This is a genomic window from Pedobacter sp. GR22-10 (genome assembly GCF_026239715.1).
In the GTDB taxonomy this organism is placed as follows: Bacteria; Bacteroidota; Bacteroidia; order Sphingobacteriales; family Sphingobacteriaceae; genus Pedobacter.
This window is the reverse complement of sequence record NZ_JAPIVR010000001.1, coordinates 1,672,472-1,730,142: the sequence shown is the minus strand read 5'-3', so window position 1 is coordinate 1,730,142 and position 57,671 is coordinate 1,672,472. Positions and strand designations below refer to the sequence as shown.

The 57,671-nt window shown below is 38.5% G+C and carries 53 protein-coding genes and 1 tRNA gene (1 of these 54 cut by a window edge); 22 read left to right on the top strand and 32 right to left on the bottom strand.

All coding sequences use genetic code 11. The features are described 5' to 3' along the window. Positions 1-266, bottom strand: partial view of an HRDC domain-containing protein gene (locus tag OQX64_RS07495; protein ID WP_265818272.1) — the start only. 1,855 nt of this gene lie to the left of the window's left edge; only the first 266 of its 2,121 coding nucleotides appear in the window; it begins with the start codon at positions 264-266; its stop codon lies beyond the left edge, outside the window. A gap of 329 nt (positions 267-595) precedes the next feature. Here OQX64_RS07495 and OQX64_RS07490 point away from each other — a divergent pair, with 329 nt between their 5' ends. From OQX64_RS07490 to glgX, 6 genes are all read left to right on the top strand, one after another. Further along, positions 596-910 (top strand): hypothetical protein, encoded by a 315-nt coding sequence (locus tag OQX64_RS07490; RefSeq protein ID WP_088301543.1) that lies wholly within the window; start codon positions 596-598, stop codon positions 908-910. 9 nt (positions 911-919) lie between these two features. Further along, positions 920-1,666 carry a competence protein CoiA gene (locus OQX64_RS07485; RefSeq protein WP_265818271.1) on the top strand — a complete coding sequence of 249 codons (747 nt, stop codon included), beginning with the start codon at positions 920-922 and terminating at the stop codon, positions 1,664-1,666. A gap of 124 nt (positions 1,667-1,790) precedes the next feature. Then, positions 1,791-2,621 (top strand): aldo/keto reductase, encoded by an 831-nt coding sequence (locus OQX64_RS07480; RefSeq protein ID WP_265818270.1) that lies wholly within the window; start codon positions 1,791-1,793, stop codon positions 2,619-2,621. Positions 2,622-2,840: 219 nt separating this feature from the next. Then, entirely contained in the window at positions 2,841-3,293 is a 453-nt protein-coding gene (locus tag OQX64_RS07475; RefSeq protein ID WP_265818269.1) for a VOC family protein, read from the top strand. A gap of 47 nt (positions 3,294-3,340) precedes the next feature. Then, on the top strand, positions 3,341-4,486 hold the full coding sequence (locus OQX64_RS07470) for a serine hydrolase domain-containing protein (protein WP_265818268.1): 1,146 nt from the start codon (positions 3,341-3,343) through the stop codon (positions 4,484-4,486). 202 nt (positions 4,487-4,688) lie between these two features. After that, entirely contained in the window at positions 4,689-6,818 is a 2,130-nt protein-coding gene (gene glgX, locus OQX64_RS07465) for a glycogen debranching protein GlgX (protein ID WP_265818267.1), read from the top strand. Positions 6,819-6,853: 35 nt separating this feature from the next. Here the strand turns inward: glgX and OQX64_RS07460 are convergent, their stop codons facing one another. From OQX64_RS07460 to OQX64_RS07425, 8 genes are all read right to left on the bottom strand, one after another. Further along, complete coding sequence (locus OQX64_RS07460) at positions 6,854-7,057, bottom strand: hypothetical protein (RefSeq protein ID WP_088301539.1); 204 nt, start codon at positions 7,055-7,057, stop codon at positions 6,854-6,856. A gap of 10 nt (positions 7,058-7,067) precedes the next feature. Then, positions 7,068-7,289, bottom strand: coding sequence for a DUF3606 domain-containing protein (locus OQX64_RS07455; protein ID WP_088301538.1), 222 nt, complete (start codon positions 7,287-7,289; stop codon positions 7,068-7,070). Between the two features lie 387 nt (positions 7,290-7,676). After that, positions 7,677-9,185 (bottom strand): RagB/SusD family nutrient uptake outer membrane protein, encoded by a 1,509-nt coding sequence (locus OQX64_RS07450; protein WP_265818266.1) that lies wholly within the window; start codon positions 9,183-9,185, stop codon positions 7,677-7,679. 18 nt (positions 9,186-9,203) lie between these two features. Continuing rightward, positions 9,204-12,236 (bottom strand): SusC/RagA family TonB-linked outer membrane protein, encoded by a 3,033-nt coding sequence (locus OQX64_RS07445; protein WP_265818265.1) that lies wholly within the window; start codon positions 12,234-12,236, stop codon positions 9,204-9,206. 103 nt (positions 12,237-12,339) lie between these two features. Further along, the gene (locus OQX64_RS07440; RefSeq protein ID WP_265818264.1) at positions 12,340-13,248 is read right to left on the bottom strand and encodes a carbohydrate kinase family protein; all 909 of its coding nucleotides are present in this window, start codon (positions 13,246-13,248) and stop codon (positions 12,340-12,342) included. Between the two features lie 11 nt (positions 13,249-13,259). Beyond that, a complete protein-coding gene (locus OQX64_RS07435) occupies positions 13,260-14,444 on the bottom strand; it encodes a glycoside hydrolase 100 family protein (RefSeq protein WP_265818263.1) in 1,185 nt (394 codons plus the stop codon). A gap of 4 nt (positions 14,445-14,448) precedes the next feature. After that, the gene (locus OQX64_RS07430) at positions 14,449-15,792 is read right to left on the bottom strand and encodes an MFS transporter (protein WP_265818262.1); all 1,344 of its coding nucleotides are present in this window, start codon (positions 15,790-15,792) and stop codon (positions 14,449-14,451) included. A gap of 1 nt (position 15,793) precedes the next feature. Beyond that, entirely contained in the window at positions 15,794-17,506 is a 1,713-nt protein-coding gene (locus OQX64_RS07425) for a glycoside hydrolase family 13 protein (RefSeq protein WP_265818261.1), read from the bottom strand. A 261-nt stretch (positions 17,507-17,767) separates the two neighbouring features. Between OQX64_RS07425 and OQX64_RS07420 the strand changes: the two genes are divergently transcribed. Then, entirely contained in the window at positions 17,768-18,772 is a 1,005-nt protein-coding gene (locus OQX64_RS07420) for a LacI family DNA-binding transcriptional regulator (RefSeq protein WP_265818260.1), read from the top strand. Between the two features lie 35 nt (positions 18,773-18,807). On the opposite strand, the gene OQX64_RS07415 is transcribed toward OQX64_RS07420, so the two are convergent. Beyond that, entirely contained in the window at positions 18,808-20,076 is a 1,269-nt protein-coding gene (locus tag OQX64_RS07415; protein ID WP_265818259.1) for an Hsp70 family protein, read from the bottom strand. Between the two features lie 425 nt (positions 20,077-20,501). On the opposite strand from OQX64_RS07415, the gene OQX64_RS07410 reads away from it, so the two are divergent. The 4 genes from OQX64_RS07410 to OQX64_RS07395 all read left to right on the top strand — a co-directional run bounded on the left by OQX64_RS07410 (position 20,502) and on the right by OQX64_RS07395 (position 23,371). Beyond that, positions 20,502-20,574: transfer RNA gene (locus OQX64_RS07410), tRNA-Lys, on the top strand. Positions 20,575-20,822: 248 nt separating this feature from the next. Continuing rightward, positions 20,823-22,046 (top strand): site-specific integrase, encoded by a 1,224-nt coding sequence (locus tag OQX64_RS07405; RefSeq protein WP_265818258.1) that lies wholly within the window; start codon positions 20,823-20,825, stop codon positions 22,044-22,046. Positions 22,047-22,100: 54 nt separating this feature from the next. After that, positions 22,101-22,637, top strand: coding sequence for an ORF6N domain-containing protein (locus tag OQX64_RS07400; RefSeq protein WP_265818257.1), 537 nt, complete (start codon positions 22,101-22,103; stop codon positions 22,635-22,637). A 485-nt stretch (positions 22,638-23,122) separates the two neighbouring features. Then, a complete protein-coding gene (locus OQX64_RS07395; protein ID WP_265818256.1) occupies positions 23,123-23,371 on the top strand; it encodes a hypothetical protein in 249 nt (82 codons plus the stop codon). A gap of 28 nt (positions 23,372-23,399) precedes the next feature. On the opposite strand, the gene OQX64_RS07390 is transcribed toward OQX64_RS07395, so the two are convergent. Next, positions 23,400-25,157: an RNA-directed DNA polymerase gene (locus tag OQX64_RS07390; RefSeq protein ID WP_265818255.1), complete on the bottom strand. Its 1,758-nt coding sequence runs from the start codon at positions 25,155-25,157 to the stop codon at positions 23,400-23,402. A 179-nt stretch (positions 25,158-25,336) separates the two neighbouring features. Here OQX64_RS07390 and OQX64_RS07385 point away from each other — a divergent pair, with 179 nt between their 5' ends. Then, positions 25,337-26,053: a hypothetical protein gene (locus OQX64_RS07385; RefSeq protein WP_265818254.1), complete on the top strand. Its 717-nt coding sequence runs from the start codon at positions 25,337-25,339 to the stop codon at positions 26,051-26,053. On the opposite strand, the gene OQX64_RS07380 is transcribed toward OQX64_RS07385, so the two are convergent. Beyond that, complete coding sequence (locus OQX64_RS07380) at positions 26,050-26,967, bottom strand: hypothetical protein (RefSeq protein WP_265818253.1); 918 nt, start codon at positions 26,965-26,967, stop codon at positions 26,050-26,052. The genes OQX64_RS07385 and OQX64_RS07380 overlap by 4 nt on opposite strands. A gap of 553 nt (positions 26,968-27,520) precedes the next feature. Between OQX64_RS07380 and OQX64_RS07375 the strand changes: the two genes are divergently transcribed. Both OQX64_RS07375 and OQX64_RS07370 read left to right on the top strand, forming a co-directional pair. Continuing rightward, the gene (locus OQX64_RS07375; RefSeq protein WP_265818252.1) at positions 27,521-28,495 is read left to right on the top strand and encodes a hypothetical protein; all 975 of its coding nucleotides are present in this window, start codon (positions 27,521-27,523) and stop codon (positions 28,493-28,495) included. Between the two features lie 14 nt (positions 28,496-28,509). After that, positions 28,510-29,796, top strand: coding sequence for a hypothetical protein (locus OQX64_RS07370; RefSeq protein ID WP_265818251.1), 1,287 nt, complete (start codon positions 28,510-28,512; stop codon positions 29,794-29,796). A 351-nt stretch (positions 29,797-30,147) separates the two neighbouring features. On the opposite strand, the gene OQX64_RS07365 is transcribed toward OQX64_RS07370, so the two are convergent. From OQX64_RS07365 to OQX64_RS07355, 3 genes are read right to left on the bottom strand one after another with little or no spacing between them, the layout of a single operon-like run. Beyond that, entirely contained in the window at positions 30,148-30,435 is a 288-nt protein-coding gene (locus tag OQX64_RS07365; RefSeq protein ID WP_265818250.1) for a hypothetical protein, read from the bottom strand. A 7-nt stretch (positions 30,436-30,442) separates the two neighbouring features. After that, complete coding sequence (locus OQX64_RS07360; protein WP_265818249.1) at positions 30,443-31,681, bottom strand: hypothetical protein; 1,239 nt, start codon at positions 31,679-31,681, stop codon at positions 30,443-30,445. Between the two features lie 37 nt (positions 31,682-31,718). Continuing rightward, on the bottom strand, positions 31,719-32,618 hold the full coding sequence (locus OQX64_RS07355; RefSeq protein WP_265818248.1) for a HEPN domain-containing protein: 900 nt from the start codon (positions 32,616-32,618) through the stop codon (positions 31,719-31,721). A gap of 128 nt (positions 32,619-32,746) precedes the next feature. On the opposite strand from OQX64_RS07355, the gene OQX64_RS07350 reads away from it, so the two are divergent. Beyond that, positions 32,747-33,154 (top strand): helix-turn-helix domain-containing protein, encoded by a 408-nt coding sequence (locus OQX64_RS07350; protein ID WP_265818247.1) that lies wholly within the window; start codon positions 32,747-32,749, stop codon positions 33,152-33,154. A 440-nt stretch (positions 33,155-33,594) separates the two neighbouring features. Further along, positions 33,595-35,061 (top strand): S41 family peptidase, encoded by a 1,467-nt coding sequence (locus tag OQX64_RS07345; protein ID WP_265818246.1) that lies wholly within the window; start codon positions 33,595-33,597, stop codon positions 35,059-35,061. Positions 35,062-36,037: 976 nt separating this feature from the next. Here the strand turns inward: OQX64_RS07345 and OQX64_RS07340 are convergent. The 10 genes from OQX64_RS07340 to OQX64_RS07295 all read right to left on the bottom strand — a co-directional run bounded on the left by OQX64_RS07340 (position 36,038) and on the right by OQX64_RS07295 (position 43,489). Beyond that, positions 36,038-36,460: a hypothetical protein gene (locus OQX64_RS07340; RefSeq protein WP_265818245.1), complete on the bottom strand. Its 423-nt coding sequence runs from the start codon at positions 36,458-36,460 to the stop codon at positions 36,038-36,040. A gap of 179 nt (positions 36,461-36,639) precedes the next feature. Then, positions 36,640-37,251, bottom strand: coding sequence for a GNAT family N-acetyltransferase (locus tag OQX64_RS07335; RefSeq protein WP_265818244.1), 612 nt, complete (start codon positions 37,249-37,251; stop codon positions 36,640-36,642). A 244-nt stretch (positions 37,252-37,495) separates the two neighbouring features. Continuing rightward, positions 37,496-38,104, bottom strand: coding sequence for a hypothetical protein (locus tag OQX64_RS07330; RefSeq protein ID WP_265818243.1), 609 nt, complete (start codon positions 38,102-38,104; stop codon positions 37,496-37,498). 33 nt (positions 38,105-38,137) lie between these two features. Further along, positions 38,138-39,121: a relaxase/mobilization nuclease domain-containing protein gene (locus OQX64_RS07325; protein ID WP_265818242.1), complete on the bottom strand. Its 984-nt coding sequence runs from the start codon at positions 39,119-39,121 to the stop codon at positions 38,138-38,140. Then, complete coding sequence (locus tag OQX64_RS07320) at positions 39,111-39,488, bottom strand: MobC family plasmid mobilization relaxosome protein (RefSeq protein ID WP_265818241.1); 378 nt, start codon at positions 39,486-39,488, stop codon at positions 39,111-39,113. Before OQX64_RS07320 ends, OQX64_RS07325 begins: the two co-directional genes overlap by 11 nt. A gap of 274 nt (positions 39,489-39,762) precedes the next feature. After that, complete coding sequence (locus OQX64_RS07315) at positions 39,763-40,011, bottom strand: hypothetical protein (protein ID WP_265818240.1); 249 nt, start codon at positions 40,009-40,011, stop codon at positions 39,763-39,765. A gap of 53 nt (positions 40,012-40,064) precedes the next feature. Beyond that, on the bottom strand, positions 40,065-40,328 hold the full coding sequence (locus OQX64_RS07310; protein WP_265818239.1) for a helix-turn-helix domain-containing protein: 264 nt from the start codon (positions 40,326-40,328) through the stop codon (positions 40,065-40,067). An 18-nt stretch (positions 40,329-40,346) separates the two neighbouring features. Continuing rightward, entirely contained in the window at positions 40,347-40,619 is a 273-nt protein-coding gene (locus tag OQX64_RS07305) for a helix-turn-helix transcriptional regulator (protein WP_265818238.1), read from the bottom strand. Between the two features lie 177 nt (positions 40,620-40,796). Further along, a complete protein-coding gene (locus OQX64_RS07300) occupies positions 40,797-41,546 on the bottom strand; it encodes a hypothetical protein (RefSeq protein ID WP_265818237.1) in 750 nt (249 codons plus the stop codon). Between the two features lie 476 nt (positions 41,547-42,022). Beyond that, positions 42,023-43,489 (bottom strand): hypothetical protein, encoded by a 1,467-nt coding sequence (locus OQX64_RS07295; RefSeq protein ID WP_265818236.1) that lies wholly within the window; start codon positions 43,487-43,489, stop codon positions 42,023-42,025. Between the two features lie 265 nt (positions 43,490-43,754). Here OQX64_RS07295 and OQX64_RS07290 point away from each other — a divergent pair, with 265 nt between their 5' ends. Then, on the top strand, positions 43,755-47,510 hold the full coding sequence (locus OQX64_RS07290; protein WP_265818235.1) for an SEC-C domain-containing protein: 3,756 nt from the start codon (positions 43,755-43,757) through the stop codon (positions 47,508-47,510). Between the two features lie 237 nt (positions 47,511-47,747). On the opposite strand, the gene OQX64_RS07285 is transcribed toward OQX64_RS07290, so the two are convergent. Beyond that, positions 47,748-48,905: a hypothetical protein gene (locus tag OQX64_RS07285; RefSeq protein ID WP_265818234.1), complete on the bottom strand. Its 1,158-nt coding sequence runs from the start codon at positions 48,903-48,905 to the stop codon at positions 47,748-47,750. Between the two features lie 780 nt (positions 48,906-49,685). On the opposite strand from OQX64_RS07285, the gene OQX64_RS07280 reads away from it, so the two are divergent. The 5 genes from OQX64_RS07280 to OQX64_RS07260 all read left to right on the top strand — a co-directional run bounded on the left by OQX64_RS07280 (position 49,686) and on the right by OQX64_RS07260 (position 54,840). Then, positions 49,686-50,906 carry a site-specific integrase gene (locus OQX64_RS07280; protein WP_265818233.1) on the top strand — a complete coding sequence of 407 codons (1,221 nt, stop codon included), beginning with the start codon at positions 49,686-49,688 and terminating at the stop codon, positions 50,904-50,906. A 104-nt stretch (positions 50,907-51,010) separates the two neighbouring features. Further along, positions 51,011-51,400: an ORF6N domain-containing protein gene (locus OQX64_RS07275; RefSeq protein WP_265818232.1), complete on the top strand. Its 390-nt coding sequence runs from the start codon at positions 51,011-51,013 to the stop codon at positions 51,398-51,400. Positions 51,401-51,934: 534 nt separating this feature from the next. Continuing rightward, positions 51,935-53,407 carry a hypothetical protein gene (locus tag OQX64_RS07270; RefSeq protein WP_265818231.1) on the top strand — a complete coding sequence of 491 codons (1,473 nt, stop codon included), beginning with the start codon at positions 51,935-51,937 and terminating at the stop codon, positions 53,405-53,407. Beyond that, positions 53,407-53,970: a hypothetical protein gene (locus tag OQX64_RS07265; protein ID WP_265818230.1), complete on the top strand. Its 564-nt coding sequence runs from the start codon at positions 53,407-53,409 to the stop codon at positions 53,968-53,970. The genes OQX64_RS07270 and OQX64_RS07265 overlap by 1 nt, the downstream gene beginning before the upstream one ends. Before the next feature lie 471 nt (positions 53,971-54,441). Further along, positions 54,442-54,840, top strand: a complete 399-nt coding sequence (locus OQX64_RS07260; protein ID WP_265818229.1) for a hypothetical protein — start codon at positions 54,442-54,444, stop codon at positions 54,838-54,840. A 38-nt stretch (positions 54,841-54,878) separates the two neighbouring features. Here OQX64_RS07260 and OQX64_RS07255 read toward each other — a convergent pair whose 3' ends face one another. The 6 genes from OQX64_RS07255 to OQX64_RS07230 form a co-directional block, all read right to left on the bottom strand. Next, complete coding sequence (locus OQX64_RS07255; RefSeq protein WP_265818228.1) at positions 54,879-55,271, bottom strand: type II toxin-antitoxin system VapC family toxin; 393 nt, start codon at positions 55,269-55,271, stop codon at positions 54,879-54,881. Further along, complete coding sequence (locus OQX64_RS07250) at positions 55,258-55,488, bottom strand: hypothetical protein (protein WP_265818227.1); 231 nt, start codon at positions 55,486-55,488, stop codon at positions 55,258-55,260. Before OQX64_RS07250 ends, OQX64_RS07255 begins: the two co-directional genes overlap by 14 nt. A gap of 112 nt (positions 55,489-55,600) precedes the next feature. Then, on the bottom strand, positions 55,601-55,960 hold the full coding sequence (locus tag OQX64_RS07245; RefSeq protein ID WP_265818226.1) for a hypothetical protein: 360 nt from the start codon (positions 55,958-55,960) through the stop codon (positions 55,601-55,603). Between the two features lie 407 nt (positions 55,961-56,367). After that, positions 56,368-56,823, bottom strand: coding sequence for a MarR family winged helix-turn-helix transcriptional regulator (locus OQX64_RS07240; RefSeq protein WP_265818225.1), 456 nt, complete (start codon positions 56,821-56,823; stop codon positions 56,368-56,370). Next, a complete protein-coding gene (locus OQX64_RS07235) occupies positions 56,798-57,244 on the bottom strand; it encodes an EVE domain-containing protein (protein WP_265818224.1) in 447 nt (148 codons plus the stop codon). Before OQX64_RS07235 ends, OQX64_RS07240 begins: the two co-directional genes overlap by 26 nt. Continuing rightward, on the bottom strand, positions 57,241-57,660 hold the full coding sequence (locus OQX64_RS07230; RefSeq protein ID WP_088301526.1) for an SRPBCC family protein: 420 nt from the start codon (positions 57,658-57,660) through the stop codon (positions 57,241-57,243). The genes OQX64_RS07235 and OQX64_RS07230 overlap by 4 nt, the downstream gene beginning before the upstream one ends. Positions 57,661-57,671 lie beyond the last annotated feature (11 nt).

Genomic DNA, 57,671 nt, shown 5'->3' with positions numbered 1-57,671 from the left:
TCGCCAGGCTGATTTGGAATAATGGGACCAAAGGGCATCTGGAAAAAAGAATGGATGGTTACCCCGCCTGCATTGATGGCAGCTACGGCAGTGGGTGCCACAACGGCGAAATTTTTAGCAGTGGTGGACTTGATTTTACGCAAGAGTGTGGTTTTCCCGGTTCCTGCCTTTCCCGTTAAAAATATAGGTTGGTTGGTGAATTGAATAAAATCAAGGATAAGTTGATGATCCTGATCCGAATTTTCCAAATTGTGCTTGTTATCCATCTTTACTTACTGATCTCCTGAAAGCATTTCGCTAATTTTTGCAAAGATGCACAGAATTGGACTGATCCTGGCACTCTTTTCTATACAGGTTATGCACAAAATCATCATCATAATCATTGAATCCGGATTTGGGGCCTTATTGCCTAAAGAAATGGAAAAGGTATCCTGTTGATGCTCTGTGGTGTTTTTAAATATGACATTCAACTAAAGAAAATATCTTTAATATTTTTGTTTACTAAGTATTTTAGTATAGATTTGTTTGTCTCGAAAGAGTTATTGATGATTTAGCGAAGAAAGCAGCTGGCTGTTTTCAAAGAATAGGGGATAATATGACTGTTACCGTTTTAGCAATATTTGAAACAGATTTTCGACCAGACCATTCACTGGGTAAAATTATGAATGAGCGGCTTAAAGTGGCTGCGGATGACTTACGTGATATCCATTTACAAGCGATGGAGGCAGTAGGGCAACGCAGTGATGATTTAGTGGTGTACATCAGTTACAATCCAAAATATAAGATTCGCTGGCGCATTGTAAATGATGTACCGGAAGAGGTAGAACAGTATGTTGGCCGGGTTTGTGGCGATTTAGGCTACATTCAGTGGAAAACTGCTGTGATGAATATTTTTAAAGGGAACGAATAGCCATACCAAATGCAATATGCCCTGTTAAACGGATGTAAAGCCGAAGCGGTAAGGGGTGCGCAGGGCATTTGCATGTGCTGCGGGCAAAAGGTAATTGCCAAATGCGGATCCATTAACATTAAACACTGGGCACATGCGGTGGCAGACAGATGTGATTCCTGGTGGGAAAATGAAACCATCTGGCACCGCGAATGGAAAGCTGAATTTCCGGTCAATTTTCGTGAAGTAAATTTTTTTGATGAAAAACTGCTGGAGTTTCACCGGGCCGATATCCATACCGTTGCCGGAATCACCATTGAACTTCAAAACTCAGCCATTTCATTAACAGAACTACAGGCACGTGAAGCCTTTTATCCCAAATTAATCTGGTTAGTGAACGGATTAAAGTTCAAGGGCTTTAAAATTTTAAAGTCAATTCCTGATCCCCATCATCCTGCGCTTGATGATTTTGAATTTTGCCTCTCGGAGCATCTTTCGATGATCCGTAAAATTGATGCGCTAACACAAAATCCCAATCCCGCGATTCTTAATTTCTACCACCAGGATTTAAAATCAGTTCCTGTTAGTACAGCATTTTATGCTTTCAGCTGGCGCCATCCACATCAGGCCTGGATGCGGGTATCGTGCCCTGTTTTTATCGATTTCGGTGGGCACTTTTTATACTGGCTGAGAAAAAGATACCAGATTTCAGGCCATTACAGCTATCTGCAACTGGTGAGTAAAAAATCTTTTCTGGCCAAATATGCCATTGGTTGATGGTGCTGAAGCGATGGCATTTACATTTGTAGCGGCATGATCATAATTTTTTCCGGAACAAACATTCAGCATCATTTTCCAGTTAGTTATCATATATCTTTTTAAATATTAGCACATATAACAGATGAATTTAACATTCAAATTAGGCGATATTGAAATTAACCGTTTGGGTTATGGCGCCATGCAGTTAACCGGACAGGGTGTTTTTGGTGAGGTGGAAGACCGTGAAAATGCCAAAAAAGTTTTACAGGCCGCTGTAGCAAACGGGGTGAATTTTATTGATACTGCCGAAGCTTACGGGCCAAAATTTAATGAATTACTGATCGCAGATGCATTACATCCTTATCCATCCGGATTGCTGATTGCGACCAAAGGTGGCTTTGACAGAACCGGACCAAACAAATGGGTTCCAAACGGTCATCCGGAGAAAATTAAAGCTGACATTGAAGGAAGCCTGGAAAGGCTAAATGTTAAACAGCTTGACCTGTGGCAGCTGCACCGGATTGATCCGAATGTGGATGTAAAAAAAACACTCGCACCAGTAATTGAGGCGGTTAAAGCTGGAAAGATTAAACATGTGGGTTTATCTGAAGTTGGTGTAAATGAAATTAAACAGGTGCAGGATCTTTTACCTGTAGCTTCTGTACAAAATATGTATAACCTGGGGGATCGAAAATGGGAAGATGTATTGGATTATACTGCTGAACAAGGCCTGGCCTTTATTCCGTGGTTTCCATTGGCTTCGGGACCTGCCAAACTGGAAGATAAAATTAAAGCGATTGCAGCAGCACATCAGGCCACTACTGCCCAGATTGCTTTGGCCTGGTTACTTCAGCGTTCAGACAATATCCTGCTCATTCCGGGTACCAAATCAATTGCACACCTGGAAGAAAACCTGAAAGCAGCAGACATTAATTTATCTGTAGCAGAATTTGAAACCCTTTCCCGTCAATAAAAAATCCAATAACTGGTGGTTGATGTTCATCAGTCATCAGTTATTTTACTTCCTTCTTTCTGTTCTTCTTCTCAAGAACGGTAACAGATCAGAGCCATCAATTTTTTTCCATACGCGTCGACCATAAAAAAGCATTTCCACCAATGTAACTTTGTAAGTAGGTTTTGATAAAAAACCCATTTTTTTTATAAATTGAAGGATAAAATCAGATATTTAGGTATGAGAAAAATTATCCCTTCTTCATTGTTATTGCTATCTTTTTTCTTCTTTCAACATACTATGGCACAGCAAAAACCCGCAGTTTTAAATCATATTGCTGTTTATGTATCCGATTTGAATAAATCAACAGCCTTTTATGGTACTGTATTTAATTTAAAGGAAATTCCGGAGCCCTTTAAAGATGGTAAACACACCTGGTTTTCTTTGGGAAATGCCGGAGCTTTACATCTGATTCAGGGGGCCAAAGGCAATCAAATTTTCGATAAAAACGAACACCTTTGCTTTAGCGTGTCTTCTATTGATACGTTTATTAAAGTATTATCAGCGAAAAATATTGCCTTCGAAGACTGGGCGGGCAAAGCAGGAGCGGTTACCCTCAGGGTTGATGGCGTAAAACAAGTTTATTTTAAAGATCCGGACGGACATTGGCTGGAAACAAATGACGCAAAATAAAGCATCTGCTATGATTCACCGTGATATTCCTTTTTAATTTCAGACATATGATTTCTTCTTTTTTTTCCAAACTGATCATGATAACGGTTTTGCTGCTTCAGTTTGGCATGGCCAGGGCACAACAGGAAGGTGCTGAAGCAGATTTTGAACAGGTGATGAACAGGTTTAATGCCGTTGGTGCTGCTGTTGCAGTAGTAAAAGCAGGCAAAATTATCTATACACATTCTTTTGGTTTGAAGGATCTGGAGCATAAAACGCCATTAACTAATCAGGATATTTTCCGGATCGCCTCCATTTCAAAATCTTTTTCTGCCACCGCTATTATGCAGATGATTGAGGCCGGGAAATTGTCTCTTAATGATGATTTCGGTGATTTAGTTGGTTTTAAAATCAGAAATCCAAAATTTCCGGATCAGAAAATTACACTGAAAATGGCACTTTCGCACACGTCCGGTTTAAATGACAGCCAGGGATACCTGAACCTGGATTTGATTAACCCTGATAAAAACCCGGATTACGCAAAGTGTTATAACGACTATGCGCCCGGAAAAGGATATCAGTACTGCAACCTGAATTTTAATCTTATCGGAACCATTATTGAAAAAAAATCCGGTGAGCGTTTTGATCAGTACATTGAAAAACATATCCTGAAACCGCTGGGACTTTATGGAGGCTATTGTGTCGATTCTTTAGACAGCAATCGGTTTGTGAAGCTTTATGAATACCATACAGATACCAAAAGTTTCACGCCATCGCCGGCTGCCTATGCGCCCAGGCGGGAAGAAATCAGCCAGTATGTAATGGGTTACAGCACGCCCATTTTTTCGCCAACGGGCGGAATGAAAATTTCGGCAACTGATTTAGCGAAATATATGATTATGCATATGCACTATGGTCAGGCTGATGGTGTGAAAATCATGTCCAAAAAGCATTCAAGGCTCATGCAAACCAAAATTACGGAGGACGAAGAATATGGCCTGGCACTTCGCCAAACCAGTAATTTAATTCCGGGGGTAAAACTGATTGGGCATACCGGCTCTGCCTATGGATTGTACAGTACCATGTTTTTTAATCCGGAACAAAAATTTGGCTTTGTAATTATTACCAATGGAATAAATGCCACCTACACAGGAGATTTTCCAGATTTTAGCAGGGCTGCACTGAATAGTTTATATCATTATTTTATGCCTTAACTCACTTGTTAACAGTAAGTTGTTTAACTTAATTGGTGCGTTAGATTCATTTGATGAAAAATGTTATCGTCAGCAAATTCATTTTGTTAAAACTTTTAGTGCTGAATATTACTTTTAAATAGGCTGATCGGAAAATATGCTGTAAGCAATATGATATTATCCGTCAATGGCTAAAAATTTAACCATCTAATTAAAAAATATAATGCCCGAAATTTTACAATTCCCAGGAGATGCTTATCCCTTAGGCGCCACATGGGATGGTAAAGGAGTGAATTTTGCACTTTTTGCAGAAAATGCAACTGCTGTTGAACTCTGTTTTTACGATCATGAACACGCAGATACAGAAACAGACCGGATAACTATTCTGGAGAGATCTCACGAAATATGGCACGCTTATATTCCCGATATTAAACCCGGCCAGCTTTATGGCTATCGTGTACATGGCCCTTATGAGCCTGAAAACGGGTGCCGGTTTAACCCGAACAAAGTATTGTTAGATCCTTATGCCAAAGCGATTGCCGGAAACATCAGGTGGGATAATTCACTGTTTGGCTATAACCTGGGTGATCCGCTGATGGACCTGAGCTTTAGCGAAAGTGATAATACCGCCTTTATTCCTAAATCGGTGGTGATCAACCCGGCCTACGACTGGACCGGAGATGTGCATCCCAAAACCGATTATCACGAAACGGTGATTTATGAAATGCATGTTAAAGGCTTTACCAAAACGCATCCTGAAATTCCTGAAAATATCCGTGGAACTTATGCCGGATTGGCACATCCGGTGGCCATTGATTACCTGAAGAAGCTGGGCGTTACCGCAGTTGAGCTGATGCCTGTTCACCAGTTTATATCAGATCATCATCTGCAGGAAAAAGGATTGACCAATTACTGGGGATACAATACCATTGGGTTCTTTGCACCCGATTCTCGCTATGCCTCATCCGATGTAAGAGGCGGACAGGTAGACGAATTTAAAGATATGGTTAAAGCACTCCATGCCGAAGGAATTGAAGTGATTTTAGATGTGGTTTATAACCATACCGGCGAAGGCAATGAACTTGGGCCGACTTTATCCTTTAAAGGGATTGATAATGGTGCCTATTATCGCCTGGAAGAAAACAGGCGTTATTATACTGATTATACCGGAACCGGAAATACCTTAAACTCCATGTTACCCAATGTGCTTCGTTTTATTATGGACAGTTTGCGTTACTGGATTCAGGAGATGCACATAGATGGTTTTCGCTTTGATCTGGCTTCTACGCTGGCCAGAGAACTGCATGAAGTAAACAGGCTAAGTGCCTTTTTTGATATTATACATCAGGATCCCGTGATTTCGCAGGTGAAATTAATTGCTGAACCCTGGGATGTAGGTGATGGTGGTTATCAGGTAGGTAAATTTCCTCCGGGCTGGGCTGAATGGAATGGCATGTACCGCGATACAATGCGCGATTACTGGCGCGGAAACCCAAATATGCTGGGTGAATTTGCACAACGATTTTTAGGGAGCCCGGATTTATACCAGGAAGATTACAGAAGGCCTACGGCAAGTATAAATTTCATTACTGCCCACGATGGATTTTCGCTTCATGACCTGGTTTCCTATAACGAAAAACACAATGAGGCAAATTTAGATCATAATTCGGATGGAGAAGACCACAACAGATCCTGGAATTGTGGTGCAGAAGGTGAAACCGATGACCAGCATATCGTGCAGCTTCGTCAACAACAAAAAAGAAATTTCCTGGCTACCTTATTTTTATCTCAGGGTATCCCGATGCTGGTTTCCGGAGATGAAATGGGGAAAACACAACTTGGCAATAATAATACCTATTGCCAGGATAATGAACTGTCCTGGTTAAATTGGAATGCCGTAGATGAATCATTGTTATATTTTACACAACAAATGATTGAGTTACGCTTAAATCATCCGAGTTTAAGAAGAAGAAAATGGTTTAACGGACAGGAAGTTGGCGATGATGGGGTAAAAGACATTGCCTGGTTTACACCTGATGGCAATCCAATGAAAGGCTATAACTGGGAAAGTGATTTCGCCAGGTCTATCGGGATATATTTTCATGGCGAGGGCATTCAGAGTAAAGGACCAATGGGCGAAGACATCCTGGACAATCATTTCTTTATTATATTTAATGCCCATTACGAGGGACTTCAATATCAATTACCCAGCGAAGATTACGCTAAAAAATGGCGAAAGGTTTTAGATACCGGTACGGGAGAAATATCAAAGGATGACTTATCCTTACATGAAGCCGCTGAAGTGCTTACCGTTGGCGGAAGATCTATACTGGTTTTAAAATCAGAGGAGTAAAAAAGGAGATTTTTTAATCTCCCTTTTACTTAAGATTAAAGTAAATTGGCCAATCCGTTTTTTGGATAAGGAATGGTCAATAGCTTAATGGTCGCTTTTGGATGATTTACGGCATCACCACCCATTTTCCGGCTAAAGAATTTTTCCTGAACAGGCAAATCAATCAGGTGATTGGCATCTGTAATGGCAGGTTTAGTCATTTTGTCTTCCCTTTTCGCACTATTCTTTTCTACTAACATCACCTTTATTTTAAGAATTAACGAAACGTTGATAAGTGCTGGCAGATTTAATTTTTTCCAATCTTAAAAAATCATTTAATTTAGAAAACTCCATACTATGGATCGCTCTAATTGTTGATTTTAATTTTTCGCTGCTTACGCCGAGTCTTGCTGCCCAGTAATTGCGATCTTGTTCGTCAGAAATGTCGATTAACTCTTTACGAGCTGTAGTCGAAATATTTTGAGTTTCCATAGGTCTATAATTTGGTTAACGGATATGTAGGGAACAACAAATCTTAACGCTTGGTTTTATAGATTTAATGGGATTTTGTTTTTTTATTGTCAGGATTGTAAAACTTAAGCCTAATTTGATGGATTTGTGGATAAAAATGATGGCTTAAATCAGTTTTTAGCTTGATTTAGCGGTTAAATGTCAGAATTATGCTTTTTTTTAAATCATTATGCTGCAATTAAATGTAATGCAAAAATTACATATGAAGATTGGTTCTCCTACCTGAGCAATTGATTGGACGATAAAAATTAATCGATACCGTTTCCATTTTAACGGATGAAAACTTGCGAAGTCTTGCCGGGTTACGGCTTTTAAGACTTCGCAAGTGAAGGTTTTTTAAAAAAAAAATTAATATCCCGGATTCTGGATCAGGTTTGGATTGCCCAGTTGATTATCAGGAATAGGGAATAAAAGATATTTTGCCTCGCTGGCTGCTTTTTCCTGCCAGGCGGCAAGGAATTTACCAAAACGAATTAAGTCTTGTCTTCTGAAACTTTCCCAATACAATTCACGGCCCCGTTCATCTAACAAATTATCCAGCGTCAAGGTACCTAATGTTGATGCGCCCCTAACTGTTCTGATGGAATTGACAATTGTCAGGGCTGCGCCCGCTTGCGAAGTTCTGAGTAAAGCCTCTGCTTTCATCAACAAAACATCAGAATAGCGGTAATATACCCAATCGTTATCAGGTTTTCTGGAGCCGGCATTTTGGTAATCAATTGGATATTTAATTACCCGTATTCCGGCTACTTCCAGGTGATTTGGATCTCTTTCAATGATGCTTACCTCCGGAGTAAAGGCCAATGGATTTCCTTTTCTGTCTTTTAAAGCCGCACCGGTTTGGTCAAATTGCTGACCAACTAAAAAGCCTACTCTGATTCCTGAAATATTGGTTTGACCTGTATATGTCCCCCCTCTTCTTTGATCGGTAGCCTCGAATTTGCCGTAAAAATTGGATAAGGTTGCAAATCCATTATAGCCATTCGGATTTTGGTTATAGTGAAGCGTACACTTCCATTGTCCATCTAAATCACTTCCGTCATTTCCTGCAGTATTTTCTGCAGTAAAAATGTTTTCTTTTGAGAGAACATTATTAGAAGGCGCAAAGTTGTCGAAATAGTTCGCAGATAATACATATCCTCCTGTTGCAATTTCATCAGCTAATGAAATCACCTTGGCCATATCAGCAGCATCAAATGTAGGTGCGGTACGGTTTAAGAATGCGCCTTTATTCAGATAGACTTTCATCAGCAGGGTTTTTGCAGCATTCTTATTTGCGAAGTTTGCTGGACCATTTGGCAAGTCTGGAATAATGGCAGTTAACTCACTGATTAAATAAGCAATTTCATCAGCTGCATTTCTAACCTTTGAAGGCAGTATTACACCTTCACCAGTTTCCCGGTAAGGCACCTGGCCCCAGCCATCTAAAATTGAAAATTGCGCAAAAGCCCTCAGAAAACGAGCTTCAGCTGCCTGTGCCGGCGTTGGACTGAATCTTAAAACCGTAGTAGCCGCATAACTTATGCTATTTAGATCTCTGAATACGCCCGATATTCTGGCATCATCTGCAGCCCACTTGTGTAAATGGAGTGCTCTCCATGCACCATTATCATCCCAGTCTCCTGCTCTTGTCGGAACAATTGCCTCATCAGAGGTTACTTCCTGCAAAGCAGACCAGTTCCATGGGGCTTGATAGGGACCTCTCATGGCAATATAAGCGGCAGAAATTAATCCTGGTACGTTCCCCTGAGAAAGTGTACCTGAATTTACCTGCCCATTTAAATTTTCATCTAATTTGGTACAGCCGGATAGCGCTAAAGTAGCTGCTATACAAGCAATGATATATTTATTTTTCATTTGATTACTATTGAATGATTAAAGAGAAAAATTAACACCAAAATTGAATGTTCTTGCTGTTGGATATGCGGTATAATCTATACCGGCAGAAGGAACACCATTCACACTTTTGTTTACATTTACTTCCGGATCAAAACCGGTATAGTTCGTAATGACGAAAAGATTCTGGCCGTTGATATAAACATTTAATGATTTGATCGCTTTTCCGATATTGCCGATGTTATAGTTTAAGGTTGCATTGGCTAGTTTTACATAATCACCTTTTTCGATGTACCTGGAAGATGCTGCAATTGGGTTTGCAAGAGATTCCTGTACAGGTAAAGCAAGAATGCCTGAAGAAACATTTCTGGAACCCAGGTTGGAAATTGCTAAAACGGAGTTTGCTGTATTATTGTAAATACTTTGTCCGAATGAACCATTAAAGTTAGCACTGAAAGATAATTTTTTATACCTTAAATTTGTGCTTAAACCCATGATAAACTTTGGATTAGGATTGCCTACATAGTATTTGGTAAATCCATCATCGGTATACAAAGAAAATCCATTGGCATCTAAACCATTGTATTGTCTGGTTACCATGGCAAATAAGGGTAGGCCATTTTGAATCACTTCTGTGGTTACATCACTTAATCCCTGACCGCTTAAAGCACCTGTTTTAATCAGGTCGCTCAGGTTTTCGACTCTGTTTTTAATGTAGGTTAAATTACCGCCTAAAGACCATGATAAATTATCTTTTTCAATAATATTGGCATTTAAACTCATCTCTGTGCCTTTATTGATAATCTCACCACTTAAGTTTTTCCATGTAATTACATTACCTTGCTCGGCCGGAGCAAATGCGGTTTGCGGATATAATAAATCTTTTGTGGTTTTATTAAAATAATCGATAGATCCCGTCAGTTTATTTCCGAATAGGCCAAAATCTATACCGGCGTTGGTTTGTTTATCTTCCTGCCATTTTAAGTTATCGTTTTGGTTATTTATACCCACCTGCGGAATAGGGTCTCCAGCCTTGCTAGGTGTTCTGTATACAAAACGTTGCTGAGATGAGCCCGAAGGGAAATCCTGGTTACCGGTGATCCCATAACTTGCCCTGATTTTCAATACATCCAGCCAGGCTACATTGGCAAGAAAACTTTCCTGTTTAATATTCCAGGCTGCCGCAAATGATGGGAAATAACCATATTTATTATTTGTACCAAACTTTGTTGAACCATCTGCTCTGACTGTTGCTGTTAATATGTATTTATTGTCATAGTTAAAGATAGCCCTGGCAAAGTATGATTGTAATTCAGTTGTTGGATCATAACTGGTTACAAAAGTTCTGTTTGCCTTAAGTGTAGCCTCAAAAGCATCAGTGTAGTCAAGCGGTAGATTTCCGAAACCGGTTGCCGTATTAACAGCACTTTTATTTATGAAATTTGAATATTCATAACCGATAACAGCATTTAAATTCAGTTTAGAAACAATTTCTTTGTTAAAATTTAAGGTGTTGGTGAACTGCTGCGTAACCAATTCTGTATTGGAGTAGCTGGCATAACCACCTAAAAAGTCTCCCGAAGGCTGAATACCCTGCAGGTTTAAAGTACTTCTGGTTGATGCTCTTCTGATCCCTGTGCTGTAGTTTACACTGGCTAGCATTCTGTATTCTAACCAGGGCGTAATTTTATAATAAGGCGAAACGCTTCCTAAAATGGTAGATACTTTAGCTTTGTCGCTGTTTGCAGCCAGGGCAGCTAATGGATTGATCGTTGTAGAACCATAATCAATGAATAAGCTTCCATCCGGATTATAGAAAGATTGCGTCGGGTTCCAGGATAAAGCCTGGCTGATCAAACTTCCGGTAAATCCGGCATCAGTGGTAATGGGTGCAATATTTTCCAGATACTGATTGCTGATCATGTTTACATCAAGACCAAGCTTTTTGCTTTCCAAAAACTTAAAGTTTCCATTAAAACCAGCACTGTATTTTTTAAAATCTGAACCTTTAATAATTCCCTGTTGATTCTGGTAACCCAAGGAAGCCCTGAATGTATTACCATTTGTACCGCCACTAATGCCTACTGAATAGTTTTGGTTGTATGCTGTTCGTAAAACCTCGTCTAAAGCATTCACACTGGTGCCAAAATCACCGCTGGTTAAACCATATTTTTTGAGTGCGGCACGATATTCATCCCCTGTTAAAACGTCAACTTTGCGGGCAATGTTACCTACGCCTGCAGAAGCATTGATGTCTATTTTAGTATCACCAGATTTTCCACGTTTAGTGGTAATCAACACCACACCATAGGCCGCTCTTGAACCATAAATGGCTGTAGCCGATGCGTCTTTTAAGATTTCCATGGATTCTATATCTGCCGGATTAATAAAGTTGAGTGGGTTTCCGGCAGGAGCAGTACCAATACCTGCGCTGGCAGAAGGCCTGGCCGAACGTCCGTCTAATGCCACACCATCTACAACATATAAAGGTTGTCCGGATCCTGTAATGGCCGAATTTCCCCTGATGCGAACAGTAGAGGCACCGCCTGGCTGACCGCTGTTGTTAATCATTTGCACACCGGCAACTTTCCCCTGAATCAACTGATCGGGCGCATTAAGCGGACCTTTATTAAAATCCTTTGCTGAAACAGTGGCAGCGGCTCCGGTAAGATCGCTTTTCTTAACCGAGGCATAACCCACTACCACAACTGCATCCAGATTATTAAGCGAAGCGAGCGTAACGTTTACCAGGGTTTGATTGTTTACACTAACGGTTTGCGATTCAAAGCCTACAAAACTCACAATTAATTTTGAAGTTGCTGAAGGTACAGCAATCTGGTATTTTCCTTCTGCATCTGTTTGTGCTTTCACGTTTGTGCCGGCTACCTGAATGGTAGCACCAACTAACGGAAGTTTGTCATTGTCGTAGATAATTCCTTTTACCACAGTCTGGGCAAAGGCGGTAACACTGAGCGAAATCATTAGCAAGATAATGGTTGTCAGTTTCCCTAAAAAATGCAATTTCTGTTTATTGTGGAAAACAGACCAATTGCTAAGTAAAGTAAGGTTCATAGTTGTTTTAATTAATGGTTAGAAAAATATATTTTAAAATAGCGCACTTAGCGGTTAAGGTGGTGCAGGTTTAAATGGGTTCATATTGAATTTAAGTTAGTTGTTATTTATATAAAGGTTCGGGTGTTTCTATTTTCTTTCTGGCGATTTCCAACGCATAACTGATGCATTTTTCCAGCGGTTTATGCTGAAGGTAGGCGGCAATAAATCCCGACCAGAATGCATCTCCGGCGCCTGTAACCCCCTTTATGGCGGCTGCCGGAAGTGCTGGCTGATATTGCCATTGCCCACTTTGTTCTTTGTACCATACACCATCTTTACCGCAGGTGAGGCAGATCAGTTTTATATCTAGCTGATCTAACCATTCCCTGGATTCTTCCATGCTTAATGATTTTCCGCTGAAGCGCTCGAGGTCATCCACACTGATCTTCAGCAAGGGATTTAACTGGCAAATTTTCTCGAAAACTGCCTGGCCATCATTTTCACCCCAGACGGAAGGTGCGAAATTCCAGTCGATGGAAACTTCTTTGTGAAGTAGATTTGCTTTTGAAAAAGCAGCCAGAATGGTCTCACGTGCAGGGGAGAGGCTCAGTGAAAAAGCAGTGGTATGCAGCAGATCTGCAGATTCGATCAGTTGATCTTCAATTTTTGTAATGTAAGCATCTGCACTGCGGTAAGCTATAAAATCTGGTGTTTCCGGATTTTTTCCAACCAGCACGATCGTAGTTTGGTGTTTGGGCGAGCGCAGCACATATCGATTGGAAAGCCCTGCGGTTTCAAGCTCATCCTTTAAGAAAAGGCCCAGGTTGTCATGGCCCACAGTGGCCACCAAATCAGCAGGTATGCCCAGCCATTTCAGGTTGCAGCAAAAGTTAGCCGCACTTCCGCCCTGGCTAATTTTAAATGCCGACGGTGAGGCCAGGGATGGGATATTTTCCTCAGAAATGATATCAGCCAGTAATTCACCGATAACCAGTGCCTTTTTTTGTGAAATGTTATTGATAGATTCCATTTGCTTGCGCACTACGCTTTAAATAAGTTTTTAAATTCCGGATGAGTCAAGGCTTGTTCAGCAATGATGGCACCAGCGGCGCTCCATGTGCATTTTTCTACACCGCAAGGTGTTTTGGCCAAGCCGTGCAGACATTCATTAAAGCTGTTTTCATTTTGATTAGCCGCGTGAATATTCATGGTTAAATGAAGTGCCATATCTGTTTCCCCATTTAGATGTAATGCTGCTGCCATCCAGCCATTCCATACCGGCCACAAACCACCATTGTGGAAATAATTGGGCAGGTTTCTGAAGGAATAAGCATGGTTATTTTTCAATTCATTCATATCGGCATCGTGTACTTCTATCGTTGGTGCGAATGATGGAATCAGCGATTGATTTTCTGCATAATTATCTTTTAGATATTTCAACAAAATATTGTTCTGCTGGTCATTTCCAATACCTAGTAACAAAGAAAAGGCATTTGCCTGAAGGTCGAAATAGGCGTAAATCCTTGCCGGGTTAAAGCCCATCAGCCAGAAATCGCCGGAAGCATCTGTTAACTGATGTAGCAGATTAGGTGCATAGGCATTTTTTGGTTGTTCGGTTTTCCAGTAATTATCGATAATAGCAGCGGTAATGTTTTGTGCTTTTTTTGAATAAACTGCATTTTTTGTCAGCCTGAAAGTCAGTCTCAAAGCCCAAACACGAAGCAGCTGATCAAAAAGAATGTAGCCATGTTGAATATATTCATCAGCCCAATCGCCGCTTTGCGGCACATAAATCAGGTGTTTCCCGTTAAATTCCCAGGCTTCCATCACCGCAAGGCATTTCTCCACTTGTTGCTGATATTTTTTCCATAGACTATAATCTTCGGTTAAAATGGTGTATGTACATAAGCCAATGACAGCCCAGGAAGGATTATCGGCTCTGCCCGATGTACCGCCGTAACTGGCTGCACCATCTGCTGGCGAAACATTTGAAGGCATAAAACCACTTGCGTGCTGTTTGTTAAAGAGGGTATCGATGGTTGATTGAGCTGTTTTAATTAATTGCTCATCGCCACTTAACAGCGCGGCAATGCTGGTAATAACGCCATCCCTGGTCCAAACGCGTTTGTAATTGTCGTATTCATTTACGGCGGCTACAAATCCGAATGGTGTTGAGGCTTCGTGTAAAAGGTTCAGCGCTTGCTGATATGATTTTTCGTTTACCATAAGTTTAAACTTGAAGATCCTTGCGTCTGATTAATAAAACAAAACCACCGGCAATGGTAATGAGTACACCGGCAAAGATGATCGCATTTTCAGGGTGATGACCTAACAAATATTTGTATACATATTTAAAAGTGATGGTTTCCAGGAGCATTGGCATGACGATGAACATATTTAAGATGCCCATAAAAATGCCTGTTTTTTCTTTGGGAATACTCCCGGCAAGCATGGCATAAGGCGTACCCATCATACTGGCCCAGGCCACACCCAAACCCATAATCGGGATAAATAAAAGTTTTGCGTCGTGTATCGCCGGTAGGGAGATCAGGCAGATGCCACCAAAGATTAAACTTAACAAATGAACCCGCCTTGCCGTGATTTTCCGGGCAAAAAAGGCTAGTGGAAACGCGACTAAAAAAGTAACTACGTTATAGCCACCATTTACAGTTCCGGTGAGTAACTGTGCCGATGCAAAACCTGCTGATGCGGCATCGCTGGTGTTATAAATGGTTTTAGCGAGGCAAAGCGTAATAAATTGCCAGTATATAAACATGGCGTACCAGTTAAACAGGTAAACAATTCCCAGCTTTTTCATGGTCAGCGGCATGGTTTTAAATGCTTCGTTGATGTCTTTCAAAATGCTTCCGATGCCTCCTGAAGCTGCTTTGATGTCCTGAATTTCTTCCTGAGTTAAAGACGTTTCTTTAGTGCTAAAGCAACTGTACATAATGGATCCGATAGATACCACACCGCCGATAAAGAAAGCTGCATAGGTGGTGTATGGTATATTATTTCCACTTCTGGCATGAATGCTGATTAAACCAGCGGCGATAAGGATGCCCGGTGTAAGGTTGGCCAGGGTAATGCCTAAACCAGTGAAAAAACTCTGGGTTAGAAAACCCAGGGCATGCTGCTCAGTAGGTAATTTATCACTTACAAAAGCCCGGTATGGCTCCATGGTGATGTTGTTTCCGGCATCCAGAATCCATAAAATGCCGGCAGCCATCCAGATGGAACTGCTGTAAGGCATGGCAAATAGGCAGATGCTGCAAATGATGGCACCAATTAAAAAATACGGACGTCTTCTGCCGAACCTGCTCGTGGTTTTATCGCTCATGGCACCAATAACCGGCTGAATAATCAGGCCCGTCATTGGTCCGGCTAAATTAAGCAGAGGCAATTGATCTGCATGGGCGCCCAGATAAGAATAAATGGGGGTCATATTGGTTTGCTGCAAGCCAAAGCTGTATTGGATGCCAAAAAAGCCCATGTTCATGGCGATGATGGAACCGAAATTAAGTTTAACCGCGTTAGAGATTTTCTCTCCTTTTTCTGGTTGTGCAACGATCATGTTAATGCTTGTTCAGTTTATAAACCACTGCCTGCCATGGCATCAGTTTGATGTTATTATTTTTTTTGGAAGGAGATTTTGTATAATTATTAATGGCCGGTGCTGCTGCGGTGGTATTAATTTTCTGATCAACATGATAGTTAATTTCCTTTGAAGAAAAATTTAACAACACCAGCAGGCTTTCTTTTTCATCTGTTCTGGTGTAGCAGTATACATCCGGATTTTCGAGGTCATATGCCTGATAATTGCCATACATTAAGGTTGGTGTTGCTTTTCTGAATGCAACAATCTTTTTAAAATAGGAGAGTACACTGTTTGGATCTTTCTCCTCCCCAAATGCGTTAACGGATTTATAATTTGGATTCACTTTGATCCACGGCGTTCCGCTACTGAAGCCTGCATTTGCGGTGTTATCCCATTGAAAAGGCGTTCTGGTATTGTCGCGAGATATGAATTGCTGCTTAGCCATGAAGGTTTTGAGGTTTTCCTTTTTTAAAACCGCATTTTTATAGGCATTAATGGTGGCGATATCGCGGTAGTCTTCAATCTGATCAAACTTAATGTTCGACATGCCCAATTCATCTCCATTAAAATAAAATGGCGTTCCCCGCATGGTCATGATCAGTGTGGTTAATAATTTTGAAGAAGCTTGTCTAAATTCAGGGCTATCATTGCCATATTTACTTACCATTCTGGGTACATCATGATTCGCCAGAAAAACAGCCAGCCAGCCTTTATCGGCAAATGATGTTTCCCATTTGGTAAAGGCTTTCTTTAAATCGGTGAGCAGGTAACCTTTGGGATCGTTCCCGATGTCCATGATTTCAAAATGATAGGCCATATTTAATTCATGTCTATCTTCATCAACCAAAGCATGTGCATCTTCCAATGTGCTTCCGGCACCTTCAGCAACCGTCATGACGTTGTATTTGCTCATCACTTCTTTGTTCATTTCTTTGAGGTAGTGGTGCAGATTCGGACCCATTCCGTAATATTTAATGATATTTTTCTCGTAACCTTCCGGGTATTTTTTCCAGGTGGTATCTTTTGAAACATATTGAAAAGCATCCATCCGCAAACCATCTATGCCTTTATCCAACCAGAATTTCATCATATCATATATTTCATTACGAAGCTTTTCATTCTCCCAGTTTAAATCGGGTTGCTTTTGCGAAAAATAGTGGAGGTAATAGGATTTTGTAATTGCATCGTATTTCCAGGCATCATTATTAACGTCAAAGAAGCTGTAACGTGGGGTAGGCTTTCCTTTTTCTTCAGGCCACCAATGGTAATAATTATGGTAGGGGTTGGTACGAGATTGTTTGGCTTGTTTAAACCACTCATGCTCATCACTGCTGTGGTTTAATACCATATCCAGTACCAATTTAATATTTCGCTGGTGAAGGCCTTTCAGTAAAGCATCGAAATCTTTCATCGTGCCAAACTCTTTCATGATACTGCGGTAATCACTAATGTCGTATCCGTTATCATCATTAGGCGAAGAAAAGATCGGATTTAGCCATACGGCATCGATGCCCAGGCTTTTCAGGTAATCTAACTTGGAGATAATCCCCTTTAAATCTCCAATTCCATCGCCATCACTATCCTTAAAACTTCTTGGGTAAATCTGATAAACAACAGCTTCTTTCCACCATTTGGGTTGCCTTATATTTTTTTTCTGTGCATGGGTTTTTCCAACACAGATTATAAGCAAGCAGATTATCATTCGCAGATAGAGAAATCTCATAATATCTTTTTACACTATACTCGTATCACTACAGTATCAGTCATTATTATTTGGTTAGTTGTGCGTAGCAAAAGGCGGGTTACCTCTACATTGCCACTTGTTTATAATATGAAGATAGGTTTAATTCAATTTAAAACCATCAAATTGAATCTAATAATTACCGCAAACGTTTGCGATAACATTTCCGCAAATGTTTGTTGTGGAAAACTTATATTTGGTTAACCAAGTATGAAGATGAGACCGAACCCAACTTTAAAGAAAATTGCCGAGCAATTAAACGTGAGTATATCAACTGTTTCCCGGGCATTGAAAGATCATCCAGACATTTCTGCTGAAACCAAGCGAAAGATAAATGAGCTGGCAGCCCTGATAGAATATGATCCCAATCCATATGCGGTGAATCTTCGCACGCATAACAATAAAGAATTTGCGATTGTAGTGCCTAGTTTATCCAATTTCTTTTATCACTCTTTCATTAGTTCCATTGAGGAGGATGCCCGGCGGTATGGATATTCCGTATTTATCTACCGTTCTTCTAATGATCCGCAAATTGAACTGGAGATTTTAAAAAGTTGCAGGCTTAAGCGGGTATCTGGTGTATTTATATCCATCACGACAGAAACTAAAGATATTGCCCCGTTTTTAAAAATGGATGAATACGGTATTCCGGTTATTTTTTTTGATAAGGTACCCGCTTATGAACTGTGTAATAAAATTTGCGTAGCCGATGAGCATGCGGCATCACTGGCCGCTTCAGCAATTTTGAAAAAAGGTATTAAGGATGTATTGGGTATTTTTGGCGATCAAAATATGTCGATCACCCAGGTTCGCTATCATACTTTTAATCAGGTACTGGCTGAAGGTAATCAAGGGATTCAACTGCAAACCGTGAATGCCTGCAGTGCTGATGAGGCAGAACAGATCGTTTTAACAGCACTTGCTGATTTTAAAGGGAGATACCTTGCCATATTCTGTATGAGTGATGAAATCCTTGCTGGCGTAATGAAGGCTGTACAGCGGAAGGGCTTAAAGTTTCCGCAGGATATAGGGATTATTTGTATCAGTGATGGCATGATTCCGAAATTGTTTTACCCGGAGATTACTTACGCAGAAACCAGCGGCTTTAAGTTGGGGAAACTTGCCTTGAGTAGAATGATGCGTTGTATTGCCGGAAGCTCATTTGCGCAAACGATTATTGATGAATCGCGATTAATTGAAGGGGGGTCAATGTAGGGGTTAGGGGAAAGTTGGTTGGGGGGATTAATCGTTTAATTTTCAAAAAGGTAGCCGCTATACGCTAAACCTTTGGCAACACTTTTAAAATTATCACCGGAGTTAAGTGGAATATGCGGGAACTTGGTTTTGAACAGTTGCTGAATGGCAGCCACCATTGATGTTCCACCGGTTAAGAATAAACAATCGATATCTTCTGGTTTGATTTTGTGGACTTCCATAAATTGATTGAGATAGGCTTCAATTTTATTGACATCCTTTTCTATAATACCATTATATTGAGCTATAGAAATGCTTTCATCTATTTCAATCCCCATGTTGGAATACCGGAAATCAGATTGTGCCTGATTGGAAAGTTCAATCTTTGTTTTTTCAATGGCCCTGAAAACAGAATAGCCTAAATTTTGATCGACCAGGGTAATCAGGTTTTTAAACTTCGGATCATTGCCGGAATAATAGTAGTAATCCTCCATTTCTTTCTGGATTTTCAGGCCATTAAAGAAATTCATTTTATCCCAGGTACAGATATTGGCGAAAAGCGATTTCGGTACGTTTAACTTTTTCCCCGGCGTAGCTTCATACATGGTATTTTTGCCGAAGTAAGGTGTTCCACGATCCCACATAAAGGCAGAATCCAGGCTATCACCACCAATATAAATTCCACCCGAAGCAATCATATCATTTTTACGGTCGTTGCTCCCAACTTTTTCAGGGTCAAGGATTAAATAGGTGAAATCAGTAGTACCGCCACCTAAATCGGCTACCAGCACCCTTTCTTTTTCCTTGATGGTTTTTTCATAAGCGAAAGCTGCACCAATAGGCTCAAACTGAAAACGCACCTCCGTAAAGCCAGCCATTTCAGCTGCCTTTTTTAATCGGGTTTGTGCCAAGGTATCTTTAGAAGTGTTGTCATCATCGAAAAATACAGGCCTTCCAATTACAGCCTTATTGCATTCTTCACCTATGATTTGATCTGCTTTTGCCTTTAAATCTTTAAGAATCAGGGTGACTAAATCTGATGCGGTATAGCGTTTATTGTGGATCCGGGTTTCGGTAAAGGTACTTCTCGACAGAATTTGTTTAATGGATTTAATGAATCGCCCTTTCATGCCGTCATTTAAGTATGCGTCAATGGCTTTTTCACCGACAATATGACTTTCACCATTAACAAAACTTTTTGTCTCGGTAAAATAAATGAGAGAGGGAATAGAAATCGTATCAATAATTTCCTTTTTCTGTTCGTCGTAAATGGATAGGGCTGAATTGGTTGTGCCAAAATCAATTCCGTATAAAAAGTTACTCATGTAAAACTGAATTTAAAATTGCCGGAGCATGTTTCGAATAAAATAATTGAACAATATTGATAACAAATAGGGGCTAAGTTCATGTCACATGAAGTTCCTGTTCATTGCTAAATCTGTTCATGATTATCTGTTGATCTCGAATATGCTGCTGTTTTCTGAATCTTGCTTTATCGATTTAAACCAGGCTCAGAGAATATTTCGGCAAATATCTATAATTTAATGAGGTTATCTATCAAAAGTTTTCAACGGTTGAATAAGCATTTACATGACAGATTTGGCTGACGATTTTTCCTCAAAGACAAATTTAAGATTTATAGATTAAAAATATTTTACTGTGAATCAGTGGTTTCAGATATGATAAGGTGAGTTTGTTTAAATGCTTATTGTTTATTATAAAAAATTTCTATCTTTGCGACCTCAATAATGATTCCGTAGCTCAGCTGGTAGAGCATTACACTTTTAATGTAGTGGTCCTGGGTTCGAATCCCAGCGGGATCACAAGAAACAATATCAAAGAGAACTAAAACCCTGCAAATCAAACGATTGCAGGGTTTTTGCTTTTACGGGTTATACCAAAATATGCACGAAATCGCATATAAAATGTGCGTCATTCGGTGCGTCGTTCTTTATAATATCAAACTCCCCTAATTCGTATTAATGCATTGATATTCAACTAGTTTAATAGATGAACATCTTGTGTGAATGAAACTGCAAAGCTATTTTTGTTTAACCTTAATGTTATCGTTATGAAAACTAATTTTAGCGTGCTTTTCTTCTTGAAAAAGCCAAAAAACTACACAAAAGGGGCTGTTTACTTTATCTTTTTAAGAATTACGGTGGACGGGGTGCGTGCGGAAATGTCAACAAGCAGGAACTGCGAGCCGGAGCGGTGGAATGCAAAAGCCGGAAAAGTCATCGGAACAAAGGAAGATGTTAAAACCCTGAATGCCTATCTTGAAAATATGAAAGCGGAAGTTTATGCATCGCATAGCCAGTTAAACGCGGACGGAGCTGCAATAACCGCTGATAGCGTTAAATGCAAATTCTTAGGCAAGGCCGAAAAAACACACACCATTATGGAGGCTATTAAAATTCACAACACAAACATGGCCGCACTTGTAGAGAAGGAAGATTATGCGGAAGGAACTTTGAGGCGGTTTATAGTACTTGAAAAGCATGTTAAAGGATATCTTTCGTTCAAATATCAAACAAGTGACCTCAACATCCGCCATATAGACCATGAGTTTATTGATGGTTTTGATTTCTATCTACATACCTCAAAGGATAACGATACCAATACCGCCAGTAAGCACCTTAAAAACCTGGGAAAGATTGTCCGTATATGCCTTAGAAACAAATGGATCATCACTGATCCCTTCTTTGGCTATAAGTTGAAATCAAAGCTTGTACAAAGGGAATACCTTACTGCGGATGAACTGAAAAACATTGCGGGCAAAAAATACAGCACCACAAGACTATCACAGGTTCGGGACTTCTTCCTATTCAGCTGTTATACAGGACTGTCCTATGCCGATGTGCAAAAACTCAAACAAACCGACATACGTATAGGTATTGATGGGGAAAAGTGGCTATTCAGCTATCGCAAAAAAACAGGTACGCCTGTAGCTGTGCCGCTTATCCCTATAGCCGCTGAGATTCTGGAAAGGTATAAAGATCACCCTTTCTGTGCCAGTCAGAACAGGGCGCTGCCGATTTCCAGCAATCAAAAAATGAACGAGTATCTGGTGGAGATTGCCGCCCTGTCGGGCATCGTAAAAACATTGGGCAACAGGATTGCTAAGCGCACTTTTGCCACTACAGTTACCCTACTGAATGGTGTGCCTATAGAAAGCGTATCTAAAATGATGGGACATACCAATATACGCACCACCCAACTCTATGCAAAAATGCTGGATGAAAAGGTAAGCAGTGACATGGCGCCGTTAAGACAAATATTCGCTTCAATTTAATCCGACCCGGTCGGCAGCTCATCTGCCGACCGTTTTAAATACTTGATAAATAAGATGGAAACAAAGATCAAAATTTCTGATGAACTGGTTATGAACCAGATTTACATGATAAGAGGACATAAAGTAATGCTGGATTCCGATCTGGCGGAGTTATACGGAGTGGAAACCAAACAGCTAAAGCGGCAGGTAAAAAGGAATGTGGAACGTTTTCCTGAAGATTTCATGTTTCAACTAAACATGGAGGAACAGAAAATCTTAAGGAGCCAATTTGGCACCTTAAGACACGGGGCGCACTCGAAATATAACATCATGGCCTTTACCGAACAGGGCGTGGCAATGCTTTCCAGTGTACTAAACAGTATAATGGCTATTGAGGTAAACATCCAAATCATCCGCATTTTTACCAAAATGCGCCATGTGCTTTCCGACAATACCGAGATCAGACTCGAGATTGAAAAGATTAAAGGGAAACTGGATAACCAAGACAAAAACATGGAGATAGTTTTCCGCTACCTTGACGAACTGCTGGAGAAACAAGAACGGCCAGCGCCAAAAAGGACACGAATTGGGTTCAAGCCCGACGAACTGTAGTTTTCTGTTACTGGCTTCTCTGTATATGCCCAAAGCGGGAACAGTAACAGCCGAGAGCGTAGGCCGTTCCGCAGGCCGCAAATGCGGGACGGCCTAGTTTGCAGGCATAATTCAAGTAAATCCTATTCATGGTTCTTGATTGGTAATATCGCTATTCAATTCAATTTTTTTGGTAAAACATAACATAGGTTCAGCAGTTCGACCAATTGATTATAATAAAATAACATATCTGTCAGTTTCTCTTGCTAATCCCCTTTTCATGGTCGATTTTTTCTACCTCCTATGCTGGACCGCGTAAATGTCATGATTTCCGACAGCTTCATCTACCTTATGAAAGTAGAAAAAAGGCAGAATTTACATGCAACCTGATTTAAAACGCACTAATTCCAGCAGTACCATCGAAAATCGGCTATTGGAGGTGGTAGCGGCCAATACCTGGTTTAGGCATTGTGTTGTTTGTGATCAGATTTATAGGGCGCATAGTCTTGTATTGTCGACACAATAAAATATTTATAGGTGGCAGTGACAGATTCGATGGTGAAGCCATAAATGCGGTTGCTGATAAAGAATGGCTGATTCTGACAACGGATCCGGTTACTGGATTGTCTACAACATCAATTCCACGTGGCGACTTCTGGTCGGCATCACATTACTCTTGCAAAGGCGAGGTACGCCCATCTGGTATGTATGAAATTTTAGATTTAGGATTTGATCAAAATGGAGAATTGATTTAATGTATAGATGGGCTTATTTGATTAGTTATTAATCAGAATGTTCAGAATGACCCTTTGTTGTTTTTTTTGCAAGCTCAGGTTTTTTAGATGGTTCTAAATTCTCAGATTTAAAAAAATCAGGGAGGCCAACGTCTATCTTTGATAATTCCGCAAGATCAAATATCGAAGGATTTTTTTGTGGACTATGCTGTTCTTTGCTAATTTTTTCCATCATCTCGTCAAAGGCATCTTCATCTGACTTATATTCAGCAACCGATGGCGCATTCGAGGCAACCTTAACTTTTGTAGTATTTATTGTTTTATTTTCTTTGTAGAATTTGACCTTCTTTTTCTTTAGGATGCTAAAAAATGGATCATCGTCTAGATAATTATCAGCTGTTTTTAGCCACCCATTTCTTTTTGCCTCATATGCAAGCAACCAGTGTTCGGAATATAGATTTTCCTTGTTTAGTACGGATTTCCAAAGAGCGGTGTTAAGCCCCTTGGGAATAAGTTTCGCTCTTTTCATATCTAGGCAGACCAAGGAGATTATTGAGTTATTTATTTTTGACAGTTTTCCCGCAATTTTTGAATTTAGTTTTAATTTGAGTGATTTCATTGTCCATAATGCCCAGGATATTTCAAACTCATTATTCATTTCGCAATGAAAATCTATGAATTGTTCTAGTCCAAATTTTATTCCTTTAAGATCAAATTTGTGTTTCTTTTCGTGATAGCTGATTAAAATTTCTGATAGCAGATGAATCGTTCTGGATTCATGTACGATTGAATTAAGCAGCAAAGATTGTAAGATCACTAGATTTTTCTCATTGAATATTGTCGCCCTGATTTTTGAGATTGCATAGGAAAGGACCGCATCGTCTGGCTGCTGTTTGGCATGATAGAATGCTTTGTCAAAGAAACCGATCAGTTCCTTTCTTTGTTTCGTTGCGTCAGGGGAAAACCTTACAGCCTTAAGATCTTTATACCAAAGAGATTCCAATACTTCCGGTATGCTAATTATTGTGTCCTTGTTTGGGTTTAGTTCTAATTCATATTCCCTAAGAGTCTGGTGCACTATTGCGCGAGCCAATTCAGCATCTCCAAGATTTTTAAAATATAAATAATAATCATCTATTATCCTTACTCCCTTAAAGCTTGGAAGCTTTTTGATTAGGATTTGGTCTATTGATGAGAGGATGATTTCAGAGATAACCCTGCTGGTGTCCGGCCCTACCGGTATTCCTATTGTCTGTCCATCCTGAAGTTTACGGCAATCTTCATCTAAGGCATTTCCAAAATGTGGTGTGCGTTTTCGATGGATTTTTGCAATAGGTTTAGTGTGTAAGGCCCATGGTATGCTATGGGTGTAAATGGAGTTATAAAACCTCGATATGTCGACTTTAAGTAAATGTCTACTTCCCGCCGAACGGATGATGCGCTCTTGGATGAGTTCGTCAAATATTGGCTTTGCAATTGCCCTGCTTGATCCTAATTTAAGTCTTGACATTGATAATGTTGACTTCTCAGTATGCTTGTATATTTCCGCCCAATTGTCAGAAATAGTCTTGCTGAGCCTGATATAGAACAAGGGATTGGGGACACTTAAATTTCTTCGATATCCGCCTACCTTTGGGATGGAGAAATGGAGCGCCTTACTGGGTAGTCTTTTTTTTCCTATTAGTGGGTCTAGAATGTCAATTTGCGGAATAATTTCCCGTAAAACTTTTGATAGATCTTCTGATGTGAATACTGGTGGAAGTTCTTCTGGAAGAAAGCCTTTCGTGATGAGATCGTCAATTGTCATTGAGGTTATTTTATATATGAATCTAAAGACTAATATACTGTATATATTATTTAATCAGTGTATGTCAACCTAAATAGTTGTCTTCCGATATTGCTTTGGTTTTATTGTGAACGGTCTCAATCAGCGAACACAGCGCAATCATAAATTAATTGGTTAACTTTGGTCAAACTGGCTGGTATATGGACGACAACAGAACATTTCTTTTACAACAGGTTATTGACGATCTTCTGGATCCAAACCTTTCTCTTGAATCTCCATTGCTTAAATTGAATTATTTAGCCAGGTTGATAAAAAATGAGAGCCTTCAAACATTTACAGATCTGGAAATCAATGGTTACAAGGAAGCCAAAATGCCAAAGTACAGACTTGGTCGTGCTCAATTGATGGTTAAATTTCAAGCTGGTTCCTATGAACATACCAAAGAACTCCCTTTAGCTATGATCGAAAAATCTTACCGTGAAGCAATGGAACATGTGCCAGTTGCGGAAGGGATCAAGGTTCTAGAAGCCATGTCAGCAAAGACTGAAAATGGGTCGGACATGCTCTCTGTAAGTGTTCCGCTAGAATACCTCCACCTGCTTCAGGAGCCTACCGCAAAACTTTATAGATCCAACACCAGGATTATCGTTGTTGGTGCCACGATAATAACAAATTCAAATATTGTAACGCAAATCCTTAGTACTGTAAGATCAAGACTCTTAGCTTTCGTAATGGAAATCGGGGAAGAATTTGGCTATCAGATCGAAGTTGGTACCTTCCGGACTAGACAGTCAGAAAATAACCAAACAGTCAACAATTACATCCGCAACGAAATTACTAATCACGGCAGCAATAATATTACCAATACCGGCGGAGACTCTAAGATAGAGGTCAAACCGGGGAATACAGGAAATTAACCATAATAGGCCTTCAAAGCTTCAGCCAATAGTGTTCCAGCAGCTCCAATACCTACCTGCCAGGTACCGTCCAATGACTTGGAAATCATTTTCTGAAACCAACCATTAACCTTTGTGCCAAAACCATTTCCTTCCGGAGTTTCCATATCGATTACGGTTAATAACTCGGCAATGTCGTTATTGTCCACACCATTGTTTCTTAAGGTATCAACCAACGCATCTTTATTTCCTTTGGAAATATTTATAGTGGCATTTATAGTTGAATTCGCACCTGTATTTACGACGTTTCCATCCCCATTGTTGTTGATCGTGTTATTCATGATATAATTGATTTTTGTAGTATTCGCCTTGAAGTCTGAGATATCTGATTCCATTCCAAATTCTTTCTCCAGTGCCAGCATGAAATCCAAAAGCTTATTCTTGACCGAAGCGATAATGGCATTTGCAAACTGCAGAGGCACACTAATCCCTACGTTCAATAACCGAAAATAAGGCCCGTTGGTATTCTGCATCATCCCCTCCAAGGAATCTTTCAAATTATCAGGATAACGAAGTACAAGAGATCCGTTGTTCTTATTCTTGGGCGCAACAAGAAAACCCTCGATTGTTGATATGCTATCTACAGTCTTAAATTCTGTCATTAGCTTATTCAGGTCTTCACCGAAATCGAATTGCAATGGATAATTGTTCGCTTGAAACCCTACATTCATTACATCACCCTTTACGGTTCCAATGGTTTTCCTGTACTCTGGGACACTATCAAAATTTGGATATCCTGAAAGTTCCCTATTTAGCCAATTCAACAATCCTGTGTTTCCTATCCTGGAAGCAAGAACCTTTGTTTTATTTAGGGCTACAGTGAGCGAGATATTATCATTCACCAGATCATTTATGATATCGCTGATTAATTTCATGTTGTAAGACGCTAAGCTCCAAATATACTATCTATTAATCTTAGAAACTTAATTGGGTTTTAAACATTAAAGCGAGAAAATTTCTATGCGGGCAGAGCAGCCAGCTTAGACGCAATCCAAACACTAAAGAGTCAGATCTGGGGTTTGAAATGCTGTAATAAATACATATTGAAAGAAAAAAGTATTAACTGTGCAATAGGTCATATACTTATGACTTTGCTTTATAGCTATACAGCTGCCTTGCTTGGAAATCCTTGAGATAAATGCATCGTTCCTCTTCTCTCCAACCACGATCAAAGCAGGTATAACATGTACCTTCTTTAGCTTCAATAGTACATGTGAAAAAGTTTTTATTGAATTCAGGAGGTAAATTCTCTTTTTTTATATCCAATCTATGTCTAGGATGTATACCCTTTGCAGGAAGCCTCATTAGAATTTCATAGTTGCGCTATTCATTTGAGATGAAGGGCTGTTATAGCCCTTTTGTATGTGATAGGATGAAAAGAGTGCAAGCATTTTGTATGGGAGTGGTTTTTATTTCTTAACATTGAGAATGGGAGACAATAAGCCTAGGGAGATGCAGGCAGAACTGCTAATAACGTCTTTTTTGATCAAGAATAATTTTAAGGTTACAAAGCCCACTTTCGATGAAGATGGGGCCGATTTGTTGATTTTGGATGGCATTGCTGAAAAGTCTACAAAATTCCTGAAAATACAATCAAAACTGAGGACAATAGACGATAAAAAAGGGAGCTCGGTAGATGTTCCAATCGATTATGTCAAAGATAATTTTATACTGTTTCTTTATGTAAATAGACCTTGCAAAGATGAGGTTTTATATACATTCTTTGCGGAAGACATCAAATTGTGGAATGAGAATCATAAAGGATATATATTGAACATCACGGAGAATTCGATCCTCTTGCATGCAGATAAAATATTTAGTGGTAAAGTTGTAGGTAAGATACAGGAGCGACTTGTTGCGCAGCCCTTGAAAAATTATACCACCATTATTGTCGATGGGATTTTTTTGGAAAAAGCTATAGATGCTACCAGAAATTTATATACTGAAATTTGGCCTGAGAAGTCTTTTCAAAAGCCTTCTTTGCAAAAAGTCATTCATGAAATTTTACTTTATAACCCGTTTAAGCATGCTAAAAACGATATAAATTGTGTTGTGTTTATGAGTTCGCATCATGGGTTAGAAAACGTACTTGATCTACCCGACCCGAGGTCACAGGTTGATGATATGAAAGACATACAATTAAAACTTTGGAAAACGGACGAATTGATAGCCTTCCAGGTTCTTGAACAACTTGAAAGAATTTTTATGTCCGAAAACATAGTTTTGGTTGCGGATGATATTATCTATGAAAAACCCCTAAACGATCTAGAAGCTAAGGGCGTCGAATTGGTTTTGATGAAAATGCATGGCGATTCAGGTAGTAGGCTTTATACCAATTTTAGATGGTGCGATATTTCGTATCCGATTGGTAAGGCGCTAGGTTTGAGAGGAGGAGAAATTTAACTCAAAGAATTTGCATGAAAAAATTTTACAATTCAGGACATGGCTTTTACCTGCCTTCCTTTTTCTTTTTAAAAATTAATACATCGGAAGGCCTTATGAATCTCGATGACCTATCTGAAAGGAGTAAATCGACGTTGTTTCACGAATATATTCACTATATCCAGGATATTACAACGCTGTACGGGCTAGGCATGATTTCCCAAGTGGTGGATACGCAAAAACTTGTAAATAATGATATTCTTAAGCGTGCCGACAAAAACATAGTAGTACCTGTGCCTATTGATGCAGATAGTCCTTCTGGATTTAATATGGAGCTTTTCAACTGGTATGAAGGAGATGCAGAGCATGATATGATGGGTATTCTAAGCATTGATAAAATTCAACAGATTTCAGAAGAAGTTGGTCCTGAAAAAATGAAGGTGACATCAGTAGTAGTTAGCTTTACTGGTATTCTAGGGAATAAGGATCATTTCAATTTCGGAGCAGTATGTATTTCGGAAGGGATGGCAAATTTGATAGAGGAGAGCATGTTTGATGATGTTGAAGGGCCTTATTTTCCTTATCAAATAGCAAAAAAAGTTTGTGATTTTATTTATCCTGAGCTTGCTGTAGATCCAATTCATGTTGCGCTTATATGCGATATATCATTGAACAGTTCTCATCCGGGAAAGTTTTTTGTGGATTTTATCAGTGAAATGCACAAAAAACAATATATGCCAGAAAAATATCTTGACCTTTACGACCGTTTTGAAAGCTACAAATTTACAGATATTAACGGGCAATCGGGATCAATTTATTATCACTATCCACAATTGGCTGAACTGGCAAAGTCCCAATTGAAAGATTACTTTACGGTTTCTGGACTTGATAATATAAGGAACTGGTTTGATCACATTATCGATATGGGAATAAAATTCAGAGTTCGGAATATTTCCTTTTGGGTGGACATTTTGAACGCACCAACTAAACTTATTCGCAGAGATAATTTTGTGCTATTGACAAAGCAATTCGGCTTTCCTTTAATGTCCAACTCAAAAGATGCATTCTATTTCAGTCATCCAAAAATTGCAACTGACCAAATAGTTTTGCTACGGGCGATTCAGGAAGTCAATAAATTATTGCTTTATGGTCAGAAGGGTTGTCAAATGAAAAAGTTTTGTAGCTATCCAAAATCAAAAGACATTACTTCGGAACTCTGTGATGAGCCATGGAAGAGGACTGTCCTGGAAAATCCTTGCCCTTTTTCAGTTATTTGGCATATGTGGGGATTAGCGGGAATTTCGCCGATTTTTAACGATTAAAGCTCTGATAAGAGAAATGATATTTTTTGATAATTGAGTAGAAAAGCGCATATTTAATATATAGCAAATGCAGCTATTTGTATTGAAAAATTCGGTGAGTTTAGAATAAAATCGCCTCAAACATAATTTAAACGTCTAAAATGTATTAAATTAAGAACCCGTCCGGACTACTGCAATTTAAAAAATTTAAGAACAATAAAATTGTCTTGTATCAGGAATTTTAAATCCATGTTTTTTCTATACATATGTTAGGTCAATCCTCCCCACATTTGCGGCTTGCAAAATCGAAGGGGTTTTTCTTGGGCTTTTACGGAAAAGGACAACGGGTATTGTTAACGCATTTCTGAAGCATTAAACCTGTAATTCTTTATCTCCCTTGTTTTTTTGCGCAAAAACATAGCACAGATTCAGTAATTCCACCAATTGATTGTAAAAAAATAACATGTCTGTCAACTCCTCCCCATCTGGCGATTCAGCAGCGAAATGAATCCATCCCTCGTATAGCTCCCAAAGCTTAGTACGGGACTCGTGAATCGGATGGTTCACGAAAAAATAAGTAATTGACGGCACAGGATTATCAAGATCTTCATCGGAAATATCAACAGGTTGATAATTTAAAGCCTTTAAAATTTCTTCCATAACCTCTTTATTTATTGATGAAACGATATACCATTCTTAATTGATCTACAAAATTTTTAAAATCACCTTCATAGTGTTTCTTTAGTACTAAGAGCTTAAATTGGCTTTGCTGAAAATAACTAACCAGTTGGCTGTCATCAACAGAGTTCAACAGCACATAATTTCTCGGGCTGTAGCTCAGCATAGCAAAGAAAGCGGTATTGAAATAATATTGTAGCGAATGTATTCTTCCTTGAAGCATTAATCGAAGTTCCAGTTTATAATAATCGCCCTTATCTTTCCATAGAAAACAGATTTCTGGTGTTTCATTATTAAAGGCGCATGGCGTCATATACGATCTTCTTGGCTTGCCTTTTACATTACGCATTCCATATGTATAAATGTAGTGTGTGTACAACCTTTCTGAAAGTAAAGGAAGCGCCTTTTGCCAGAGCTCAAAAAGCTGATTGAAATTATTTTGGTTCTGTTTCCGTTTTTCAGAAAGCTTATGGGCGTCTTCTTTATATTCCGGGTTAGCAACCAAGGCTATTTTCTTCATGTCGAAGCAAATCTCAACGAGGTTTTGTTGTTCGTCCGAAAGATCGATTTCAGAAAGTTGCATTTCATTAAGCACGTATGTTGTAAAGCTTCTTACCTCGGTTTTAGCCTTGTTCAAAATCCCTGTATAAGGAACCAAAAAAGGATAATGGTTAGTTCGATACCATTCATTATTCGAATCGGCAAGGCAGAAACCTAATATCACATGCGTTTCTTTAGGTGGTTGTTCCTGGGTGTAAGGAAGTGCTTTTCTTAACGGAACACGGTTTTGTGATATTACAGGAAGTTGCTTTCCCGTTTTATAAAAGCCTTTATAGCTCACTTTTAAAGATACCTTTAAATTATCTTTAGACTTGTGAATCATCAGGTACTTAGATTCCCCTGTTTCCTGATCAAAGAAATCCGGCCAATAATATTCTTCGAAATCATATTCCGTGTGATAGTACATCAGTTGGGTAAGCGAAAAATAAGCGTAACGGCTCAAATAATTTTCGTGGGTATCAACGCTGCAACTTATTAATAGTTCGGAGGCGGTAACCTTAATGTAAACCATTTCTTCGGGCTCTTTGTCCAGAATTACACCGATTAAAAGCAGTTCATTGCTGAAAGATATCTTCCTAATTTTAATGGGGAAATAACCCCTTTTAGGTTTTCTGATCTCGGAATATTGGTTCAGTGTATTTTCTGTAAGTATCCTTGTATTTGGCATAAAAGGCAAATGAAAGAAGTTTATCGATGGAATCGTTTTATCCGGCATAATCCACCTCACTTTCTTTTTTTAATTGTGTGTAAGATTCCGCCACTTGTGCAAGGGATTCTATCTTTTCCACGCACATCATTTGGGTAAGCTTTAAAAAAGTTGAAACACGGGTGAATATTTGTTCCGCATCGGCTTCTTCGACCTTAAAGTTATCCTTGTAACGTGCAGCGGAATAACTTTTTACCATGATATCAAAGAGCCGTTTATCCTCTTCACTGCCCGATAAGAATAGCTTTGATGGTGCCGGAGAAAAGCTATCGCACAACCGAAGTTGTCTATACAGGTTGTGTATATCAGAACGGTAAGCCAGATGAACCCTTATCAAAACAATACAGCATTGTTCTACTACCTGATGCGCCATAAATGCACTTAGATTGTAATGTTGGTTTGTCATGCATTCTTTTGCACTTGCTAAAAATCCTGTTGCCAATGGAAAGCGGTGGTTGTAATGTTTTTGGGCTTTTACTGCTCCCTGTGTAGGGATCAAGCTTGTGGCCTGTAAAGGTTGTACCATACCATCCCGACTATATAGAATTGTACCCTCGTTGTAAATGGTGATGAAGAACCTGTTATTGGCCTTTATCGCCGCTGCAATGGTTTCTTGCCCATGAGCCAATATGGTTATCTTACCCAAAGGGTATTTATTATTAGCAAAGTCCTGCACTTCGTGTTCAATTCTGGTAACGCTTTCGGTTACCATCAACAAAAAATAATGATAGTTTTCTGTACTGTGGTTCTCTATAAAACACCCGTTATTGACTTTAAAATCGATGTTTTTGCCAAAGTTATATATTTGCTCGGGCTTAAATTTCTGAACCAGCTCTTTGATAAAGGCCGAAAAGTTTTCTTTCTGGAACTGACCAGATTGCGAGAATTGTGTTTCCATAATCGTGACGTTTTTGATTTCTGAGATCAAAAATGAGGTATGGCAATGCCGTAACCTACCAATAAAGCTGGTATCTTACTACAATACATTGGTTCATTACTATCTTAGGAATTTATTATATTTGCTTTATGGAAACGCCTACAAAATCTAACAAAGTGCACATCGGCAGAAAGATCAGCCGCATCAGGGAAATACGTGGTATAAAACAAGATTTTCTTGCTATTGAACTTGGCGTAAGCCAACAGACGATTTCTAAAATAGAGCAGAGTGAGGAAGTTGACGATGCAATGTTGGAAAAAATTGCAAAGGTTTTAGGTGTTACTAAGGAAGCAATACACCAGTTTTCGGACGATGCAGTGATAAATTACTTCAACACTTTTAACGATAATAGTTTCAACAATGGAGCTTACAATGCATTCAATTGTAATTTTAATCCTATTGAAAAATTAATGGAAGCCTTAGACGCTAACAAAGAGCTGTATGAGCGCCTGCTTGCTAGTGAGCGTGAAAAAAATGAGCTTTTAAAAAATAAGTAATTCATCTACTACGCTGAGTTGTTAATACCTAAATTGTAATCTAATTTTTTGGCTACCTTTTAGCCAGCTGTTTTTCATCCTTTCAGTTATTAAAAACTCATAATCAAAAATTGAAAAATAAATTTGATTACTGAAATGAGTTTATGGAGAATATAAAAGATGTTGAAAAGTCCGATTGATTATAGCACTCTATTTCAGAATTTCTGATTTAAATCTCAATAATTAAGAGTGACTGTTGCACAAAAACATTAAGGTCGATTAGCTCACAGGCAAGTCTCAGCCGGTTGTGGCGACTTATTTGTAGATATTATTATTATTGGCGAAGGGTTGTGCAACAGCCACGGGGGATAATGATAAAAACGTTAACAGATGTTAAAGTCTTCAGTTATAACCTCATCTTAATTAGATTTGGCGATAGTCAATTCTAAGAAATATATCTAATGCTTCATTCCAAACTAATCTTCGCCTTTTTATTAATCTTTCTGGCATCATGTCAGCAAAAACATTCAAAAGCTCCACAACCTGCTATACAAGGCATTTGGAAAAAGCATGGGTATGGGCAGATTATTAACATTAATAAATCTGAAATTAGCTTTTATGATATAACGCAAAAAAGCTGTCTTCCAGTTGAGTCTATTAGTTTAAAAAACATTAAAGAACTTGGTGAAATCATTAAGCTCACTTCAGATTCATTGGTACTGCTAAGCGGAATCAACCTATATCAATATACTCGTATTAAAACACTTCCTGAATTCTGTAAATTACAGAACGAAACGGTACTTAAAGATCCGGTATATAATTTTGAGGTCTTCTGGAATACATTCAATGAAAATTACGCATTCTTTGAAAAGCGGAATATTCATTGGGATCAAGTTTATAAGGACTATAGACCAAGAATAAACCAAAAAACAACTGATAAGGACCTTTACAAGTTATTAAATGAAATCATCACTAAATTTAATGATGGTCATATCACCCTCGATGTGCCCGAACTTGTTGTAAAAGAAGCTGAAATACCAAAGAAGATAAAGGATAGTGCTGGGGGGAATCGTTTTTCAAAAATTCCAAATGTAAGCCAAATGGAACTTCGCAACGCTTTATTGAAAAGATACATCATAAAGCCTAACTTTTGGGGCAGGGATCTTTATGGCAACGGACTTGTTAACTGGGGAATAACCAAAGAAAATGTAGGATATATTCAAATTAATTGGATGCTTTTTTACCGAGACTATAAAATAGCAGATTCAATTAAGGGTAGTGATTATGCTGAACAATATTTTAAAAAAGCCGGAAATAATCCGATACACATGACTGAAGAAGTTAAACAGGCTCGAAAAATCATGGACAGTGTGCTCATGAAACTAAAAAATGTGGATGGAATTATATTAGATATTAGGCTCAATGGAGGTGGATATGATGCAGTATCCGTTGAAATCCTAAATCATTTTATCACAAAGAAAACGATAGCTTTCAGTAAGAAAACTTGGCTTGGCAAAACATTTTCTGAACCAACACCTATATATTTAAGCCCATCAACGAACAAGTTTTCTGGCCCCGTTATGTTATTGACAAGTCATAGTACAGCCAGTGCCGCAGAAATTATGGCAATGGCCTCTATGGGGTTAAAAAATTTCAAAAGGATAGGCTCGTCAACTGAAGGGATATTTTCAGATATGCTTGAAAAAAAGCTACCCAATGGTTGGGGCTACAGTCTATCAAACCAAGTTTATCTGAACAGTTCACATGAAAACTTCGAGAATTCGGGAATTCCCCCAAACATCAATCTAGCATATTTACCTGACGAAAATAAATTTCGCTACTCAATTTTAAAAACTATCAGTTTTGGTGATCCGGCTATCGACACTGCTCTCTCTTTAATAAGTAAAGCTAAAAAAGGACAGCATTAGGAAAAGTGGGGCGTTGTTAAATTACCAAAAAACGGTGGAATAGTGATAGACCACCAGTCATCTATCAAAAAACCAGAGGATATAGAAAATGAATTTATCTTAATACAATTACAATCAACTAAGAGATTTATATGATGCAAAGGAAACGCACCAGGATTGACAGTGTAATGGCGGATTTTTTGAAGTTTACAGTCCAATAACATTAACTTATGTTAAAGTTATTGAAGATTAGTACTGTAGGAAGAACATTTAAGGTAAAATGGGCTCCATTGGAGAGAAAAAGAAAGCTATGGTGAACTGATCCCGACCGATGAAGGGATATTAAAATCCCTAGGAAAAGATGACCTGCTTAAATTATTTGGATAGTGCTACAGTCTTACCATCACAAGACAAAGGGTTTGAAATGATCACCCCCTCTGATTTGCCATTCATTATTAATTGAATGGCAAATTATTTCAAATCGTCAACTAAGTTGGACAAACCAATACATTTGACCCCTTCTCGCCAATTCGCTAATACTCTGGAAAGCAACAATTTACAGCAAATTTATTTCCAGTGAGACAGGCTCAATCTACTCTGGTTTATCCAGCTACCTTTTACCCAGCTGTTTTTCATCTTTTAAATGATCAAAAACTCTTACTCAAAAAATTTAAAAATGAATTTGATTAATGAAATGAGTTTATGGAGAGTTTAAAAGATTCTGAGAATTCATATTGATTGGTTACCACTTTATTTTAGAACTTCTGCGTTGAGTTCTCAATAATTGAGGGAATTGTTAGATTTCTAATTGGTGTGTAATTAACCATTGTCAGGGGTAAGAATTGCGTTTTTTTTTGCAATAACTTGTCAGCCCGCACTAACTTATTAAAAAGTGATGAACATATATTGTGCCCGATTAAAAGCACTTCATTGTCGCCCGAGCACTAAAGCAATTAAAAGGCAGAAACTTTCAAGAACCACGTCACCCGGGCATAATTTAAACCTGATGTTGTGTGCTGTGGCTTTTTCTGCCCATGGTATGCAGTCGTAAAATTATCGGAGTCGTTGATAATATATAAAGTCCAAAGATTATTTGTAAAACTATTTTATAATCATCAGAATTGCCAAATCTTTCAAATGTCAACCCGTTTGTATTTATTAGTACGTCTGAAACAATGATTAAATTAGAAATTACTAAAGCTGGAACAATACTTTTTAAAATTAAGATAATAGCTAAAAAATCTAAGAAAGTTAACGATACCCAATAGATGTTTTTCCACGTAGGCACGTTTTTATTAAGTATTAAGCCATGATTTAGCAAGTCCAATACATGGGTAGTTGTCCCAATGGCAAAACCTAAAACATAGATTGCTAGCAATATTTTTATTGTCTTAGGATATTCTAAAAAGGCTATTTTCATTTTTTTAGTCAAAAGTCTTAATGTCTAGTCGGTGTCGATAGTGCCATTGCACACAACGTTTAGCGGCTTTGCGGTGGTGGGGCAATAGAAGCACAAATCTTTAATTTTGCACAAAAGCTCATTCGAAGAAATACTGTTGAACTTTGCAGTTTCGCCCCACTTTTGCAAAGGACCTCATGTTACCTGATGACATATTTTTCAATTTGTTCTTTTAAGTTATTTTTTATATTTTCTTCCCATTCGTCTTTCAAGATACTCAATTTTATAGCGTCTATAATTTTTCCGTCAGCATCTTTACTAAATTGTCTTAATATCCCTTCAACTTTACATCCAATACTTATCATAGCGTTTATACTTCTTTCGTTTTTGCTATTTGCTCCGAAACCCACTCTTATCATTTGTAGTTTGTCAAAGGCAAACTCTAGAAGAAGATATTTACAGTTTTTGTTTAGTCCACTTCCTTGAAATTTTTCCCCATACCAAGTAAACCCTATGTCAAGACGTTTAAATTCGTTAGAGATTTCGTAAAGTCGTGTCATTCCCGCATATTTATTATTTCTTTTGTCGAAAACAATAAAAGGGTAATGATTTTTCTCTTTAAATAATTTTAGTGCTGTGTCAAAATAGGTGTCAAAATTTTCCTTACCATTTCCTCCATTAATATTGAACTTCCAAAGTTCAGGTTCATTAATTGCAAAGTTTATTAGTTTTTCTTTGTCTGAAACTTCCAAAGGTCTTAATAAAACATAGTCGTTTTCTAAAATATATTTTTCTGTAAAGTCAAAATTCATAATTTTCAATATTAAGCTGTATCTGGGAGTGCTTGCAGGTAACATATATATAAGTCTAACTAGGTCAGACCTATCCACCCAAAACTGGGTCTACAGGCCTAATAGAGCAGATCCTTTCAATAAATTAAATCTAAGAATAATCCTGTAGAATTAGCTGAATATATTGAATGGCAAATTATTTCATATCGTCACCTAGTTTGCATTTGGTCACACCTCTTAAATTTATCATTTCACATCAACAAACTCAATCTTTCTTTTTCAGCGAATGCAGCCGCTTCCTGGCTTGCTTTGCCTCTTCTGCCGTTTCTCTGGCAACTTCTTCCGCATAGGCTTTTTCCAACACTTCGGCTTCCAGCTTGATGGTGTTCTCTTCCATCGCCTTGGGATTACGACTGTAAGTCGTATCCGCCCAATTTCCCCATTTAGGGGCTATCTGCCTGATCGTACGAAACTTGATGTCATTGGCACTCATGCGATTGTTTTCGTGTCTCAGGTACAAAGCTGTTCCGAAAGATGAGGCTGTGATTAGGAAACAAGCCGCTACACCAATGATGAGGTTTTTTGACCATGCCCCGAAATGGTGATGATTTTCGTTTTTTACACTGATGACCTTGGGCATGGTACCCACGAGGTCTTTAACCTGATCGATCTGTTGGCTGATCTTCTGATCGTCATAACGTTTGTTGGATTTTTCTATCTGGCCAGAGATGTTAGTTAAAGTCTCTTTATACTGTTCTAAAAACGACTTTAAAAATTCTGGTAGTTCGCTTTCGATGACTTCCATACGCTTAACTAAGCCCAGAATAAGTTCCTCGGCCATCGTTACTTTTTCTTCTAATTCGTCCTGTTCCATAACATTGAATTTTGTTGGTGAATTTTTGTTTATTTATCTGGTTACTCCTTGGGATTGCTCTGCTTGATGTTTCTTTCGTTTCCTGCGGACTATTTCTGCGTCTCCGACCGGGTCTGGTGCCGATGGCACAAACTCCGGGCTAAGCAGGATATTCAGCAGGTTTTCAACTACACCAGACGCATTCAGACTAGGCTGGTGCTCGGCATGAATGCCCTGCCTGATGGCCTCCCGCAACTGCTGCGCCAGTGAGGGCTGATGTGCCTCCCTTGCGGCATGATAAGCCTGTACCTGCTGGTTGCGGTTCAACTGTGCATTTATACGGGAAAAGCTCAAACTCCGGTCAATGGCAGAACCCTTCATTTTCAGCCCGCCCTTTTCAAAAGAGATGCCCTGCACTTCTTTGGTACCGCTTTTGAACTTATATGCGATATCGACACCCCGTACGGTCAGCTTCGCTTCCAACTCTTTCCAGTTTTTGGAAGTTTTCATAGCCGCTTTGATGGCATCATACAGTTCATACCTGACCTTTTCCTTGCCATTTAAAGCCTGCCTGTTGACCTGCTCTTTGCCCTTGCCCAAATGGTAACCGTGTTTTAAGGTAAGCTCCCAGCAGGCTTTGATATTGCGTGCGTAATTATTCTTATCGGTGATCGTAGCCCCTTTGTTATTAACCCGGTTATAGACCACGTGTAGATGGGGGTGCAATCTATCATGGTGACGTACCACTACATACTGCGTATCCCGGATACCCATCTTCTGCATATACTCTTTGGCATGTTCCAGCATGATCTTGTCGGTCAGTTTGGCCAGGTCTTCCTTGCTCCAACTTAAGACCAGATGCCCGACCGCCTTGCCCAGTTCCGGCCTCATTTTGCGTTGCAGGTTAAAATCATTGGTTAACGTGGAGGCGTTCTGCATCCTTACACCCTCGGCAAAAAGAATCTTCGCTTCGGGCTTGTCCACGATGTAGCGAACACAGCCCCCGAAGCTTCTTCCTGTAATCGGTTTACCGATCATGGCTATTGATTTTGGTTAACAGTTCTTCGATCTGCCTGATCAGAGCCTGGCATTTTAAAGCCAGCGTAGGCAAGCCTTCAACATGGGCAAGGTGGGTCAACTGGTTGAGGTTATTGGCCATCCCTGATAGCATCCTGAACCATCCGCTTTCCTCCGGGGTAAAGCGGGGGAAAACCCTTGCACTCTTTGCCGCCTTACGGAACCATTCACTAGGTTTCAGCCCAGCATTTTTCGCACGCTGGGTGATCAGTTGTTTTTCTGTAGGGGTTAACCGGATCATGAGCAGGTCACTACGGCTGATCGTTTTTTTTGGTCTGCCGGGAACTCTTTTTTTCTTTATTTCACTACCAGTTGTCGCTGTTTTCATGTGCTGTGTTCCTTTCCAAATCCTCAGTAGATCCTTTCTTAATTCCTTTTTTTAACCGACCAACGGGAGCGAGTCTGGGGCATCCCTTCAAGGTGAATCCGGGTTTTTGTATAGCAAAAACATTAACTCGCTTCCTACAAAGCGCATAAGTTTGACGTGCTAAAAGCTTCGGCAAACCTTAGCGGTTTCCATGCCCGGATAGCTCCTGTAAGGAACGTCAGGGCTAAAAACTTCACCGGGATTTCCGGGCACCTTATCTGGTTGGCTGCCCGGATTAACCGGACGGCCAGTAGACCAGGCTTCCCCGGATCGGGTGGTAAGATGGCTGGTAACGGATGTACCCGAATGCATCTAATTCTTTGATGCATTTGTGGTATGTGGCAATCGATGCGATACGGCTATAGGCCATCAGCTTTTTGCGGGTAACGGCAAAGGGGCTGATAAAATCGCAGTGCTGCCAGCATACAAAAAGTGCGGTAAATATGCTGACATGGGTAGCCAACATCCGGCTGTCTGCCGCCATGCGCCCGACCAGTTTGCTGTAGTCCGCCGCCTTGTTATGGATGCCTGTTTCTGTCATTGGTTACCTCCCTCTAGTAACCTATTGATGTCTTCGAGTTTGTAGTACATCATTCCGCCAATTTTTGTAAATCGCAGCGTACCGTTGATGCGCAAGTTTTGCAGGGTTCCCGGTGAGATGTTCAGCAGCTTGCGCACTTCGGCACTTTTCAGCCATTGCATACTCTGCCTGTCTTCCGGTTTAATAAGTTGCCTGATCTCGGCAAGCATTTCGTTCTTTAATTGTTTTAAATCTTCCTTAGTGATGATCTCCACGTGCATAATAATTCCCTCCTTAAATTAATCTGTAATGTCTTGTTGCATGAGTTTAAGCACTTCGCTTTTTTTGAAGTATACACGCCTGTGCAGGCGTAAAAAGGGCAGCCCCTTTTTCATCCAGTCTGTCAGGGTGACCAGTGATACGCCAAGCTCGGTCGCCAGTTCCTGTTTGGACAAAAGGCGTTCTTCCTGTTCCTGTCTGGAACTGCCGTCCGTTTTAAAATGCTCTTGTAATTCTGCCCTCAATGCATCCCGGATGCACTGGCTAAGGGCTTGTTCATTGATAATCTCCATAGCCTTTGTTTTGGGACAAAAGAATGCTATGGAAATGGCTTGCCTGTACCATAAAGATTTTTATGGTAACTTGGGGATGTTTAAATTAAGTTGGTATTCAATCGCAAAATACTTGATATCAGATTGGTACGATTTTAAAGTATAAAAGATTTACGATCAGCTATGAAAGCGTTTTTCCTATCTTTTTTTAGGTTTGACCTCAAAAATCTTCTGATCCATTGGAACAAGGCGGGATCGCCCACCAGGATTTTCCCTGTCTTTTGGAAAATAACTGCGCACCCGTTCCATGTCCAGCTCCTCTTTATCCACCCGAAAATACTTACATATCATCTTGACCCATACAATAGGAAATTTTGTAACCATCAGCTTTTCACCCTTTATTTCAAGATCAATCAATTGATTAACAACGTCATAAACGGTCAACAGATGACCTTTAGGAATATCAATATATTGTTTGGTTTCCAGCTTTTTTGCTATTCTTAAATCTTCTTTCAGTTTAGCAATGTCTGATTGCTGCTTCCTGATTACTTCGTGCTGATCGGCGATAATTTCAGGTAAGGTCTTTTGGGTATGCCACTGGTCAATTGAGCGAAGATATTTTTGGAACGTTGTGAGTTTCTCGAGTATTTCCATATCCAGCGCATGGCTTGAATTAAATGGGTTCTTATGCTCAATAAAATTAATACGTCGTAGAACAATTTGCCAGACAAAGGTGAAAAATTCCTCTTCGCCCTCCGATTCCTTTCCTAGAAAATAATCAAGGTGATATTGATAAAAGGCAGGATATTCATGTTCAGGAAGGGTAAAAAGCTTTTTGATAAAAAGATTATCCTCGAATCCATTTTTAAGCCCGATGATGGTACCTACATCGTAGCGGTGTGGATTAAGGCTATAAGCTTCATGTGCTTTAAAATATTTGTTGGGCATGGCTTAGGTATAAGTTATCTTACATGAACGATAAAATGCTTTACCCAAATTTAATGATATTTAGCAAGGCAACTGCTATATTGCCAGACCGATGTTATGTGCTCGGCATTTTTGTTGTTAGTCAGTTCCAAGTTCTTTGTGCATTGCGTGCCATTCTTTTCCAAATTCAATCAGTTCTAATGCAGCTTTTCGTTTATATTCGGGCGTAAAAGTCTTTTAAAGATGCAGTAAACATTGCTGACAATGGAAATTAGCATCCGCTGTAGCCCTGTAAATACCCCTTGATGGAGACAATAACATACTGCTACCGTTCAAAATTACAGTGGCAATTAATGCCGGCATTCCAAAGCATCTCCCTTAACTGAAAATTACAATTTCAGGAGCACGTCGGTATTTACCGGCCAAATGCAAAAGTTGTTATTGATCATTCAGTCGCCAATATTTAAAAAAGCAACTGATTTGAAAAACATTACTATTTATATGAATGTAGAATGCTGTTTAAGCAACTCAACAAGTACACTGGCGCTAAATTTGTTGGCTACGTCAACTAAAAATTTACCACCAGCTTTCAAGGCATTGATTAAGCCTTTACTATCTTTCTTTTTTGCAGCTTCTTCAGCCTCAGCAATTGCGACAACTGCTTTAAAATCATCAGCCGACTTTGCTTCTGGAACAGCTCTAGCTTTGAGGTCTGCTAACTCAGCAACCAATACCTCGTAATCTGTATCTGCGGGCAATTCATAGTTCTGTTGATTAATGGTATTTCCACTAACTGTATTGTTATCTCCCTGCGATAAAATGACGCTTCTGTCATTTTCAAATTTGTTATTCATAAATTCTATATGATTTTGTTGGATAAAATTAAGCGTTTTATTTTCAACATTGGGCCTAAATTCATATTCCTTTATTTTTTCCACTAATTCATCAAGCTCCCCAGGTTGGGCTTTAGAAAAAACCTTTGAGAAATAATCTAAAAAATTCGCGTCCCCCCCCAGACCAACAATACTGGACTCACTTCGTAGAAATGTTTTAATAGCCCTGTTGAGGTAGCGTTGTAATTCGTTTGCCTGTGTTGTTTGTTGACTAACCTCTATTTTTTTTTCATTAATGGAGCGAAAAATATTTTTTAAGCATTCGTATTCAGAATGTAACCGCATAATCGTCATTCGCAGGCTTCGATTGAATCCACCTTCAACCTCCGCATAGTCATCCTGCACCCAAACCCGATATGGATTGTTTATATGATCATGCCAAGCACCGTAAAGATCAAAATCCTCCTGGTTCTCACTCATGTTATTAAAATTTTTGCCTAAGCCAACGACAACCGTATCATCTTCTGTTGCGATATAGAGTTGGGGTGTGCATTTATCAATGTAAGCAGACATACCTGCTTTGCGGCCATGCTTATTTGTCGAGGTTTCAAAATGTAACTGCGGAAGTATTTTCTGCAATTCTCTTACTTTACAGGTTATATATTTCCCATTAATCCTAATATGAACCATAGAATTAAGCAGGCTTCCGATGATATCCCTTATATCGTTATAAGTTAGTTTCTTTGCCCACTTTTCATAGTTTAGGCGAAAAACGAATTCATATTTCGTTAATACTTGGTTTTCTCCAGCGTAGAGATGCTGGAAAATTGGTTTTATATATTTATCCTCATAAAGGGGAATGGCTTTTTCAAATCGAACACTCTTGCCTATTTTACAAATATAATTTTCTCCCACCCAACCATGCAATCCGCGCTTACGTCGCTGAATAACTTGGCCTGTCCCGCGTACAAATTGCTGATAGGGTGTTGGTGATGGCCAATTGGGTTTGACCAAAACAAATGGATTCTGGTCCGTAAAAGCTCTTAGATCTGTTAAAGTATATTGTAAAAAGATTATCATCGGTCTATAAAAAAAACCCAAAGTGACGAACACTTTGGGCGTGAATTGCATACTAGTAATAAGAGTATTACCTCATTTACTATAATTCAATAAAGGTCTGCCTTTTTAAAACAGTGACTAAATCGATCAATTGCTTTGAATTTAATCAAGCATGTGAAATTCTCGTAATCCGGATGGTCCTTTGCCAACCTTGAATCAAAGGTACTAATCTGATATGTAATAACAAATTCAGTGGTCACCTAATAATTGTCTAACGAAAAATTTATGGTGAATCCTTTATGTATCTTTGATTATTAACGATTTGAAACCAACTTTTATGAGCAATGGAAGAAATGACGTTTGCCTCTGTGGCAGCGGGAAGAAATATAAAAAGTGCTGTCTTTTTAAGCCGCAACAAGATAAAAGTCAGTTCAAGGCGACAAATCAAAAAATTAAACATCCACTCCTCTCCATAGTTAACACAGCGGATTTATTACAGACGATTGCTGCCCTAACTGTCCTTCCACAAAATCATGGGAAGAACTATCGACTAGAGCAGCTAACACAGTTAGCTATTGATAACAAAAATTCATCAAGTAAGAAAATTACAGTAGAACAGCTTAGAGATTTATTAGATGGTGAATTCTCAGAATCGTCTTACGAAGAGATTCCTGTAAATTTTTTTACAGAGCTAATTACAAATCAGCGGGGTGACCAATTGATTTTCCCCGGTGTCACTGAAAATTCTACGTTTATTTTGTCGAATTTGTTATCAGCGATTTTTCATTGGCCAAACTCTGGGATACCCCCAGGTTTTAAACACAATATAGAGTCAGTGAGCTTACTGTTAATGACGACCTCAAATCAAATCGGCAAAAAATTAGGGTATATTAGATATATGCAGGGAGAAGCAGAAGATGATGCGATAATCATTCCTGCATTACCAGAGCTAACCCTTGCAAAATCAGCCGTCACTGTTTCCGTGGATGAAATGGATAGACTACTTAAACAACTGCGAGTACCAGCCCAGGCTCTTAATCCTTTTCTGACACAACCTACTGATCGACCAAATTCATACAATGGAGAGCCAGCTTTTGTCGGCAAACCGATACTGCTCATAGAGCAACAATATATCATTATCTCGCCCGCCACATTAAGCAAAGCTTTTAATGATTTCATTTGGCATGAGGCGGAAAAGCAAGGTATTTCAAATCTTGTGAGTAGAGCCTTTCATGGTGTTCTTTGGAACAACCTGAACATGGAGTTGAGCCTTATGAAGTTTAAACACTTTCAATTGTCAATCCCTTATGTCAAGGAGATTAAAGATTTGAGAGTTTCATTTATGCAATTCGACGATGATAAAATTGCGTTGTTGCAAATGTTAAATGACGACGGGCGTAATTTCAAAGATCCAACAGGCGCAAACCTCGGGGTTCAAAACGCTCATGATTATCGACAATTTGCTGTAAAGCATATCCGAACACTTCCTGAATATAAGGATTTTCAAATTCTTGAAATTGTAATTATTTCGCCAATAGGAAGGGATATTTTCTTTCCTTATTTTAATACCGATCACGTTCACAGTTTGAATTTTGACGTTGCAGATATTCATGCACTCTTTAATTCGGGAGACACCAATGCAATCGACCTTTGGAATTTTGCATCCGCTGCCGATAAATTGATAAGCAAAGTCAAAAAACTAGATATAAAGTATTTTGATTTATTGCAGGTTTATAGAAATCATCATGATTCGCTAAACTTAAATGATAGCGAACTTCAGCTGCTGTCCTTGCAGTTGGGCTTATCCGCAGATTTTCGAAGACAAGCAATTTTACGAGTCGATGCGCATTCAGCCACAACATTAATAGATGGTCACATAGCACATGTCCCTGTTCGGCGAAATGGGAAATCTGGACCTGTGTACATGGCACCTGGTGAACTTACCCACAATCTTATTTTTTTCGTTGAAGCTTTTTCTTTTCCGATTACCGTAAGTCCAGCAAGAGAACGTGAGAATATACCAGATGGTTTAGCTGATATTTATTGGCAAACCACAGACGCAATAGCCTATTGGCTTTGGCAGGTGAGTCCGAGTGTAAAGGATTTCCTATCATCAATTCCGATGCAGCCTTTACAAATACTATTTGATATAGATGACGACGATGCCTTTCTTACAATGAAACGTGATTATGTCCGTCAGCCTGCGTTACAAGAAAAATTCCATACCGATGTTAAAGGATCAGTAATTCAAATTATGATACCATCTGAAATCATTCCGTACTTGTATGGAGCGGACAACGAAGGGGAGCGGGTGTTATTACGTGTTTTACTGGCAGCTTTTAATGACCTTCTCGTGTTGCATAATATCCCGCAATTGAGCCAACGTGTTTTAACAGATGCCGTCGAATTTTCTGCACCGCTCGGTCAAAAAAAGAAATTTTTCATATTAGACAGCGCCGATAATATGCTCCTTGACCCCAAAGACCTTGTACCTTATCGTTTGATTCAAGATTATCAGGTCGAAATAATCAAGGATTCACTTTTAATTTCACTGGGAAAACAACGTCCATCTATTGGCACAATTAATAAAAGGAGTAAGAAATTACAACTCATTAAGAATATCAAAGAGCTAGGATTAACACCTCAACTGGAGTCTACACTTCGCAAATATGACAGTAAATCACTTTTAGAAAAGCTCATTGGCATTAACGAAACGCTCATTCGTAAAAGAGAAAAAATGAACCTCATGATTCCTACGCGAATTGCTTGCTTTGTGTCAGAAGAACAGCAGCAGGAAGACCTAATCGAAAATCTAAGTGAACTTAATCAAACTATTATTGCTGTCCGTTGCCTGATCGAAAGAATTATTGCAGAACCTTACAATGGCCGCCCCATTATCAGTGCCACCGAGATTGATGAACTGATTGCACTTATGGACCAATTGATTTATTGGGGAGGTTTGGGAGATCAAATGCAGTTCGATTTATTTGAAGTCCCGATCAAAATCACTGAAAAAAGGATTTTAGTCGACAGCGACCATATGCATAACGTACTAAGTCCGTATAATTGGACCAAAATGGGGGAACATATTGTTGATGCGCGTCAAGCTTTCAATTACACCTTTCCTCAAACAAATCCAATCCGCAGTCAAGATGTACCTGTAAAAGTTGAGCAGGCTTTCCTAGAGGACTTCGGTATATCTTTTACCCGCATTTGCAATATGGTAAACGCATTAGGTGTTATCGCTTATGGTCAATTAACCCCCTTCGCTACACTTGATAAAAATCAACTAAAAGTTGAGGTAAACAAAATAGAAAGTCCATTTAGCGATCTAGAGTTTGAAAGTGGTTTTCTGTTTTTGTCGTTGTTAAATCGTGGTAAATTTGAAAGTATTCCAAAAGAATTTGAACGGTTTGATATTCATCCGTGGCGTTATAGCCGCCGGTTATCGCTAATGCGCAAACCGCTTTGCATCTTAAATAACCCTGATGACAATAGTAACCCCATTGTTTATTGGGGTTTAAGGCAAGTATTAAGTAGCAGAAGTTACCTTGCACAGCAATGTCAGACGAATCGATTGAGGGTTCGCGATGATGGTGAAGTAAATAAAGTACTTACAAAAATCAATAATAAAGCCGGTTCCGATTTAGTATTGTCGGTAATTAGCGAACTTAAAAATCCCGAATTAATTGTGGATAGTGAACTATTCATTGGTCCAGACTTTGATTTAAAACATCATAAAAATATAGGCGATATCGACGTTCTTTTAATTGATCAGTTGAATAAAAAAATCTATAGCCTGGAATGTAAAAACATTGCGGCAAGTCGCAGTTTTAAAGAAATGGTTGAAGAAGTAGGTAAATTATTTGAAAAACAATGGATAGATAAACATCTCGTAAGGGACAATTGGATAAAAAACAACCTAGATCAATTAAGCGCGAAATACAATCTTAATCTCTCTGATTTTAAAGTGAAATCAATTTTTATTACAGCTGAGGAAATGCTGACACCCTATCTTAAAAGCCGACCACTTCCTTTACCATTTGTATCGCTATATACACTTAAACGAGAAGGGATGGCTGCTATTAATTAATAGCCCTGTCTCTACTTTACGTCTTTTATTAAAAGTTTATTAAAGCCTAATAGAATTTCCATAAACAAAGGTATTCCAGCACCCTGTGCTTGCGATTTCCCATAATCTACTTCCGAAAACAGCGTATCCTGGGCGTTGAATCGAAGGTAAATGCGGACAATTGTATTGTTCATCACCCCCATGTCGTAATCTACAATATCAATAAGGTCACCACACTGATAGATTTGAAATTAGCCATTAGTATATAAATTGATAACGTGGAAGAACTTGTACTTGACTGCCTCCATAAAACTCTTCTTCGTCGGCCACCATTTGGGCTAATTGCTCATCATATTGCCAAGGTCCGAGCGAAAAAGTCCAAAAGACATCATAATATGGAGGATTTCGAAACATGACCACCCCTAAACATTTTTCTAACCGGTGTTTGTATTTGTAAATTTCGGTCATGTTAACTAAAGCATTTTCCCACAGTGCTATCTTGTCGGGTAGGAGCGTAATGAAAACAAAACCACAACGTGTCCTTGGAGAAACAAACCGCATTGGTAAAGAGAAGGTTTCTGTTTTTACATTGTTTAATGTCGTATAATATCGCTCGTTAAAGCCCTTTAATTCTTCTCTATTTAATTTTGCTATTTCTTTAACAATGTAATGATAATCAGTTGGCCTACCTTTATCAAACATGATTAACTTTTCGAAAAAATTATCTAACATCCAGGAAACATCGTAGGAATGTTTATCGTTCTCTAACCGATTCAAGTTAGACTCGTAATCCTCATTAAGAGAAGTGGTATCTAGTGTAGTAAAGAAGTGGCCCAGGACATATTCTTCAGATAAAAATTTCAATTTTGAAGAATGAAGTCGGTATAATTGTTCCCTGAAATTTAGGTAATCGGCAAGTTCCGATGGCGTTACCAGGTACTTGCAAACCATTTGATAGTCTTTGATTTCAAATAAATGAATAAGGTCTGTGCCGAATCCTTTTAAAAACTTCATCCTTCGATTAACTTCTAACAGCTCACTATTAGGATCATAAATGATCAGCTTTAGGATTTCATTGTTTCGAGCGGAAGAAACGTCGATTTTTTGTCCACGCTCATTTACCACAGGTAGAGACCGATAGGTTTTGAAATACTTTAAAGTATCATTGATCTGTTTTCTTGCCTGTCCATTAACCGTTTTTCTAAACCATCTATTTTCAGTTATGGTGTCTGATTTTTTAATATGTACGCGCTCTTTTATTTGATAAACCAATAACAGATCATCCAGCCATACTACATTATCAGCCAGCTCTACTGACCCACCATCTAAACGATAAACTTCATTTTTAGAATAGGTAAATTCTTTAAAAAAAATGCTGTTGTTGATTAAAGTTAGTGCTCTTTCGGATGTAGTCAAATCTTAAAAATTTGGTTAATTATTTTAAAATTAAGCAAAATATTTGACCCAGCTCTTGTATGTGCATGTCAATGCTTTCCGCATTATTGATCTTGTCCCCAAAAACTTTTGTTCTGGGAAGTTTCTTAATGGCAGCAGGCACCCTGTTGATTATCTGTTTTCATTTATTAAATAAAGATTTAAGAGGCTTTGAAAAGCGAACAACAAAAGGTTAGACATCTTAACGGTATAATCATTTTCCCGGTAAAATGCGTGGGCAACGTTATTGCGAATATTATACTCACAGCCAGTTTTCTAAAATCTTTCCATATGGGAAAGATTTTTGTACACCCAGCCGTAGTTGAACCTAAAAATAAGATAATTTAATCTAGATTTGGATTTTTATGAATAAAATGCTATATTTAATTATAGCATTTGCAGCTATTTTCTATTAAATAAAAGGTGCGTCATTCGGGGAGTTCGAATTTCAAAACCACTCTAAAATATTGCAAACCCTGATTTTTACACTAGGTGTAAATCCCAGCGGGATCACAGAAAATAGTATCAAAACTACGTAAAAGCTTGCAAATCAAATGATTGCGAGCTTTTTTTGTTTTACCGGAAACACCAAAATATGCAATAAATCGCATAAAAAAAGTGAGTGATTCGGTGAGTAGTTTTACAGATTGGCATACTCACTGGAAATGATGTAAGTTGCTGACTTACAGAAAGTTCAATCATTGAACGACTTGATACGATTAGACTGCAAGGCTAACTTTGTTAACTTTAAATCAGTCGATTATGAAAACTAATTTCAGTCTACTCTTCTACCTGAAGAAACCAAAAAACTATCTTAAAGGTGCTGTTCCTGTTTATCTAAGGATTACCGTTGACGGAAAACCTGTGGAAATGTCCGCCAGTAGAAAATGTGAGCCGGAATTGTGGAATACCAAAGCGGGTCACATGATCGGCACAAAAGAAGATGCCAAAACTTTAAATTCCTATCTCGACAAAATGAAAGCGGGCGTTACTGCTGCCCATACTGCCTTATGCGTAGAAGATGCAGAGATATCCGCTGAAGGCGTCAAATGCAAGTATCTGGGCAAGGCAGAAAAAACACATACCATTATGGAGGCCATTAAAATCCATAATACAAACATGGCTGCACATGTAGAAAAGGAAGATTATGCGGAAGGCACTTTGAGGCGATTTAAGGTACTGGAAAAGCACGTTAAAGAATATATTTTATTCAAATATCAAACAAGTGACCTCAACATCCGCCATATAGACCATGAGTTTATTGACGGTTTTGATTTCTATCTGCACACCTCAAAGGATAATGATACCAATACCGCCAGTAAGCACCTTAAAAATCTGGGAAAGATTGTCCGTATATGTCTTAGAAACAAATGGATCATCACTGATCCCTTCTTTGGTTATAAGCTGAAATCAAAACTCGTACAAAGGGAATACCTTACTGCGGATGAACTGCAAAACATTGCGGGCAAAAAATACAGCACTTCAAGGCTTACGCAAGTTCGGGACTTCTTCCTGTTTAGCTGTTATACGGGGCTGTCCTATGCCGATATACAAAAACTCAAACAAACTGACATACGTATAGGAATTGACGGGGAAAAGTGGCTGTTCAGCTATCGCAAAAAAACAGGTACGCCTGTAGCAGTCCCGCTTATCCCAATAGCCGCTGATATTCTGGAAAGGTATAAAGATCACCCTTTCTGTGTCAATCAGAACAGGGCGCTGCCGATTTCCAGCAATCAAAAAATGAACGAGTATCTGGTGGAGATTGCCGCCCTGTCGGGCATCGTCAAAACATTGGGCAACCGGATTGCCAAGCGCACTTTTGCCACTACTGTTACCCTGCTGAACGGTGTAACTATTGAAAGCGTATCTAAAATGATGGGGCATACCAATATACGCACCACCCAACTCTATGCAAAAATGCTGGATGAAAAGGTAAGCAGCGACATGGCACCTTTAAGACAAATATTCGCTTCAATTTAATCCGATCCGGTCGGCAGCTCATCTGCCGACTGTTTTAAATACTCGATAATAAGATGGAAACAAAGATCAAAATTTCTGATGAACTGGTTATGAACTAGATTTACATGATAAGAGGACATAAAGTGATGCTGGATTCCGATCTGGCGGAGTTATACGGAGTGGAAACCAAACAGCTAAAGCGGCAGGTAAAAAGGAATGCAGAACGTTTTCCCGAAGATTTCCTGTTTGAGTTAAATATGGAGGAACAGAAAATCTTAAGGAGCCAATTTGGCACCTTAAGACATGGGGCGCACTCGAAATATAATATCATGGCCTTTACCGAACAGGGTGTGGCAATGCTTTCCAGCATGCTAAACAGTACAAGGGCTATTGAGGTAAACATCCAGATTATCCGCATTTTTACCAGAATGCGAGAGATCAGGCTTGAAATCGAAAAGATTAAAGGGAAATTGGATAACCAAGACAAAAACATGGGAATAGTTTTCGCTACCTAGACGAACTGTTGGAGAAGCAAGAACAGCCAGCGCCGAAAAGGACACGAATTGGGTTCAAACCCGACGAACTGTAGTTTTCTGTTACTGTCTTCTCCGTATATGCCAAAAGCGGGAACAGCAACAGCCAAGAGCGGAGGCCGTTCCGCAGGCCGCAAATGCGGGGCGGCCAGTTTACAGGCATTATTCAAGTAAATTCTATTTATGGTTTTTGATTAATAATATAGCTGAAAAAACCAATTCATTTAACCCCTTTTCGCCAAAATACTATCATAAAGACAAGCAATAAATTGCAACAAGTTCATTTCTAGTGGGACGGGGTCAATCTAATCTGGTTTATCCACTCGATATCATACTTACCATTTCTCTGTATGCTTTGTTCCGAAAAATCCAGCATTTCAATATCTATTACATTAATGTAGTATAATTATCACATATGAATGTATTATCTTTTAAATTTTATTCTTAAGTTGCAAGAAAATTACTTCCCATATGAGAAACCTTTTACGAGCCAAAGTCTACTTACTATTATTCATAATGTTCGTAGCCGTTACTATTTATTCATGTAAAAAAGACACTAGTACCGACTATGAAAACCTTCAAAAAGAACTTAGTGAAACCTCTACAGCGGCTATCGTTCGAGCTAAAGATGCGTTTATAAACCAATCAGTAGACAATCGGGTTCAACTTACCGGAAAATCTTTGTTATCAGACAGTTTACTTAATCATCGTACGCTTTTATGGAGCAAGGCATATACAAAAATTAGTGGAGACACTGTTTTTGTATTCATACCTGTAAAAATACCTGTTACCTTAAATGTAGCGAAAGGAGATTTAGCGGGAACTCGTCTTACCGACAATTTATTTCTTCGAATGATTGATTATGGAAATGGGTTTACACCAAAGCTAACTGAAATGGTTAGTATGATTCCAGACGATTCAAGCGGATGGAATATTACACAAAAATTTAGTGGACTACTCCTCCTGGAAAATTGGTATTCTCCTTTTTCAAGCTTTATACAAGTTTCTAAAGGACAAGAAGTCGCTCAGTCAAACAAAACGATTTCTAATGGAGCAGCGACTACTGAAGGATATTTTGATTGCAAGACTATAGGCGTTACACAATGTGTTGGCGTTGAGGGTTATATGGTGTGTGAAACCCACACAGTTACCACTTGTCAAGGCGGTGGAGGTGGAGGCGGTGGTGGCACTGGAGGTGGAGGTAGTGGCGGTGGAGGTTTACCACCACGAGGAGATGGTCCTGGTGGGGGCGGTGGTTCAGGGACAGGTAAAAAGGTAACTATAGCTAATAATGCTAGGGATTGTGTTAAAAATATCTCTTCTATGATAGAAAGTAAGGCTAGTAATATGTTCAGTTGTATTGGAGATATTGCAGGAATGACTAATGTTGTGTCTTCGGTTGCAATTGGCCAATTATATGCAAGTAGTAGTTATAATATAACAATTTCTGAGGCCGTAATACCAAACACTACTGGTATTGACGCCTCCGGTAATGATGTTTTGACAATCACGAATGGCTCAACTAGCCCTATAACTGGTAATATTACCTTAAATTCTAATGTTTTAAATGATGCTACAGACTTGGGGGTCGCTGCAACAATGATACACGAGCTCATGCACTCATATTTCATATATGGAATCAAACATACCACAGGTAGTGAAAAATTCTTTTTTCAAGATATGAATCAATACCTTTATGATGATCAGAGTTATCCTATTACTGAACAATATGATGTTGCCCAGCATGAACAAATGGCTTCTACTTATGTGAATTCAATGGGTTCCCTCCTACAGGCGTATGCGATCGAACGTGGTATTCTTAGTTCACCCGATTCGAGCATTGACCTCGCAACTTATTGCAAAGATATAATATGGAGAAATTTGTCAATGTCTCAAAGTAAAATCAAAGCCCCGAATGCTGCTAGAGCAAAAGCTAATGGCGCTCGTGAAGCAAATAATCAATCAGGAACAAATAAAAAAGGATGCTAATGAAATCTCTAATTTTGTATTTTATTTTTTTTATTAATTACGGCTGCAAAGCTCAACAAGAAGTATCCAGACAAAATGCAATTCCTGTAAAGGTTACTTCTTTATTTACTGAAGTACTTTATAACTTAGCAAATAGAAAAGATAATGTCGAAAAGAATGGTTTAACAATCTGCATTCCTCGCTTTTCTAATGAGGGAATGCAATACTTACCAAGTTTTCTTAGGGATGGGGGATTAAACCAACTTTCAGATAGTACAGAATGGCTATTTGTTAAAAGCTATCTAATAAGACCTAAAAATCTTCAACACCAGCGTTTTGATAAACTAGAGGTTAAAAAAAAATTAAAAAGTAAAGGCGTTAATCTTTCAGAGCATTCTGGATTACGCATGGGATTTACTCCATTCATTTTAAACGAAGCAGAAAATAGGGCTTGTGCTATTTATTATGACTTTTTTTCAAATGCACTTGGAGAAGGAGTAATTGCAAATAGGATAATAGCTTTCTATAAATATGAAAACAATAAATGGATAAAAGTAGCAACATTACCCCTTGCTATTGAATAGTATGTATGGGGGATGAAAACTAGGCATTTTTATAATTTTAGAGCACTAAATATTCAACCACTTTAAAGTTATATTAATATGGTCTTAGCGGATTAAGAGAAATTTTTAGCACAAAGTTCATGTATTTTTTTTGCAAAAAACATGTCCCTTTTTTTGATAATTTAATCTAAATTTTAATAAAGATTGTGCGTGGATACTTGCTAAGACAGGAATAATTAAAAATCTACCTGAAGAATCTAAAATCAATGACCAGGAAAGAGATACCACTAAACCTGGATACCGGGCACAAAATGTCCTTAAAAAATATTATGAAAACAGGTCTTAATTTTCTTATCATTCTTCTGTCTATAAGTTTACTATATACAGATATGGCGATTTCACAAACAAAAAAAGAGAGCATAAACACCTCAGCCCCAAAAAATTATCTCTTTTGAGAAAAGTTTCAATAAAATTTTTACACAAAGCGATAATTTGTGTTCAAGATTATTAAATGACAGCGTAACTATTTATGCTACAAATTTTAGGATAGAAGTGATTAGAAAAGGTAGTGAAACACTTGTAACAAAAAACAGAGCGGCTGATTCACTTGCTTATAAACTTTTTCCAAAATATCCTGAATTAAAAAAGACTAACTTTATTGAACTTTTCAATAAATCTGATCAAAAAATTATCATTATTATGCCTGTAATGGTATACGGTGCAGATAAACAGAAAGTGAAATACAAATATATAAAAGGAAATCCGTTGACGAATATGAACACAGCTATTAATGCCTTGAAGCCATCTTATGGTAATTTTTATTCAAAGGAAGATGTTTTTAGCAGATTAATTATAGCAAGGGTGCTGAAGTGCGAAATTCAACATACTTAAATTTGCTAAAGGAAGAGCTAAAAGCGGATATTCAGTAATTACCAGTTCTGTAAATTGAGGTCGTCTATTTCCTTAAAATGCTTATCCTTGGTGTGTAACGTTAGGTCAAATTGCTTTGATACAGCGGCTATCCACATGTCATTCTCCGGTATTGGCTTACCTTTTTGCAACAAGGCAGTTTTGATTAAGGCATAGTGATTTGCTGTTTCATCATCAGCAATAAGAACATTACACCTTTCTAGAAAAGAGTTGATCTGTTTAATGTGCTTTTTTGGGTTAGCTGATCTGTAAGCACCCAGATATAGTTCTCCTAATACAGCAAAAGGAATGTTTATTTCCTCCTCTAATGTTTCAAGAAACTCTGTAATTGTTGGATTGCCTTTAAACAACTCAATAACGATATTGGTGTCTAATAGATTACTTCCAGTCATCTGGGTGGATTGTTTCACAGGATTCTGAAATTATACGTTCCATTTCTTCCGCCTCGTCCTTAGACCAGATTCCAGAAAAATCTTTTAAGCTTGGTGTTTTCTTAACTGTTTTATTATTGGTATTCTTTAATAGCTTCTCCAAAGCAGATAAAGTAGCTTCACTCTTTACTTTGAGCATTTCTTCTATCAGATGTAATTTACGTGTCTCTATGTGCATGGATATGATATTGGGTGTTAACACAAAAATAAAGAATTATTTCTACAATAACCATACCTCTAAATCCTATGAATATGAGCAATGATTTCGAGTTTTAATCTTTTCTTGATCTTTATTTATTAATAAACCTATATCCCATCCTTAACCGATCAACAAATTCTTTAAAATCACGTTCATAGTGTTTCTTTAGTACTAAGAGCTGAAATTGGCTTTGCTGAAAATAACTGACCAGTTGGCTATCATTAAGAGAGTTCAACAGCACATATTTTCTCGGGCTATAGCTTAGCATAGCAAAGAAAGCGGTATTGAAGTAATATTGTAGCGGATGTATTTTTCCTTGAAGCATTAATCGAAGTTCCAGTTTATAATAATCACCCATGTCTTTCCATAGAAAACAGATTTCTGGTGTTTCATTATTAAAGGCGCATGGCGTCATATACGATCTTCTTGGCTTGCCTTTTACATTACGCATTCCATATGTATAACTGTAGTGTCTGCACAACCTTACTGAAAGTAAGGGAAGCGCCTTTTGTCATAGCTCAAAAAGCTGATTGAAATTATATTGGTTCTGTTCCTGTTTTTTAACAAATTTATTAGTATCATCTTTATATTCCGGGCTAGCAACCGAGGTTATTTTCTTCATGTCGAAGCAAATCTCCATGAGGTTTTGTTGTTCGTCCGAAAGATCGATTTCAGAAACTTGCATTTCATTAAGCACGTATGTTTTAAAAGCTTCTTACCTCGGTTTTAGTTTGCCATTCATTATTTATTGAATGGCAAATTATTTTTACCCTAATTTAGGTAGTGTTGTGATGATTATAATCGGAGACTAGAAAAACAGTTAATAATTCAAAATCCTGACTCTGGTGACCTTTTTATTTACTTTACAGTAAGTAGTTTCAATAGGTTCTGATTAAATCCTTGCAATTTTTTTTCAAGGGCGGAAAAGAAATTACGATCAAACTGTTCAACTGTAACAACAGCGTCCTTAATTATCTTTTTTCCATTTTCTGTCAATGATACAGTTTTTGCCCTTGTATCAGTCTGGTGTTCCTGTCTGCTCACCATATTCTTTTGTAGCAACGTTCTCAGTACAGTCGAGGTAGTCATAGGGTCTATTTTAGTATGCATGGATAACATAATTTGCGTCACTTCCTTTTTTTCTAGAGTTAGCCAATGTATGCTGGCCATAAGTACAAACTGCGAATGGGTAATATCGTATGGCACCAGTGCTTTTTTTATCTCTCGCTGCCATAAATTAGTAACCTGCCATAACAAAAAGCCGGTACTTTCTTCTGGCTTATCAAAACTAAATGTGTTGTCCGATGGGTTCATGTTGTAGCATTTTAGAAGTAATCAGATTAAAATCATTTTCTTTGATTTCGAGGAAGCCAAAGCGAAAAGGATAACCCCATTTCTTTTTGTTTAGTATAAATTCAAGGTCATTGATTAATGGTGCAATCAAACATTCCACTGATTTTAGAAATTCAATATTTCGCCGGAAGGGTTTAAAATTCTCCGTCATTTGAAATTGATATATTTCATCATCAGCCACTTGTCCAACAGCAGTAAAAGCTTGTAGCTTTTCATTTCCTTCCATTGTAATTTTTGAAGAGTAAATAATCAGATAATCACCTTTTTTCATTTGTTTTAGGGGTGTTTGCTTACCATGACAAACTTGAATAAAGTTACCATTTACACCACGTTGCGCGTGTTCTTTTGAAATGGCTGCTATCCAGTATTTTGTCGTGTTCATAATTTTGAAGCAGCTTTAATTTGATCTTGCATATCATTTGGCAATCCATCGACAATTTTCTGAGCAACTATTTTTATCCAAAGGAAGCCCAAAAAACCTTTAACCGTTATTGTATTGGTTATTCTTAATCCATCTGCAGTTTCTTCAAATAGGTGATCATCAAACATTTTGGCCAGCGGAAAATGTGTAACATCAAGAAAATGCTTGTTTTCCGTGGTTTCAAGCAGTTTTACTTTTACACTTGGCCCGCCTTTTGGCCTCAAGATAAAATGGTTTCCTTTTTCAAATTTGCCTTCCATTTTAGCAAATTCAATTCCGTTATCCCAAATGTGCCAATTGTTCACATCAGCAAAAAGTTTCCACATTTGTTCTTTTGTAACTTCCTTGGTTACGATAGAATGAGATTTTGTCCACATAGTTATTATAT

Coding starts and splice junctions, on each gene's coding strand:
- OQX64_RS07490 (WP_088301543.1), top strand. CDS start 596: ATGACTGTTACCGTTTTAGCAATATTTGAAACAGATTTTCGACCAGAC.
- OQX64_RS07485 (WP_265818271.1), top strand. CDS start 920: ATGCAATATGCCCTGTTAAACGGATGTAAAGCCGAAGCGGTAAGGGGT.
- OQX64_RS07480 (WP_265818270.1), top strand. CDS start 1,791: ATGAATTTAACATTCAAATTAGGCGATATTGAAATTAACCGTTTGGGT.
- OQX64_RS07475 (WP_265818269.1), top strand. CDS start 2,841: ATGAGAAAAATTATCCCTTCTTCATTGTTATTGCTATCTTTTTTCTTC.
- OQX64_RS07470 (WP_265818268.1), top strand. CDS start 3,341: ATGATTTCTTCTTTTTTTTCCAAACTGATCATGATAACGGTTTTGCTG.
- glgX (WP_265818267.1), top strand. CDS start 4,689: ATGCCCGAAATTTTACAATTCCCAGGAGATGCTTATCCCTTAGGCGCC.
- OQX64_RS07460 (WP_088301539.1), bottom strand. CDS start 7,057: ATGTTAGTAGAAAAGAATAGTGCGAAAAGGGAAGACAAAATGACTAAA.
- OQX64_RS07455 (WP_088301538.1), bottom strand. CDS start 7,289: ATGGAAACTCAAAATATTTCGACTACAGCTCGTAAAGAGTTAATCGAC.
- OQX64_RS07450 (WP_265818266.1), bottom strand. CDS start 9,185: ATGAAAAATAAATATATCATTGCTTGTATAGCAGCTACTTTAGCGCTA.
- OQX64_RS07445 (WP_265818265.1), bottom strand. CDS start 12,236: ATGAACCTTACTTTACTTAGCAATTGGTCTGTTTTCCACAATAAACAG.
- OQX64_RS07440 (WP_265818264.1), bottom strand. CDS start 13,248: ATGGAATCTATCAATAACATTTCACAAAAAAAGGCACTGGTTATCGGT.
- OQX64_RS07435 (WP_265818263.1), bottom strand. CDS start 14,444: ATGGTAAACGAAAAATCATATCAGCAAGCGCTGAACCTTTTACACGAA.
- OQX64_RS07430 (WP_265818262.1), bottom strand. CDS start 15,792: ATGATCGTTGCACAACCAGAAAAAGGAGAGAAAATCTCTAACGCGGTT.
- OQX64_RS07420 (WP_265818260.1), top strand. CDS start 17,768: ATGAAGATGAGACCGAACCCAACTTTAAAGAAAATTGCCGAGCAATTA.
- OQX64_RS07415 (WP_265818259.1), bottom strand. CDS start 20,076: ATGAGTAACTTTTTATACGGAATTGATTTTGGCACAACCAATTCAGCC.
- OQX64_RS07405 (WP_265818258.1), top strand. CDS start 20,823: ATGAAAACTAATTTTAGCGTGCTTTTCTTCTTGAAAAAGCCAAAAAAC.
- OQX64_RS07400 (WP_265818257.1), top strand. CDS start 22,101: ATGGAAACAAAGATCAAAATTTCTGATGAACTGGTTATGAACCAGATT.
- OQX64_RS07390 (WP_265818255.1), bottom strand. CDS start 25,157: ATGACAATTGACGATCTCATCACGAAAGGCTTTCTTCCAGAAGAACTT.
- OQX64_RS07385 (WP_265818254.1), top strand. CDS start 25,337: ATGGACGACAACAGAACATTTCTTTTACAACAGGTTATTGACGATCTT.
- OQX64_RS07380 (WP_265818253.1), bottom strand. CDS start 26,967: ATGAAATTAATCAGCGATATCATAAATGATCTGGTGAATGATAATATC.
- OQX64_RS07375 (WP_265818252.1), top strand. CDS start 27,521: ATGGGAGACAATAAGCCTAGGGAGATGCAGGCAGAACTGCTAATAACG.
- OQX64_RS07370 (WP_265818251.1), top strand. CDS start 28,510: ATGAAAAAATTTTACAATTCAGGACATGGCTTTTACCTGCCTTCCTTT.
- OQX64_RS07365 (WP_265818250.1), bottom strand. CDS start 30,435: ATGGAAGAAATTTTAAAGGCTTTAAATTATCAACCTGTTGATATTTCC.
- OQX64_RS07360 (WP_265818249.1), bottom strand. CDS start 31,681: ATGCCAAATACAAGGATACTTACAGAAAATACACTGAACCAATATTCC.
- OQX64_RS07355 (WP_265818248.1), bottom strand. CDS start 32,618: ATGGAAACACAATTCTCGCAATCTGGTCAGTTCCAGAAAGAAAACTTT.
- OQX64_RS07350 (WP_265818247.1), top strand. CDS start 32,747: ATGGAAACGCCTACAAAATCTAACAAAGTGCACATCGGCAGAAAGATC.
- OQX64_RS07345 (WP_265818246.1), top strand. CDS start 33,595: ATGCTTCATTCCAAACTAATCTTCGCCTTTTTATTAATCTTTCTGGCA.
- OQX64_RS07340 (WP_265818245.1), bottom strand. CDS start 36,460: ATGAAAATAGCCTTTTTAGAATATCCTAAGACAATAAAAATATTGCTA.
- OQX64_RS07335 (WP_265818244.1), bottom strand. CDS start 37,251: ATGAATTTTGACTTTACAGAAAAATATATTTTAGAAAACGACTATGTT.
- OQX64_RS07330 (WP_265818243.1), bottom strand. CDS start 38,104: ATGGAACAGGACGAATTAGAAGAAAAAGTAACGATGGCCGAGGAACTT.
- OQX64_RS07325 (WP_265818242.1), bottom strand. CDS start 39,121: ATGATCGGTAAACCGATTACAGGAAGAAGCTTCGGGGGCTGTGTTCGC.
- OQX64_RS07320 (WP_265818241.1), bottom strand. CDS start 39,488: ATGAAAACAGCGACAACTGGTAGTGAAATAAAGAAAAAAAGAGTTCCC.
- OQX64_RS07315 (WP_265818240.1), bottom strand. CDS start 40,011: ATGGCGGCAGACAGCCGGATGTTGGCTACCCATGTCAGCATATTTACC.
- OQX64_RS07310 (WP_265818239.1), bottom strand. CDS start 40,328: ATGCACGTGGAGATCATCACTAAGGAAGATTTAAAACAATTAAAGAAC.
- OQX64_RS07305 (WP_265818238.1), bottom strand. CDS start 40,619: ATGGAGATTATCAATGAACAAGCCCTTAGCCAGTGCATCCGGGATGCA.
- OQX64_RS07300 (WP_265818237.1), bottom strand. CDS start 41,546: ATGCCCAACAAATATTTTAAAGCACATGAAGCTTATAGCCTTAATCCA.
- OQX64_RS07295 (WP_265818236.1), bottom strand. CDS start 43,489: ATGCAATTCACGCCCAAAGTGTTCGTCACTTTGGGTTTTTTTTATAGA.
- OQX64_RS07290 (WP_265818235.1), top strand. CDS start 43,755: ATGAGCAATGGAAGAAATGACGTTTGCCTCTGTGGCAGCGGGAAGAAA.
- OQX64_RS07280 (WP_265818233.1), top strand. CDS start 49,686: ATGAAAACTAATTTCAGTCTACTCTTCTACCTGAAGAAACCAAAAAAC.
- OQX64_RS07275 (WP_265818232.1), top strand. CDS start 51,011: ATGATAAGAGGACATAAAGTGATGCTGGATTCCGATCTGGCGGAGTTA.
- OQX64_RS07270 (WP_265818231.1), top strand. CDS start 51,935: ATGTTCGTAGCCGTTACTATTTATTCATGTAAAAAAGACACTAGTACC.
- OQX64_RS07265 (WP_265818230.1), top strand. CDS start 53,407: ATGAAATCTCTAATTTTGTATTTTATTTTTTTTATTAATTACGGCTGC.
- OQX64_RS07255 (WP_265818228.1), bottom strand. CDS start 55,271: ATGACTGGAAGTAATCTATTAGACACCAATATCGTTATTGAGTTGTTT.
- OQX64_RS07250 (WP_265818227.1), bottom strand. CDS start 55,488: ATGCACATAGAGACACGTAAATTACATCTGATAGAAGAAATGCTCAAA.
- OQX64_RS07245 (WP_265818226.1), bottom strand. CDS start 55,960: ATGCGTAATGTAAAAGGCAAGCCAAGAAGATCGTATATGACGCCATGC.
- OQX64_RS07240 (WP_265818225.1), bottom strand. CDS start 56,823: ATGAACCCATCGGACAACACATTTAGTTTTGATAAGCCAGAAGAAAGT.
- OQX64_RS07235 (WP_265818224.1), bottom strand. CDS start 57,244: ATGAACACGACAAAATACTGGATAGCAGCCATTTCAAAAGAACACGCG.
- OQX64_RS07230 (WP_088301526.1), bottom strand. CDS start 57,660: ATGTGGACAAAATCTCATTCTATCGTAACCAAGGAAGTTACAAAAGAA.